This window comes from Microbacterium sp. HD4P20 (assembly GCF_019449275.2).
GTDB lineage: Bacteria > Actinomycetota > Actinomycetes > Actinomycetales > Microbacteriaceae > Microbacterium.
Genome location: NZ_JAHZQZ020000018.1, coordinates 224,864 through 282,534, shown reverse-complemented (window position 1 = coordinate 282,534; position 57,671 = coordinate 224,864). Strand labels below are relative to the sequence as shown.

General features: G+C 70.0%; 42 protein-coding genes, 1 tRNA gene and 1 pseudogene (2 of these 44 running past the window's edge). 23 read left to right on the top strand and 21 right to left on the bottom strand.

The features are described 5' to 3' along the window. The 3 genes from K0817_RS14620 to K0817_RS14610 all read right to left on the bottom strand — a co-directional run. Window positions 1-982: the 5' portion of a ribose-phosphate diphosphokinase gene (locus K0817_RS14620; RefSeq protein WP_253735408.1), read on the bottom strand. It extends 53 nt beyond the left edge of the window; only the first 982 of its 1,035 coding nucleotides appear in the window; it begins with the start codon at window positions 980-982; the stop codon falls past the left edge of the window. Beyond that, the gene (gene glmU / locus K0817_RS14615; protein ID WP_219982253.1) at window positions 957-2,429 is read right to left on the bottom strand and encodes a bifunctional UDP-N-acetylglucosamine diphosphorylase/glucosamine-1-phosphate N-acetyltransferase GlmU; all 1,473 of its coding nucleotides are present in this window, start codon (window positions 2,427-2,429) and stop codon (window positions 957-959) included. The genes K0817_RS14620 and glmU overlap by 26 nt, the downstream gene beginning before the upstream one ends. A gap of 1 nt (window position 2,430) precedes the next feature. Then, window positions 2,431-2,502, bottom strand: a tRNA-Gln gene (locus K0817_RS14610). 135 nt (window positions 2,503-2,637) lie between these two features. Here K0817_RS14610 and K0817_RS14605 point away from each other — a divergent pair. After that, window positions 2,638-3,135: a MarR family winged helix-turn-helix transcriptional regulator gene (locus tag K0817_RS14605; protein ID WP_219982252.1), complete on the top strand. Its 498-nt coding sequence runs from the start codon at window positions 2,638-2,640 to the stop codon at window positions 3,133-3,135. Window positions 3,136-3,168: 33 nt separating this feature from the next. On the opposite strand, the gene K0817_RS18585 is transcribed toward K0817_RS14605, so the two are convergent. From K0817_RS18585 to mgrA, 6 genes are all read right to left on the bottom strand, one after another. Beyond that, window positions 3,169-8,652: a lamin tail domain-containing protein gene (locus tag K0817_RS18585; protein WP_308211906.1), complete on the bottom strand. Its 5,484-nt coding sequence runs from the start codon at window positions 8,650-8,652 to the stop codon at window positions 3,169-3,171. Window positions 8,653-8,763: 111 nt separating this feature from the next. Next, window positions 8,764-10,569 carry an ABC-F family ATP-binding cassette domain-containing protein gene (locus K0817_RS14590; RefSeq protein ID WP_219982251.1) on the bottom strand — a complete coding sequence of 602 codons (1,806 nt, stop codon included), beginning with the start codon at window positions 10,567-10,569 and terminating at the stop codon, window positions 8,764-8,766. Window positions 10,570-10,597: 28 nt separating this feature from the next. Then, complete coding sequence (locus K0817_RS14585; protein ID WP_219982250.1) at window positions 10,598-10,900, bottom strand: DUF427 domain-containing protein; 303 nt, start codon at window positions 10,898-10,900, stop codon at window positions 10,598-10,600. Between the two features lie 83 nt (window positions 10,901-10,983). After that, window positions 10,984-12,339 (bottom strand): GNAT family N-acetyltransferase, encoded by a 1,356-nt coding sequence (locus K0817_RS14580; RefSeq protein ID WP_219982249.1) that lies wholly within the window; start codon window positions 12,337-12,339, stop codon window positions 10,984-10,986. Window positions 12,340-12,410: 71 nt separating this feature from the next. Continuing rightward, window positions 12,411-13,337 carry a 4-(cytidine 5'-diphospho)-2-C-methyl-D-erythritol kinase gene (locus K0817_RS14575; RefSeq protein WP_219982248.1) on the bottom strand — a complete coding sequence of 309 codons (927 nt, stop codon included), beginning with the start codon at window positions 13,335-13,337 and terminating at the stop codon, window positions 12,411-12,413. Then, complete coding sequence (mgrA, locus tag K0817_RS14570; RefSeq protein ID WP_219982247.1) at window positions 13,334-14,401, bottom strand: L-glyceraldehyde 3-phosphate reductase; 1,068 nt, start codon at window positions 14,399-14,401, stop codon at window positions 13,334-13,336. Before mgrA ends, K0817_RS14575 begins: the two co-directional genes overlap by 4 nt. Window positions 14,402-14,622: 221 nt before the next feature. Here mgrA and K0817_RS14565 point away from each other — a divergent pair, with 221 nt between their 5' ends. After that, window positions 14,623-16,248 carry a stealth conserved region 3 domain-containing protein gene (locus tag K0817_RS14565; RefSeq protein ID WP_219982246.1) on the top strand — a complete coding sequence of 542 codons (1,626 nt, stop codon included), beginning with the start codon at window positions 14,623-14,625 and terminating at the stop codon, window positions 16,246-16,248. Here K0817_RS14565 and K0817_RS14560 read toward each other — a convergent pair. Both K0817_RS14560 and rsmA read right to left on the bottom strand, forming a co-directional pair. Further along, window positions 16,175-17,113, bottom strand: a complete 939-nt coding sequence (locus K0817_RS14560; protein ID WP_219982245.1) for a phosphodiesterase — start codon at window positions 17,111-17,113, stop codon at window positions 16,175-16,177. The two genes, K0817_RS14565 and K0817_RS14560, sit on opposite strands and share 74 nt — an antisense overlap. A gap of 103 nt (window positions 17,114-17,216) precedes the next feature. Beyond that, entirely contained in the window at window positions 17,217-18,077 is an 861-nt protein-coding gene (rsmA, locus tag K0817_RS14555) for a 16S rRNA (adenine(1518)-N(6)/adenine(1519)-N(6))-dimethyltransferase RsmA (protein WP_219982244.1), read from the bottom strand. Window positions 18,078-18,230: 153 nt separating this feature from the next. On the opposite strand from rsmA, the gene K0817_RS14550 reads away from it, so the two are divergent. Together K0817_RS14550 and K0817_RS14545 are read left to right on the top strand one after the other, a co-directional pair. Next, window positions 18,231-19,688: a sugar porter family MFS transporter gene (locus K0817_RS14550; protein ID WP_219982243.1), complete on the top strand. Its 1,458-nt coding sequence runs from the start codon at window positions 18,231-18,233 to the stop codon at window positions 19,686-19,688. Window positions 19,689-19,760: 72 nt separating this feature from the next. Further along, window positions 19,761-21,038, top strand: coding sequence for an MFS transporter (locus tag K0817_RS14545; protein WP_219982242.1), 1,278 nt, complete (start codon window positions 19,761-19,763; stop codon window positions 21,036-21,038). On the opposite strand, the gene K0817_RS14540 is transcribed toward K0817_RS14545, so the two are convergent. From K0817_RS14540 to K0817_RS14530, 3 genes are all read right to left on the bottom strand, one after another. Then, window positions 21,017-21,910 (bottom strand): TatD family hydrolase, encoded by an 894-nt coding sequence (locus K0817_RS14540; protein ID WP_219982241.1) that lies wholly within the window; start codon window positions 21,908-21,910, stop codon window positions 21,017-21,019. The genes K0817_RS14545 and K0817_RS14540 overlap by 22 nt on opposite strands. A gap of 115 nt (window positions 21,911-22,025) precedes the next feature. Beyond that, window positions 22,026-23,606, bottom strand: coding sequence for a methionine--tRNA ligase (gene metG, locus K0817_RS14535; protein WP_219982240.1), 1,581 nt, complete (start codon window positions 23,604-23,606; stop codon window positions 22,026-22,028). Window positions 23,607-23,771: 165 nt separating this feature from the next. After that, on the bottom strand, window positions 23,772-24,776 hold the full coding sequence (locus K0817_RS14530; protein WP_219982363.1) for a LacI family DNA-binding transcriptional regulator: 1,005 nt from the start codon (window positions 24,774-24,776) through the stop codon (window positions 23,772-23,774). 212 nt (window positions 24,777-24,988) lie between these two features. Between K0817_RS14530 and K0817_RS14525 the strand changes: the two genes are divergently transcribed. The 5 genes from K0817_RS14525 to K0817_RS14505 all read left to right on the top strand — a co-directional run bounded on the left by K0817_RS14525 (window position 24,989) and on the right by K0817_RS14505 (window position 33,112). Continuing rightward, a complete protein-coding gene (locus K0817_RS14525) occupies window positions 24,989-27,043 on the top strand; it encodes a beta-galactosidase (protein ID WP_219982239.1) in 2,055 nt (684 codons plus the stop codon). After that, window positions 27,036-28,265 carry an extracellular solute-binding protein gene (locus tag K0817_RS14520; protein ID WP_219982238.1) on the top strand — a complete coding sequence of 410 codons (1,230 nt, stop codon included), beginning with the start codon at window positions 27,036-27,038 and terminating at the stop codon, window positions 28,263-28,265. Before K0817_RS14525 ends, K0817_RS14520 begins: the two co-directional genes overlap by 8 nt. Before the next feature lie 78 nt (window positions 28,266-28,343). After that, entirely contained in the window at window positions 28,344-29,975 is a 1,632-nt protein-coding gene (locus tag K0817_RS14515) for an ABC transporter permease subunit (protein WP_219982237.1), read from the top strand. Next, complete coding sequence (locus K0817_RS14510; RefSeq protein ID WP_219982236.1) at window positions 29,975-30,886, top strand: sugar ABC transporter permease; 912 nt, start codon at window positions 29,975-29,977, stop codon at window positions 30,884-30,886. Before K0817_RS14515 ends, K0817_RS14510 begins: the two co-directional genes overlap by 1 nt. Window positions 30,887-30,925: 39 nt before the next feature. Beyond that, window positions 30,926-33,112, top strand: coding sequence for a glycosyl hydrolase 53 family protein (locus K0817_RS14505; protein ID WP_253735407.1), 2,187 nt, complete (start codon window positions 30,926-30,928; stop codon window positions 33,110-33,112). Between the two features lie 11 nt (window positions 33,113-33,123). Here K0817_RS14505 and rsmI read toward each other — a convergent pair whose 3' ends face one another. Next, window positions 33,124-33,942, bottom strand: a complete 819-nt coding sequence (gene rsmI, locus K0817_RS14500; RefSeq protein WP_219982235.1) for a 16S rRNA (cytidine(1402)-2'-O)-methyltransferase — start codon at window positions 33,940-33,942, stop codon at window positions 33,124-33,126. Window positions 33,943-33,965: 23 nt separating this feature from the next. On the opposite strand from rsmI, the gene K0817_RS14495 reads away from it, so the two are divergent. Next, window positions 33,966-35,690 (top strand): phospholipid carrier-dependent glycosyltransferase, encoded by a 1,725-nt coding sequence (locus tag K0817_RS14495; protein WP_219982234.1) that lies wholly within the window; start codon window positions 33,966-33,968, stop codon window positions 35,688-35,690. A 3-nt stretch (window positions 35,691-35,693) separates the two neighbouring features. Here the strand turns inward: K0817_RS14495 and K0817_RS14490 are convergent, their stop codons facing one another. The 6 genes from K0817_RS14490 to K0817_RS14465 all read right to left on the bottom strand — a co-directional run bounded on the left by K0817_RS14490 (window position 35,694) and on the right by K0817_RS14465 (window position 41,239). Then, window positions 35,694-37,604 carry a thioredoxin domain-containing protein gene (locus K0817_RS14490; RefSeq protein ID WP_219982233.1) on the bottom strand — a complete coding sequence of 637 codons (1,911 nt, stop codon included), beginning with the start codon at window positions 37,602-37,604 and terminating at the stop codon, window positions 35,694-35,696. A gap of 17 nt (window positions 37,605-37,621) precedes the next feature. Continuing rightward, window positions 37,622-38,458, bottom strand: coding sequence for an aldo/keto reductase (locus tag K0817_RS14485; protein WP_219982232.1), 837 nt, complete (start codon window positions 38,456-38,458; stop codon window positions 37,622-37,624). A 118-nt stretch (window positions 38,459-38,576) separates the two neighbouring features. Further along, complete coding sequence (locus K0817_RS14480; RefSeq protein ID WP_219982231.1) at window positions 38,577-39,353, bottom strand: ABC transporter permease; 777 nt, start codon at window positions 39,351-39,353, stop codon at window positions 38,577-38,579. Next, window positions 39,350-40,264: an ABC transporter ATP-binding protein gene (locus K0817_RS14475; RefSeq protein ID WP_219982230.1), complete on the bottom strand. Its 915-nt coding sequence runs from the start codon at window positions 40,262-40,264 to the stop codon at window positions 39,350-39,352. Before K0817_RS14475 ends, K0817_RS14480 begins: the two co-directional genes overlap by 4 nt. Further along, window positions 40,261-40,557 (bottom strand): transcriptional regulator, encoded by a 297-nt coding sequence (locus K0817_RS14470; RefSeq protein WP_219982229.1) that lies wholly within the window; start codon window positions 40,555-40,557, stop codon window positions 40,261-40,263. Before K0817_RS14470 ends, K0817_RS14475 begins: the two co-directional genes overlap by 4 nt. Continuing rightward, window positions 40,550-41,239, bottom strand: coding sequence for a hypothetical protein (locus K0817_RS14465; RefSeq protein WP_219982228.1), 690 nt, complete (start codon window positions 41,237-41,239; stop codon window positions 40,550-40,552). The genes K0817_RS14470 and K0817_RS14465 overlap by 8 nt, the downstream gene beginning before the upstream one ends. Before the next feature lie 312 nt (window positions 41,240-41,551). Between K0817_RS14465 and hrpA the strand changes: the two genes are divergently transcribed. The 13 genes and pseudogenes from hrpA to K0817_RS14400 form a co-directional block, all read left to right on the top strand. Then, window positions 41,552-45,511, top strand: a complete 3,960-nt coding sequence (gene hrpA / locus K0817_RS14460) for an ATP-dependent RNA helicase HrpA (RefSeq protein ID WP_219982227.1) — start codon at window positions 41,552-41,554, stop codon at window positions 45,509-45,511. Between the two features lie 73 nt (window positions 45,512-45,584). Next, window positions 45,585-46,526 carry an NADP-dependent oxidoreductase gene (locus tag K0817_RS14455; protein WP_219982226.1) on the top strand — a complete coding sequence of 314 codons (942 nt, stop codon included), beginning with the start codon at window positions 45,585-45,587 and terminating at the stop codon, window positions 46,524-46,526. Window positions 46,527-46,702: 176 nt separating this feature from the next. Continuing rightward, window positions 46,703-48,088 carry an O-acetylhomoserine aminocarboxypropyltransferase/cysteine synthase family protein gene (locus K0817_RS14450; RefSeq protein ID WP_253735406.1) on the top strand — a complete coding sequence of 462 codons (1,386 nt, stop codon included), beginning with the start codon at window positions 46,703-46,705 and terminating at the stop codon, window positions 48,086-48,088. Between the two features lie 41 nt (window positions 48,089-48,129). Then, window positions 48,130-49,137 (top strand): Gfo/Idh/MocA family protein, encoded by a 1,008-nt coding sequence (locus K0817_RS14445; RefSeq protein ID WP_219982224.1) that lies wholly within the window; start codon window positions 48,130-48,132, stop codon window positions 49,135-49,137. A 1-nt stretch (window position 49,138) separates the two neighbouring features. Next, window positions 49,139-50,005 (top strand): NYN domain-containing protein, encoded by an 867-nt coding sequence (locus K0817_RS14440; RefSeq protein WP_219982223.1) that lies wholly within the window; start codon window positions 49,139-49,141, stop codon window positions 50,003-50,005. Between the two features lie 61 nt (window positions 50,006-50,066). After that, window positions 50,067-50,219, top strand: coding sequence for a hypothetical protein (locus tag K0817_RS14435; RefSeq protein ID WP_374209553.1), 153 nt, complete (start codon window positions 50,067-50,069; stop codon window positions 50,217-50,219). A 124-nt stretch (window positions 50,220-50,343) separates the two neighbouring features. Beyond that, a complete protein-coding gene (locus K0817_RS14430; protein WP_253735405.1) occupies window positions 50,344-51,567 on the top strand; it encodes an ROK family transcriptional regulator in 1,224 nt (407 codons plus the stop codon). Window positions 51,568-51,576: 9 nt separating this feature from the next. Beyond that, window positions 51,577-52,683 carry a sugar ABC transporter substrate-binding protein gene (locus tag K0817_RS14425; protein ID WP_219982221.1) on the top strand — a complete coding sequence of 369 codons (1,107 nt, stop codon included), beginning with the start codon at window positions 51,577-51,579 and terminating at the stop codon, window positions 52,681-52,683. 126 nt (window positions 52,684-52,809) lie between these two features. Next, window positions 52,810-53,652: pseudogene (locus K0817_RS14420) on the top strand (ATP-binding cassette domain-containing protein); the annotation flags it as partial. An 80-nt stretch (window positions 53,653-53,732) separates the two neighbouring features. Further along, a complete protein-coding gene (locus tag K0817_RS14415) occupies window positions 53,733-54,899 on the top strand; it encodes a sugar ABC transporter permease (RefSeq protein WP_253735422.1) in 1,167 nt (388 codons plus the stop codon). A gap of 190 nt (window positions 54,900-55,089) precedes the next feature. Further along, window positions 55,090-56,172, top strand: a complete 1,083-nt coding sequence (locus tag K0817_RS14410) for a substrate-binding domain-containing protein (protein WP_219982219.1) — start codon at window positions 55,090-55,092, stop codon at window positions 56,170-56,172. Between the two features lie 112 nt (window positions 56,173-56,284). Then, the gene (locus tag K0817_RS14405) at window positions 56,285-57,112 is read left to right on the top strand and encodes an ATP-binding cassette domain-containing protein (RefSeq protein ID WP_219982218.1); all 828 of its coding nucleotides are present in this window, start codon (window positions 56,285-56,287) and stop codon (window positions 57,110-57,112) included. Beyond that, on the top strand, window positions 57,109-57,671 hold the beginning of the coding sequence (locus K0817_RS14400) for a sugar ABC transporter permease (RefSeq protein ID WP_219982217.1). Its footprint extends 709 nt past the window's final position; 563 of the gene's 1,272 nt are visible here — the first part of the coding sequence; the start codon lies at window positions 57,109-57,111; its stop codon lies off the right edge, out of view. Before K0817_RS14405 ends, K0817_RS14400 begins: the two co-directional genes overlap by 4 nt.

Sequence of the window (57,671 nt, the reverse complement as noted above, 5' to 3'; positions counted from 1 at the left end):
GGATGGCACGGGCGAGCAGCGGCGCGATCGGCAGGATCGTCAGAGTCGGGAAGCGCTTCTCTTCGGGGATGGGGATGGTGTCGGTCACCACGACCTCGTCGATCGCCTCGCTGCGCAGACGCTGCGGCGCGGGATCGCTGAAGATCGGGTGCGTCGCGGCGACGATGACGCGCACGGCGCCGTTCGCCTTGAGCGCTTCGGCCGCCTTCACGATCGTGCCGCCGGTGTCGATCATGTCGTCCACGAGCAGACACACGCGGCCGTCCACGTCGCCGACGATCTCGTTCACGGTCACCTGATTGGCCACGTTCGGATCGCGGCGCTTGTGGATGATCGCGAGCGGTGCCCCGAGACTGTCCGACCACGTATCGGCCACGCGCACGCGGCCGGTGTCGGGCGAGACGACGGTCAGCAGCTCGCGGTCCTGCGCCGTGAGCGTCTTCTGGAAGTACTCCAGCAGCACCGGCTTGGCGAAGAGGTGATCGACGGGACCGTCGAAGAAGCCCTGGATCTGAGCGGCGTGCAGATCGACGCTCATCACGCGATCGGCGCCGGCGGTCCTGAGCAGGTCGGCGACCAGGCGGGCGCTGATCGGCTCACGCCCGCGACCCTTCTTATCCTGACGCGAGTAGGGATAGTACGGGGCGACGACCGTGATGCGCTTGGCGGACGCGCGTTTGGCGGCATCCAGCATGATGAGCGTCTCCATGAGCCACTCATTGACCGGCGGGCCGAAGCTCTGGATGAGGAAGAAGTCGCAGCCGCGGATCGAGACCTCGAAGCGGGTGAGGATCTCTCCCGACGCGAACGTGCGGTACTCGGTCGGTACGAGCTCGGTGCCGAGATGCTCGGTGACCTCGGCTGCCAAAGCCGGATGCGAACTGCCTCGCGCCACCACGAGGCGCTTCTTCGTCTTGGCGACGAGGCCGGGGGCGATGTCATTCGCCCGGTCGAGCTCAACCGTCTTCTTCTTGCGCCCCATCGTCCGCCTTCTGTGCGGACCGAGCCTTGGCCGCAGCATCCGCCGCGCCGGTTCCCGGTCTGTTCTTCTCGACCCACCCCTCGACGTTGCGCTGAGGAGCGACACTGAGCGCAAGGGCACCCGCGGGCACATCCTTGCGGACGACCGCCCCTGCCCCGGTCTTCGCGCCGTCCCCCAGCCTAATGGGCGCCACGAGCACCGTGTGCGAGCCGGTGTGCACCTCGTCGCCGATCTCGGTGCGGTGCTTGGCGACATCGTCGTAGTTGGCGGTGATGGTTCCGGCGCCGAGGTTCGTGTTGCGCCCCACCTCGGCATCACCGAGGTAGATGAAATGGGGCACCTTGGTGCCGGCACCGACCTTGGCGTTCTTGGTCTCGACGAACGAGCCCATCTTGACGCCGTCGGCGAGCACGGTCCCCGGTCGCAGATGGCTGTAGGGCCCCACGGTGGCGCCGGCGCCGATGACCGCGAGGTTCGCTTCGACGCGGCGCAGCACCGCCCCTTCGCCGACCTCGCAGTCCACGAGGCTCGTGTCGGGCCCGACCACGGCCCCGGTCGCGATCGTCGTGGCCCCGAGGATGTGCGTGTTCGGCAGCACCGTGACATCGGCGGCGAGCACGGCATCCACGTCGATCCAGGTCGTGGCGGGGTCGAGCACCGTCACGCCTTCCAGCTGCCAGCGCCGCACCGTGCGGGCGTTCAGCAGCCGCGCGGCCTCGGCCAGCTGCACCCGGTCGTTCACGCCCAGAGCGGCCGCGGCATCCGGAGCCGGCGACGCCGCCACCGCCAGCTGGGCTGCTCGCAGCAGGCCCACGACGTCGGTGAGGTACTTCTCACCCTGCGCGTTCGCCGTGCCCACGTGCGACAGCTGCGTCCGCAGTTCGGTGGCACGGAACACGTAGACACCCGCGTTGATCTCGGTGACGGATGCCTCTTCGGGCGTGGCGTCCTTCTGCTCGACGATGCGCGCCACCGTTCCGTCGGCGTCGCGGATGACCCGGCCGTATCCGGATGCGTCGTCGACGACGGCACTGAGCACCGTCGCCGCCGCGGCGCTCTCGCGGTGCATGCGGATGAGGGCGGCCAGTGAGCCGTGCTCGAGGAGCGGGACGTCGGCGCTGAGCACGAGCACATCGCCCGCGAAGTCCGGCAGTGCGTCGAGCGCCACCTCGACCGCGCGCCCGGTGCCGGGGATCTCGTCCTGGTCGACCACGACAGCCGTCGGCGCGACGTCGGCGACGGCTTCGGCGACCCGGTCGCGCTCGTGGCGGACGACGACCACGACGCGCTCCGGTCCCAAGGCGGCGGCCGTGTCGAGCACGTGGCCGACGAGAGGCCGCCCGCCGATGCGGTGCAGCACCTTGGGCAGCGAGGATTTCATGCGAGTCCCCTGGCCCGCGGCCAGGACGACGACGGCCAGACGGCTCTCGGGAGTGGTGTCGGTCATGCTCCGCCGCCAGGACTCGAACCTGGACCTAACAGCTCCAAAGGCTGTCGTGCTGCCATTACACTACGGCGGATCGCGGCGTCCGGAGGGCGGATCGCCGCCCGACAAGTCTGCCAGACGGTCCACCGGTCGCTGCGCCCGTGGACGCGCGCGGACCACCCCGTCGTCGCGGAACGTGGCGGCGGGCGCCGGTCGCGATAATGGGGGCATGGCCCAGCAGACCGACGAGGTCGACCGCATCGTCGAGGCGTGGACCGCTCAGCGGCCCGATCTCGATTTCTCGCCCCTCGGCGTGCTCTCGCGCGTCGACCGCCTGTCGCGGCATCTCGACCGCGCGCGGCGCGACGCGTTCCGCCGCAGCGACCTCGAATCCTGGGAGTGGGATGTGCTGTCAGCGCTGCGCCGCGCGGGCGAGCCGTTCCAGCTGAGCCCCAAGCAGCTGCTGCAGCAGACGCTGGTCTCGAGCGGCACGATGACCAACCGCATCGATCGGCTCGTCGCACGGCGGCTCGTGCGACGAGAAGCCGACCCCGACGACGGGCGCAGCATCCTGGTCACCCTCACCGACGACGGCAGGATCCGGGTGGATGCTGCCATCACACGCCTGGTGGATGCCGAGGCCGTCCTGCTCGGCACGCTGTCGCGCGCCGACCGCGACCGGCTGGCGGGTCTGCTGCGCAAGCTCAGCCTCGGCTTCGACGGGTGAGCCGGCGCGGGCAGCCGCCCGCGCCGGCGACCTCTAGCCCGCCACGCGCCGCCGCCGGACGACGACCACCACCGCGGCGCCGAGCAGGAGCAGGACGGATGCGACGAGGAGCGCCGGCACCACGTCCACTCCGGTGAACGGAAGCGAGCTCGCACCGGCTCCCGCCGCGGCGGAGATCGTGAAGCGGTCCGACATCACCGACAGGCCGGAGGCGCCGATCGCCTCGAGCCGGTGCACGCCCGCTGAGGTCTGAGACGGAATCTCCAGCACTCCCGCCACCGTGCCGTCGGCGTCCGCCGTGAGCACGCCGTCCAGCGCGAGGGGGGCCGAGTGCAGCACGAATCGCACCTCTTCGCCGGGCTGGAAGCCACGGAACTCGACCCGCATACGGCCGCCGGGGACGAGGGCGTACCCCGGGGCCGGCCCGACGCTGCCCGACGGTTCGACGGTCTCCCCCTCGCCCGGGCCACCGCCGCCGGGCTCACCCTCACCAGGATCGCCCCCGCCCGGCTCGCCCTCGCCCGGGTCACCGCCGCCGGGCTCACCCTCACCGGGGTCGCCCCCGCCCGGCTCACCCTCACCCGGGTCGGTCTCGCCCGGCACCGTCGTGAAGGTGCGCACCGGCGAGTACTCGATTCCGCCGTGCGGTCCCTCGGCGATCACGTACCAGCCGTGCTCGCCCTCTGCGAGGTCCTCCCACGTCACGGTCGCGCGCTCCCCCGACGGCGCCTCCGAGACGGCGCCGATCTCGTTCGCCGTCAGGATCTCCGCGCGGAACGAGTCCGTTGCGAGGGTCTTCGCCTGCGGAACGATTCCCGCCGCCGCGTACGGGATCTCGAACTCCTGCATGCCCGGCGGGTCGTTGAGCGAAGCGTCGTCCGAGTCGAAGTCGTCGAGCGACGGCGAATACGTGCGGAAGACGATCCGCCCGCCCTCGTTGTCGAAGTGCGCCAGCCGCAGGTAGCCCTGCCCTCCCTCGGGCAGCCCCTGATAGTCGAACAGCATCGAGTACACGGTGCGATCCGCGATCCCGTCGCCGTCGTCGTCGATCTCATCGGTGCGCGTGTAGGCGTCGTGGTAGTGGCCCGAGCTCACCGCGAACACGTTCGGGTTCGGCGTCACGACCTCGTCGAACACGCGCTGCGGGAAGGGTCCGAGACCACCCGTCGTCAGCATGTACTCGTGCAGGTTGATCCACACCTTGCGCTCGGGGAACTGCCGGATCACCTCGTTCATCCACGCGATGTCCTCGGTGTTGGCTGCCTCGTCGTTCGGCGTCGGCCATCCCATGTACAGGAACAGGAAGTCCACCCCGCCCACCGACACGAGGTCGTAGTGACCGCGGTTGTCCTTGTACGACCCCCCGTACCAGGGGCTGGCGGCGAAGCGGTCCTCGCCGAAGAACTGCGAGTACTGCGCGTAGTCCGCAGCGAAGCCGCCCACGTCGTGGTTGCCGGCGAGCACCCCGTACGGCAGCGACGCGTCGTCGAGCATGCGGTATGCGGCATCCGCGTTCGCCCACTGGTGCGGCTGCGTGTGGACGTTGACGATGTCGCCGGTGTGGATCAGATACTGCAGATTGAGATTCGCCCGCTGCTCGAGCAGGAACTCGTGGATCGCGAGCTGGTGCGGGTAGTAGCCGTCTGTCTCGTTGTAGTACTGCGTATCCGATTCGATGCCGACCGTGAAGTCGAACTCGGCGCGCGCCGTGGCCTCGACGTGGTAGGGCTCCACCGGGCTCTCACGGGTGGACAGATCCGTGGCGGCGAAGCCCTCGGAGTGCTGCACCAGGAAGGTCAGCGTGCCGTCGGTCGCGTGAGCGTCCACCGGCACGAGCGCCTCGAGCGTGAACGCGGTCGCCGCGCCGTCGGTCGTCAGCATCTGATCGGCCTGTGCCCACGTGCCGTCCACGGTACGCGCGTAGAGCGTGACCTTGGCGTCCGCGTTCGCGCTGCCGCGCCAGTCGGCGCGCACCAGCGAGCCGGCATCGGTGCCTTCCGGCACCGCGACCGTGAAGAGCTGGTACGGCAGCGCCGTCGTGCTCGTCGTCTCGACGTTCACACCATCGGTGCCCAGCAGTTTGGAGAGATCTTCGGCAGCCAGCGCGACACCCGAGCTGCGGTCCATGACGCCCGAATCGGTGACCGCGCCGGTCGACACCGTCAGCCCCGCGTCGCCTGGCGCGAAGCTGTATCCCTCACGGAAGCTGAGGTCCAGCGCGTCCTGCTCCGGCGAAGTGGGAGTGGCGGAGAGATCAGCGCTATCGTCCTGGACGATCTCGCCGTCGCCAGGGCCGTCCAGCTCGATGCCCGGCTGCTCGTCCGCGGTCTGGAACGAGACAGTATGCGTCGCGACGTTGCCCACCTGGTCGGTCGCGGTGAATTCGGCGACGTGCGCGCCGGACTGCAGTGCCAGAGAGGTCGTCGCGAGCGGAAGCGAGATCGGATCGCCGTCCAGGGTCGCCGTGATCGACGCCACACCCGCCCCCGCATCCGTGGCGGTCGCATCCACGGCGAAGTGGCCGCGGTAGCGCTCGCCCTCGACCAGCGGGCTCTCGATGACCGGCGCGGTGTTGTCGACGTGCACGGTGCGCGACGTGGCGGACTCGCCGGCCGCGGCCGCGACGATGTGAGGGCCGTCGGCTGTGTCGGTCGTCTTCCACACGGCCGACACCGAGGTGAACGCGTCTTCCGGGATGGTGAACGTCGCCAGGAACGACACGAGGTTCGCGTCGGAGTATGCGATCCGGGCATCCGGCGCCGGGCACTCGACGAAGGCGGGTGCGGTGACGGCACCCTCCTGCTCCTTCGTCGTGGCGCAGTGGTCGGGGCGCAGTACGCGTCCGTCGGGGAGCGCGAGGCGCAGGTTCATCGTCGTGAAGTCGTCGTTGTTCTCATTCACATTCGCCTCGGGCCACGCCTTGGTCCCCGCGGCGATGGTGAGAGTGAGCTGCTGACCAGGAACGACCCGGTCCACGGGCACCGTCGCGTCGACCGTGACGATGCGGGAGTAGTAGCCCTCGTCGAAGATCCGCAGAACCTCGTCGCCGAGCTTCACGCCGTTGCGGAAGAACGCGTCGGTGTTCGTGGCCTCGAAGGCGAAGACGGGGCCGGTCTCGAGTGACGGGACCGCATCGGCGACAGGCTCGCCGTCGATCGTGAGCTCGAGTTCGGATCCGCCGCTGTCCGCCGTCGCCGAGATCCGGGTGTCGCCTCCGACGAACTGGCCCTCGACGAGGTTGAGCCGTACCGGGTCGGGTTCGCCGTCGACGAGGTCGATGCGCACCGGACCGAGCTCGGCATCCTGTGATCCGTCGCTCGCGATCAGCGTGTACTCGATCCAGCGCTTTCCGAACAGGTCGGCCGCGGGTACGGAGTAGTAGTACCGATTCGCCGCGTCGAAGGCGAGACTGCGGGTCTGGGTCGCGCCGAGGTTGTCGCGAATGCGGAGCGTGACCGTGCGCACCTGCACGTCGTCGTTCACATCGAAGCCGAGGTCGAGGTCTGCCGTGTCGGGCACGTCCGAGCTGCCGGTGAGGTCGGTGATCGCCGGCGCGCTGCCCGCCGCCGGAGCCGCGACGAAGCCCGCAGGCACCTGATCGGCGCTCACCGAGCCGGGCGTCGGCGCATCCAGCCGCATCATCGTCTGGATCGTGCCGTCGGTCGGCGCCGGAGCCCACAGCGGAGCCGTTGACGGCGTGTTCCAGCCGTACTGGATCGCGGTGCTCGCGGTGGTCTGGTCGTTGGTGAAGTAGTACGCGCGACTGATGTCGTGCCCGGTGTTCGTGCGCACCTGGAGGCCGCGCGACCCGCCGTTGGCCATGCCGCCGTTGAACAGCTCGACGATGTCGTCGCCGAGCACGAGGTCCGTGCCGAACGCCTCGTTGAAGTCGGCGACGGTGAGTCCTGCGGCCACGCCGGCGGGGTTCTTCACCCACAGCACCAGAGTGCCGCCCGCCGCGATGGTGACATCGCCCGGCTCGGCCGGCCACAGTGTCGAGCTCAAGGTGACAGGACCGGTGAGCGCGTTGTCGGTGTAGAGGTACGACAGCGTGTAGTCGTCGAAGTCGATCGGGGCATCCGAGGCGTTGTAGACCTCGATGAACTCGTACCCGTCACCGCCTCCGACATTCGCGGTGTCGGGTGCGACCTCGGTGATCTGCAGGAGGGGCGCGTGCAGCTCCGGGTCGGTCGGGCGGGTGAGCGCGCTCGTCACCTGCGCGAGCGTCACTGTGCCGGCCGTGACCGCCACGTCGGGGCCGGCTTCCCGCAGCACCGCGTCGACACCGCCGATGGTGCTCGGCACGGCGAACTGCGCGTTCCAGTTGCCGGTGGGGTCGATATCGGCGGGCGCCCACGCGCGGCTGAGCGTTCCGTCCGCGCCGACCAGGCTGAAGCCGCGGTCGCCGCCGTTCGCGATTCCGGCCTGCGGCCCGAAGCGGTAGACCGGCACGCTCGGATCGGCGCCGACGGAGGTGCGGAACTGCTCCTTCGTCAGGGCCGCCTGGGCGGAGTCAGCCCCGTAGTTCAACCAGAACAGAGCCGAGACACCGGCGGGGATCACGACGGGAGCGTCGCTCTCGCCCTCGAGGTGGAGGAACGGCTGCGCGGTTCCCGCGTTCCACTGGCTGGTGTGATATCGCAGCCCGATCCCCTCCGCGGTCAGGTCGATCGGCTCACTGGTGGTGTTCGTGACTTCGACGAACTCCGAGACGTCCGCGCCGGGGTTGTCGCCGTGGATCTCGGTGATCGCGAGTGGGAAGTACTCACCCGCGTTGCCGTCCGCGCCGGGCCCGGGCTCTGCCGGCTCCGCGGGCTCGGTGGGCTCGGGCTCGGGATCCGGCTCGGGGCGGACCAGCTGCTCGGGCAGGACGGCGCCCGGCGTGGCAGGGGCCGCGGTGGGGCTCGTGAGCAGAACCCCCGTCGCCGGCACGACGAAGTGATCCGCGCGACCCTTGTCCGGCGCGGGGCGGTGGTAGTCCGCCCCCGAGACGACCGTGGTGCCGTCGCCCTCGTACAGGCGCAGTGACCGCGCACCCGAGTTGGCGAAGCCCGCCTGGCCCGTGGCGTGGAAGAGCGGGTAGGTCGCTTCGGCGTCGCCGTAGTGCGCCCGGAAATCCGCCTCGGCCAGTTGCCACTGCTCGACGGCGGCGTCGCCGGCTCCGACCGCGTAGCGCAGCCAGAACACGGCGGTGCCGCCACCGGGGATGATCACGTCGGTGAGCGCGGTCGCCGTGCCGGTCTGGACAACCTGGATGAAGGCCGCGTCGTTGTACTGCAGCCGGAAGTCGGCGAAGTCGATGGGCTCGGCCGTGGTGTTGGTGACCTCGAAGAACTCGAAGTGATCCTGGTCGCTCGGCGTGCCGGCATTGTCCTGCATCACCTCGGTGATGACCAGGGGCGGCAGTGTCTCCTCAGCGGCTGCCGGAGAAGCGATCCCCACCCCCGTCAGGGCGACGACGGTGGCGGCGAGCGAGGCGAGAGCGGCGCGCGGACGCGCCGGGACACGGGAGATCACGATGTCCGAGCACACTCACGACGGCTGTCCGCCCGGCGTACGCACGGTGAACGGCTGCCGAACCGCACCGGACCGTTCTGGTCTCCGGTCGTCAACGCTCCGTGGTCGGCGTCAGCCGATCTGCTCGGTCAGCACGAACCAGCGCTCCTCGACGTCGTCCCGCTCGTTCTCGAGCGCCGAGATCCGTTCCATCTCGGATCCGAGGCCGACGTAGTCCGACTGGTCGTGGTCGGCCAGAGCGGTCCGAGCCGTGGCGATCTGCGCCTCGAGCTTCTCCAGTCGTCGCTCGAGAGCTGTGACCTCCTTCTGCGCCGTGCGCAGCTCGGCGCCGGACAGGGCGGGTGATGCGGATGCTGCGACGGCGGAATTCGGTGCCGTCGGGCTGTTCGCGCCGGCGGTGCGCTCGCGTTCGCGCAGTCGCAGGTACTCATCGACACCGCCGGGGAGATGGCGCAGATGTCCGCTCAGGATGGCGTACTGCTGATCGGTCACGCGCTCGATGAAGTACCGGTCGTGCGAGACCACGAGGAGCGTTCCCGGCCAGGAGTCCAGGAGGTCCTCGATCGCGGCCAGCATGTCGGTGTCGAGGTCGTTCGTGGGCTCGTCGAGGATCAGCACGTTCGGCTGCTCGAGGAGGATCAGCAGCAGCTGCAGGCGCCGCTTCTGGCCGCCCGACAGGTCTTTCACCGGCGTCGACAACTGTGCACTCTGAAACCCCATGCGCTCGAGCAGCTGCCCCGGCGTGAGATCTTGCGCCTTGGATCCGGTGCCGAAGGTGTAGGTGGTGCGCAGCCCCGAGATGACGACGCGCACCGGATCGCCGAGGTGCTGGTCGAGTTCGTCCATCCGCTGCGAGAGGGTCGCGACCTTGACCGTCTTGCCCCGCTTGACGCGGCCGGACGTCGGCGCCACCTCACCCGAGACGAGCCCGAGCAGCGTCGACTTGCCGGCCCCGTTCACACCCAGGATGCCGGTGCGCTCGCCGGGTGCGATGCGCCACTCCACCGGGTGCAGCACCTCACGCCCGTCATAGACCACCGATGCGTCGAGCAGGTCGACGACGTCCTTGCCGAGCCGCGACACCGCGAGCGACTGCAGCTCGGTCTTGTCTCTGATCTCTGGGACGTCCGAGATCAGCTCGTTCGCCGCATCGATGCGGAACTTCGGCTTCGACGTGCGCGCCGGCGCGCCGCGGCGCAGCCAGGCCAGCTCTTTGCGCGCCAGGTTCTTGCGGCGCGCCTCGATCGCGGCCGACTGACGATCGCGCTCGACGCGCTGCAGGATGTAGGCCGCATAGCCGCCCTCGAACGGCTCCACGATGCGGTCGTGCACTTCCCACGTGCGGGTGCACACCTCGTCGAGGAACCACCGATCATGCGTCACGACCAGCATGGCGCCCTGGTTCGCCGGCCAGCGACGCTTGATGTGGTCGGCCAGCCACGCGATCGCCTCGACGTCGAGGTGGTTCGTCGGCTCGTCCAGGAACAGGACGTCGTGGTCGGCGGTGAGCAGCGCCGCCAGCGCGACGCGCCGGCGCTGACCGCCCGACAGGCCGGTGACCGGGCCATCCCATTCCAGCTCACCCAGCAGGCCGGAGATCACGTCGCGCACGCGTGCGTCTCCGGCCCATTCGTGCTCGGGACGATCGCCGACGACCGACTCGCGCACGGTCAGGGAATCATCGAGGGTGTCCGCCTGATCGAGGACGCCGACGCGCACGCCGCTGCGCACGGTGACGCGTCCGGAGTCGGGATCGAGACGGCCGGCCAGCATCGCCAGCAGACTGGACTTGCCGTCGCCGTTGCGTCCGACGACGCCGATGCGGTCGCCCTCGTCGATCCCGAGCGAGATGCCGTCGAAGACGACCTTGGTGGGAAATTCCAGGTGCAGGGCCTCGGCCCCGAGAAGATGTGCCATGTCTCCCCCAGGCTAGGCGAGGCGGAGCTCAGTCGACGATCTGCACCTTCCGGTCGAACGCGACGTATCCAGAGAAGTCGGCGCCGACGCGCTCGATCGCGGTCGGCTTCGGCGTGGGGTACGACCAGGCGCCGTCGGCGAGCTGAGCGCCGCCCTTGCTGACCGAGAAGTACTGCGCCTCACCCTTCCACGGGCAGGTGTAGGGCGTCGGGCTCTCGACGAGCGCCCCCTCGGCGAGCGCCGCCGGGGGAAAGTACCAATTGCCCTCGATCCGGACGAGGTCGTCCTGCTCCGCTTCGGCGATCGTCACGCCGTCGAACACTGCCTTCATGATTCTCCCTGGGGGTAGTGGGTGTCAGTCAGGCGAACGCCGCCTGCACCAGGGATGTTCCCCCGGTGTGCAAGGTGGCCCGCTCAGTACCAGATGCTCAGCCGTGGCGCGGTGTGCCAGCCGAAGATGCGAGCCGCGGCCTCGACGTCATCGGACTGCACGCGACGTGCCGCCGAGAGCGTGGCCAGCGACACGCCTCCGAGATACACCGCTGAGAGCTCCTGGATGCCGAGGGTCACGGTGACCGCGCCCGCCGGTGTCTCGTCGGCCGACAGCGTCGTCACACGGGCCGCGCCGTCCGCGCCGGCATCGAGGTGGAAGCGGCCGCCGGCAATGCCCAGCGGATCGGACACGTCGAACACCAGTGTTCCGGCGACGGGGTACCGGCGGGTCTCGAGCGCCCGCGGGACGTCGAGGATCCGCACGTACTGGTGGTCGGTCAGGGTGATGGTCGCGGCGCGCTGATCCGCGATCATCCACAACAGCGGCTCGTCCGCCGCGAGCTCGGACGCGCGCACCTCCGCGACGAGGTCGAGCTCGAGGAGGAAGCGCCACAGCGCGGCATACGCGTCATCGGTCTCGGCGAGCAGATACCCGACGTTCACCGTCGCCTTGGTGAAGTCGTCGTGATTCTCGCGCACCGAGTACACCGCGAGCCCGCGCACCTCTCCCGACGCGTCGGAGTACTGCACCGCGCGCTTCTCGCCCGCCTTCTCGGCGTCCGGCCGGGTGCCGGCGAAGTTGTCCCAGTGACCGCCGGGCACATCGATCTCGCCGGGCACGCGCCGGCGCGAGCGCTCGTGCAGCACCGGAAGGAGCTCGCGCAGCCGCTGTCGCGAGATGAAGTCGACCCGGCCCTCGGGGCGCGGCCCGATCCACGTCGCGCGCCGCGTCTCGATGCGCCACGCCGCCGCGGCGGCGGCGGGAGCGAACCCGTAGCGGCCGTACAGGGTCGACTCGCTCACCGTGAGCATCGCCATGGGGATGCCGGCGGCATGCGCCGTGCGCAGCTCGCCCTCCAGCATCGCGCGGGCGATTCCGCGCCGGCGGTGAGTCGGCGACACGGTCACGGCCGAGATCGCCGCGGAAGGGATCGCTCCCTCGCCCGGCACACTGAGCTCGCCCAGCCACGAGGCGATCGTCGCCGCCGGCGACTCCGCCATGGGCGCGGCGGGATCGAACACGCCGGTGACGCGCCGATAGCCGCTGCGCTCCCGCGCGGCGGAGATCTGCTCGTCGCTGCGCTCACCGTCCTGGAATCCGCGCGCGGTGACCTGCAGCCACGACGAGAAGCCGTCGCCGTCGACCTCGACGCGACGGTATTCCAGCCCGTTCTCGGCGAGGCGAGCACGGGACTGCTCATCCAGAGGCGCGGCGCGGAAGGCGTCCCGATCCGACGCTGAAGCGACCTGTGCGTCGGTCTGGTGGAACGTGGTCATCGTGTGTCCTCCTCGGATCTGGGAAGGTCGGTGCCTTCTCCCGGGAGCAGCGCCCGGGTTTCGGCAGGTTCTCACGCGGCGATGCGCGCTCCCGCCACGGGCCCGTGGACGTGCAGCGCCTCGAACCCCGCAGCCGACAGCGTCACCTGCAACTCGAGCGCCGACTCCGGGTCGGCGGTCAGGAAAGCCAGCGTAGGGCCAGACCCCGACACCAGCCCGGCAAGCGCGCCGGACTGCTCGCCCAGTTCGAGGGCGCGCCGCAGCTCGGGGCGCATCGAGAGGGCGGCGACCTGCAGGTCGTTGCGGATGTGCGCGGCGAGCGCGACAGGGTCGCCGGCGCGCAACGCGTGGAGCACGGCGGGGTCAACCTCGGGCACGCTCGGGGTAGCGACGATGTCGGGGCCGTTCCGCAGCTGATCCAGGTGGGCGTAGACCTCGGGCGTCGACAGTCCGCCGCCCGAGGGCAGCACCACCCAGTCGAAGCGTCCCTTCGCCAGCGCCGGGCTCAGCTGGTCCCCACGGCCGGTGCCGACGGCCGTTCCTCCCATGAGCGCGAAAGGCACATCGGCCCCGAGGCGCGCGGCCAGCTTGTGCAGCTCGGCACCGCCGAGCTCGGCGCCCCACAGCGCGTCGCACGCGACGAGAGCGGCCGCGGCATCCGCGGATCCTCCGCCCATGCCGCCGGCCACCGGAACGTGCTTGACGATGTCGAGGTGCACACCGCCGTCGTAGCCGATGCGCTGCGCGAGCAGGCGCGCGGCCCGCACGGCGAGGTTGCGGTCGTCGGCAGGAACGCCTGAGACGTCGACGGTGCCCGAGACGGCCACCGTGAACTCGTCGGACGGCGTCGCCCACACGTCCTCGAAGAGCGACACCGCCTGATACGCCGAGGCGACGTCGTGGTAGCCGTCGTCCTGCACCCTGCCGACCTCGAAGAAGAGATTGAGCTTTCCCGGTGCCCGCACGTGGACGCCGGCGGCGGCGAGGGCCTCGCTCACCGCCTCGCCGATTCCGCCCAGAGGTCGACGTCGATGCCGTCCGACAGCGCGTCGATGCGCTCGATCTCGTCGGTGCTGAAAGCAGGACCGTCGAGGGCGCGCAGGTTCTCGTCGAGCTGCTCGGGACGGGAGGCGCCGATGAGCGCCGAGGTGACGACCGGGTCGCGCAGCACCCACTGGATCGCCATCTGCGCGAGCGACTGCCCCCGCTCCTTAGCGACGACGTCGAGCCCGCGCACAATGGCTAGCCCCTTCTCCGACAGCTGCTGCTGCGGAAGCGAACCGCGCTGCTGCGCGCGCTGGGCGGGGCCGCCACCGAGGTACTTGTCGGTGAGCAGCCCCTGCGCGAGCGGCGTGAACGCGATGGCGCCCATGCCCTCCTGTTTCAGCACGCCGGTCAGGCCGTCCTCGATCCAGCGGTTGAGGATCGAGTATGCGGGCTGGTGGATCACCAGCGGGGTTCCGAGCGAACGGGCGACGGATGCCGCGACCGCGGTGCGCTCGGCGCTGTACGACGAGATGCCGACGTAGAGCGCCTTGCCCTGCCGCACCAGCGTGTCCAGCGCCCCCACGGTCTCCTCGATGGGAACGTCGGGGTCGACGCGGTGGGAGTAGAAGATGTCGACGTACTCGACGCTCATGCGCTTCAGGGACTGTTCGGCGCTGGCCAGCAGGTACTTGCGCGAGCCGCCGTTGCCGTACGGGCCATGCCACATGTCGTAGCCGGCCTTGGACGAGATGATGAGCTCATCACGGTATGCCGCGAAGTCCTCGCGCATCATGCGGCCGAAGTTGGTCTCGGCCGAGCCGTAGGGCGGACCGTAGTTGTTCGCGAGGTCGAAATGGGTGATGCCGTTGTCGAACGCGTGGCGCAGCAGCGTCCGCTGGTTGTCGAACGGGATGTTGTCGCCGAAGTTCCACCACAGCCCGAGCGAGATCGGCGGAAGCGTGAGACCGGAGGCGCCGACCTGGCGGTACTCCGCGCGGGCGTAGCGATCGTCGGCGGCGGAATAGGGGCGGTGGAGGTCGCCTCCACGGGCACGGTAGCGCGGCTCTTCGGTCACCGGTCCAGGCTATCGACGTCTCGCCCGGCCCGCAGGTTTCGACGGGTGCCGCGCGCGTACACCAGAGCGGCCGCAAAGGGAAGGCCCATGGCAGGAAATCCTGTTGTAATGAAAGGTGCATATGGTTGCCCTACCGGCCGCAGCCGGCCCGCCCTCGAGCGTGCCGCGCACGCCGGTTCTCGGACAGCCGGATCTTCCGTGTCGCCGCGAAGGAGGTTTCGATGCCCGCTCTGTCGGTAGTCCCCCCGCAGCCGGACCCGTGGTCCGATCTGCTCGATCGTCGTGATGTCGTGCTCGATCGCGGGATCCTGCACATCGTCCATGACACCGTGACACCGGAGCAGGCGCGCATCGGCGATCTGCTCCTGGTCGCGTCGACCCTCGAGGCCGCGGGGGTCGAGGTGACGCTGATCCGCCACGACCGCGCGGTTCCGGCCCTGGTCGTCGATGTCGCCGCGCGGGACGCCGCCTTCGCAGCGCTCGCCGCGCTGTGCGACCGCGAGCCGGTCTACGTCAAGGCCAAGCGACGCCCGCCCGTGCTGGCGAGCGAGGCCACCCTCCCCGGTGCGGAGCCGTCGGTGGTGCGGGTCTACCGCCCACGCGTGAGCGCGAACGGCTCGCTGCGCTATGGCGCCGCGCTCGGCGCGCGCCTGGAGTTCTGGCGGCAGCAGGACGACGTGCTCGAGGCGCCCAGCGACAACGCGCTGACGCGTCGGCTCGTGCCCCGTGGCGACCTCGACGTGACGGCCGTGGAGCGTTACGGTCGGACATGGCGCACGATCAGCGGGATGTTCGACCCGCAGCCGCACGAGTTCACCGCAGACGTCGACATGGTCTTCTCGTGGGTCGATGGCTCATCGACGGAGTTCCAGCGCCAGCGCGCCGCACAGATGGCCGAATACGTCGTCGGCGACGGCGACGACGGCCCGGCGCGGTACCGGCACGTGGACGAACTGAAGTACGCGTTGCGCAGCGTGCACATGTACGCCCCTTGGGTGCGTCGCATCTTCATCGCCACGGACTCTCCGGCTCCGGCATGGCTGACCGAGCACCCGAAGGTGACGATCGTGCGCAGCGAGGAGTTCTTCGCCGATCCGTCAGTGCTTCCCACTCACAATTCCCACGCGGTCGAAGCGCAGCTGCACCGCATCCCGGGTCTGGCCGAGCACTTCCTCTACTCCAACGACGACATGTTCTTCGGCCGTCTCATCGAGCCGGAGCTGTTCTTCACACCGGGCGGGGTGACCAAGTTCGTCGAGTGCGAGGTGCGGATCGGCGCCGGCGAGCCCGCCCCGCACCGCAGCGGGCACGACAACGGGCTCCGAGTCAACCGGGCGCTGCTGCGGGAGCGCTTCGGCCGCACGATCGTGCGCGACCTCGAGCATTGCGCGACGCCGCTGCGCAAGAGCGTGATGGCCGAGCTCGAGCAGGCCTTCCCCGGGGACTTCGCCCGCACCGCGGCATCCCGCTTCCGCTCCGCCACCGACATCTCAGTGACCAACAGCCTCTATCACTACTACGCACTCATGACCGGGAGAGCGGTCGCCACGCATCGACCGCGCGTGCGGTATGTGCAAACCACGCTGTCGGCGTCACTGCGCCGGCTCGGACGGCTGGCGGAGCGCACCGACATCGACATGTTCTGCCTGAACGACGGCGGCGAGGTGGAGGTGCCCGAGGCGATCCGCGTTGAGGCCATGCGCACGGCCCTGGAGCGGATGTTCCCGGTCATGGCTCCATGGGAACGCGCGGATTCGGCCGTCGCCGAAGAACTCAGCGGATCAGTGCGATCGGCGCGGTCGGCGCATCCCTCGGCACGCTCGCGGCGTCCGCGGGTGCATCGCTGAGGGGCCGGATTCCCGCGACCCGCAGCCGGTCTCGCGCCTGCTCCGCGTCGATGTGCTCGAGCGTCCTGGGGACATCGACGGGAACGACGGAGTGCACGACGGTCTGGTCGTACACGTGCACGAGGTTGAAAGCCTGGGCGCCGTCCTGAGGCCGGGTGCCCCCGGTGGGCACCGTGAGGTCCTGCGCGTAGCAGGTGGACGAGGCGACCGAGACGGGGATGCCGGCGAAGGTCGCGAAGGTCGAGTAGTGCAGATGGCCGGCGATGATCGCGCGCACGTCGGTGCCGCGCAGCACGTCGGCAAGGCGCGACTGGTCCCGCAGCTCGACGCTCGCCGCCAGCGGCAGCACGCTGGGCACGGGCGGGTGGTGCATCGCGAGAACGGTCCCCAGTGGCGCGGGGGTCGCCAGCGCATCACCGAGCCACTCCAGCTGGGCGTCGGTGACCTCGCCGTGGTGGCGCCCGGGCACCGTCGAGTCGAGCGTGATCACGCGCAGGCCGTCGAGCTCGTCCACCCGGTCGATCGCGTCGGTGTCGGGAAGCTCGCCGAGAAGCCCCGCACGAAAGGCGCCGCGGTCGTCGTGGTTGCCCATGACCCACAGCAGCTGCGCATCCAGGCGCTCGGCGAGCGGTTCGACGAGGTCGCGGAGCTGCTGATACGCGGCCGGCTCGCCGAGATCGGCAAGGTCGCCGGTGAAGATCAGCGCGTCGGGGCGCACGCCGCTGGCCTCCACGGCCTCCAGCGCCCGCGAGAGTCGGTGAGCGCCATCGACCGTGTCGAAGAGGCGTGAACCCCCTGCGCGCAGGTGCGTGTCGCTCAAGTGCAGCAGGATCCGCTCGGGTGCGGGGTACTCTGCGGTGCGCATCGTGTCGTCTTCCTCGCCTCGACCACCGGGACCTGCCCGCAGGCTACCCCCGCGATGGGCGGCAACCCTGGCAACACGGTGAACGTTGCGTGAATGGCCGAGATCAGACGGCGAGCGCGATGCGCACGAAATCGTCGACCGAGAGCTCCTCACCGCGAGCCGTGGGGGCGACGCCGGCGCGTTCGAGAACGGCTGTCGCCTCGGCGGCTGTGCCACCCAGGACGGCGGCCAGAGCCTGCCGCAGCATCTTGCGCCGCTGCTGGAACGCGGCATCCACGATCCGGAAGGTGCGCCGACGCAGCTCGACGTCGCCGCGCGGGCTCTCGCCCCCCGGAAGAACCGGGTCACGGCGGAACGCGACGAGCACGCTGTCGACGTTGGGCATGGGCCAGAAGACCTGCCGCGAAACGGTTCCGGCGAGCCGCCAGGGTCCGTACCAGGCCGCCTTCACGCTCGGCGCCCCGTAGACCTTCGACCCTGGCGGCGCCGCGAGCCGCTCCCCGACCTCGGCCTGCACCATGACGACACCGCGCTGAAGGCTCGGGAAGGTCTCGAGGAAGTGCAGCAGCACGGGCACCGACACGTTGTAGGGCAGGTTCGCCACGAGCACCGTCGGGTCGCCGGGCAGCTCGGTCACGCGCAGCGCGTCGGCGTCCACCACGGTCAGCGCGCCGTCGGCGACGCCGTGAGCAGCCGCGGTGGCGGGAAGGCGCTCGGCGAGGCGGTGATCGATCTCGACGGCGGTGACGGATGCGTCTGCCTCGAGGATCGCCAGCGTGAGGGATCCCAGGCCCGGCCCGACCTCCACCACTCGCTCCCCCGGCGAGACCGCGGCGACCTGCACGATCTTGCGAACCGTGTTAGCGTCCACGACGAAGTTCTGCCCCAGCTTCTTCGTCGGCGTGACATCGAGTTCGGCGGCCAGCGCGCGGATCTCCGCTGCGCCGAGGAGTGTCACGGGCATGCGATCACCCTACCGACCGCAGCGCGCGCACCCGGCCGCGGGCCTTGCACCGTGCGTGACCCGGGCTATCGCTTGACACGGTCGCGCGTGCCGCGCCAGGGTGGGCGCACGGCCGGTGCGCTGTGGGCAGCGGCGCGAACAAGGAGGTTCCCCATGGCCTCGGCTCCGGCATCCGGCTCCGACATCTCCGTTCCGATCTCGCGCGTGGTGCTGGTCGCCGCGACGGCGGCTCTCGGCGGGTTCCTGTTCGGCTTCGACACCGCGGTCATCAACGGCGCCGTCAGCGCGATCGGGGAGGTGTTCGGGGCCGGTCCGTTCCTGCTGGGCTTCGCAGTCGCGTCCGCGCTCATCGGCTGCGCCATCGGCGCGTGGTTCGCCGGCCGCATCGCCGACCGGTTCGGACGGATCAGGGTCATGATCCTCGCGGCGATCCTGTTCGTCGCCAGCGCACTGGGCTGCGGGCTCGCCTTCAGCATCTGGGACCTCTCGTTCTGGCGGGTCGTCGGCGGCCTCGGCGTCGGCGCGGCTTCGGTGATCGCGCCGGCCTACATCGCCGAGGTGTCGCCTCCCGCGCATCGCGGTCGTCTCGGCTCTCTGCAGCAGATGGCGATCGTCTCGGGAATCTTCGTGGCCCTGCTGGGCGACGCGGCGATCGTCGGGGCGGCCGGCAGCGCTACGGCGCCCTGGTTGCTGGGCCTGGAAGCGTGGCGCTGGATGTTCCTGTCGGAACTGGTTCCCGCGGTCATCTACGGGCTGCTCGCGCTCACGATCCCCGAGTCCCCGCGCTATCTGATCGCACGCGGAGAGATGCAGAAGGCCAAGGACGTGCTCACCCGCTTCGTCGGAGGGAACGTCGAGAAGACCACGACCGACATCCTCAAGACCGTGCAGGGAAAGCCCGACAGGCCGCGGTTCTCGATCCTGCGCGGCTCGAAGTTCGGCCTGCTCCCGATCGTCTGGATCGGCATCGGCTTGTCGGTGCTGCAGCAGTTCACCGGCATCAACGTGATCTTCTACTACTCGTCCACGCTGTGGCAGGCGGTGGGCTTCACCGAGCAGGATTCGCTCACCATCACGGTCATCACCTCGGTGACCAACATCGTCACGACGATCATCGCGATCATGCTGATCGACAAGGTGGGGCGGCGACCACTGCTGCTCATCGGCGCGATGGGCCAGTTCGTGTGCCTCGCGGTGTTGACGGTGGTCTTCGCCACCGCGCCGATCGTCAACGGCGAACCGGTCCTGGAAGGTGCGGCGGGGACGACCGCGCTCCTGGCGGCGAACCTGTACGTCGTGTTCTTCGGCGCGTCATGGGGGCCGGTGGTGTGGGTCCTGCTGGGCGAGATGTTCAGCAACCGGATTCGCGCTGTCGCCCTGTCGGTCGCCGCAGCCGCCCAATGGGCGGCGAACTTCGTCATCTCCACCACCTTCCCGGCCCTCGCCGCGGTGGGGCTGGGACTCGCCTATGGCGTGTATACGTTCTTCGCGTTCGTCGCGATCTTCTTCGTCATCAAGTACGTGCGTGAGACCAAGGGGCGGACCCTGGAATCGATGCTCGACGGTGCGGAGCCGAAAGCTGCCGTCGCGCCGGAGACTGCGGCGCCGTAGCGAGGTGCTCGCCCCCCGCCTCGTCGGCGGAGGGAGCCGGTCGCAAGGACGTCCGCGTCGTAGGATGGACGGATGCCCTCGCTCGGCGAACTGATCGCACCCCGCCGCTTGGGCAGGGACTTCCGCTGGCTGCTCGCCTCGTCGTGGACCAGCAACATCGGCGACGGCATCGCCCTCTCGGCGGCGCCGCTGCTGATCGCCTCGATGACCTCCTCGCCGCTCCTGGTGGCCGCCGGCGCGATGATGCAGTTCCTGCCGTGGCTGCTGTTCGGCCTGCTCGCCGGCGCGGTCGCCGACCATCACGATCGCCGTCGGCTCGTGATGCTGGCCAACGGCCTGCGGGCGATCATCGTCAGCGCGCTGGTGGTGTTCCTGGTCACCGGTCACGCGAATGTGTGGATCGTGCTGGCGACGGCCTTCCTCTACGGCACCGCCGAGGTCTTCGCGGACTCGGCCGGCAGCACGCTGCTGCCGATGCTCGTGCGGCCCACCGACCTCGGCATCGGCAATGCGCGCCTGCAAGCAGGCTACCTGGTGGGCAACCAGCTCGTCGGTCCCCCGCTGGGCGCCTTCCTGTTCGCGATCGGCTCGTTCTGGCCGTTCCTCGTGCAGATCCTGTGCGTGACGCTCGCCGTCGTGCTCATCTCGCGGATCGCCCGCACACCGCTTCCGCGGCGCGAAGAGCCCGTGCGCACCTCCCACGCGATCCGCGAGGGACTGCGGTGGCTGCGCGGCAACCCGCCGGTGCGCACCCTCGTGCTGATCATCCTGGTCTTCAACGTGACGTGGGCCGCGCCGTGGGGCGTGCTCGTGCTGTATGCCACCGAGCATCTGAACATGGGCGCCGTCGGGTACGGGGCGCTGACCACGGCGACAGCGATCGGCGGAATGATCGCGATCGGCAGCTTCGGCTGGCTCGAGCGCCACGTGTCTTTCGCGACTCTGATGCGCGTATGCCTCTCGCTCGAGGTGCTGATGCACCTCGGGTTCGCGCTCACGACGACACCGTGGGTCGCGTTCGTGCTCATGTTCGGTTTCGGTGCTTACGCGTTCGTGTGGGGCACGATCTCGACGACGGTACGCCAGCGCCTCGTGCCGATGGAGCTGCAGGGCCGCATCGCTTCGGTGAACATGGTCGGCGTCTTCGGTGGCCTGGTGATCGGGCAGTTCATCGGCGGCCTGCTCGCCCAGACGTGGGGCCTGACGGCGCCGTGGTGGTTCGCGTTCGGCGGCTCGGCGCTCACGCTCTTGCTGGTGTGGCGCTCGATCTCGCACATTGCAGCGGCCAAACCCGTCGTGGGCGGCGACCCTGTCGACTCCGGCCCGGGTCAGTCGTCGAAGGCGCCGTAGACCTCCAGCGTGTTCGCGGCCAGCTGGGCGCACAGTTCGTCCAGCTCGACCTCGAGCTGGACGGCCAGGAACCGCACCGTCACGGGGATCAGATACGGCGCGTTCGGGCGCCCTCGATGCGGCGTCGGCGTCAGGAACGGGGCATCCGTCTCGACCAGGATCCGCTCACGCGGCGTCACCTTCAGTGCATCGCGCAGGCTCTGCGCGTTCTTGAAGGTGACGTTGCCGGCGAATGACAGGTAGTACCCGCGCTCGGCGGCGATCTGCGCCATCGCGACGTCGCCCGAGAAGCAGTGGAACACCGTGCGATCGGGAGCGCCCACGCGCTGCAGCGTCTCGAGCACCGCATCGTGGGCGTCGCGATCGTGGATCTGCATCGCGATGCGGTGCTTCTTGGCCAGGGCGATGTGGGCTTCGAAGCTCTCGAACTGCGCCGCGAGGCCGTCCTGGCCGGTGCGGAAGAAATCCAGCCCGGTCTCGCCGATCGCACGCACCCGCGGCTGTGCGGCCAGCTCGTCGATCACGGCGATCGCCTCGCCCAGGCGGCCGGCCGCCGCGTAGGCCGGCGCCTCGTTGGGATGAATGGCGACGGCTGCCAGGACGTTGGGGCGGGATGCCGCGGCCCACGCCGACCAGCGGCTCGAGTCGATGTCGCCACCGGCCTGCACGACGCCCGCGACCCCCACGTCCGCCGCGCGCTGCAGCTGCGTGTCGAGGCTCAACGGCTCCTCGCCGTCCTCGATCTCGAGGTGCGCGTGGTTGTCGTACACGGGGATGGCCAGCGGCTGGGGCGGCTCGGGCCAGCGCACGTCGCCACGCCCTTCCCGGGAGCGCGTGCGCACGTAGTTGCTCGGATCAACGCTCTCAGCCACAGCGTGTCCCACTTTCTCGCTCTGGCCGCGCCTCTAGCGGTGGATTTCGGGACATCGAAGGGAGAGAAGGGGACATGAAGGGGAGAATTCGGGACACGGATGCCTCGAGCCGGTCTCAGACCGACTGCTCGACGCGCGGGAAGAGCGGTGCCAGGCCGTTCACCGACGTGCCGGGCTTCAGGAGGCCCCACGCGCCGGCGTCGCGGATCGGCTGATCCTGCAGGCGCCCGAGCGACTCGGCCGCACCCAGGGCGATCCACAGCTTCTCGGTCGAGACCGGCATCACCGGCGACAACAGCACGGCCAGCGCGCGCAGGCCCTCAGCGGCCGTGTACAGCACGGTGCCCAAGCGCTCGCGCTGGGCGTCGTCCTTCGCGAGAGCCCACGGCTCGTTCTCGGTGATGTACAGGTTCAGCGCGTCGACGATGGTCCAGATCGAGGTGATCGCCTCGTCGATGCGGAACCGCTCCATCGCGGCGTCGGCGGTGGCCGCAGCATCCGCCACCGTCTTCTGGATGGCAAGATCCTCCTCGAGATACTCGCCGGCCGGGGGTACGACGCCTTCGAAGTAGCGCTCGACCATCGCTGTCGTGCGTGAGGCCAGGTTGCCGAACCCGTTCGCCAGCTCGGCCTGGTAGCGGGCCGAGAGGTCCTCCCACGAGAACGAGCCGTCCTGCCCGAACGCGATCGCCGACAGGAAGTAGAAGCGGTACGCGTCAGAGCCGAACACGTCGGTGATCTCGGTCGGCGCGATGCCGGTGAGCTTCGACTTCGACATCTTCTCGCCGCCCACCAGCAGCCAGCCGTGCGCGAACACGCCCCTGGGCACCTCGACGCCGGCCGCCATCAGCATCGCGGGCCAGATCACGGCGTGGAATCGCAGGATGTCCTTTCCGACCACGTGATAGGCCGGCCAGCGGCGCGCGAACTCCTCCGGATCGGAGCCGTAGCCGACGGCGGTGGCGTAGTTGAGCAGAGCGTCGACCCACACGTAGATGACGTGGCTCTCGTCCCACGGCAGCGGGATGCCCCAATCGAACGCCGAACGCGAGATCGACAGGTCCTTCAGCCCGTTCTTGACGAACGAGACGACCTCGTTGCGCGCCGAATCCGGGCGCACGAAGTCGGGCACGCTCGAGTACAGCTCGAGCAGCTTGTCCTGGAACTCGCTGAGCTTGAAGAAGTAGTTCTTCTCCTGCAGCAGCTCCAGCGGCTTCGAGTGGATGGCGCAGACCTTGAGGCCCTCGAAGGCGCCGGTTCCGTCGACGATCTCGGACTCGGGCTTGAACTCCTCGCAGCCCACGCAGTACAGCGCCTCGTACTCGCCCGCGTAGATGTACCCGCGGTCGTAGATCGCCTGCACGAACTGCTGCACGCGCTCTTCGTGGCGAGCCTGGGTCGTGCGGATGAAGTCGTCGTTGGCGACGTCCAGCGTCTCCAGCAGCGGGAACCACGCCTCGGTGACGAGCTTGTCGACCCATTCCTGCGGCGTCACGCCGTTGGCCGAGGCCGCGCGCATCATCTTCTGGCCGTGCTCGTCGGTGCCGGTCAGCATCCACGTGTCGTCGCCCGCCTGGCGGTGCCAGCGGGCGAGCGTGTCGACGGCCACGGTCGTGTAGCCGTGGCCGATGTGGGGCACGTCGCTCGGATAATAGATCGGCGTCGTGATGTAGAAGGACTGGCGGCCGGAAGTCACCCGACGAGTCTAGTTCGAGCGGATCCCTCGGCCGGCGCTGTGACAGCGGGCCCCGGCATCCCCTCCCCACCCTGTTCGTTCGTCACATATGCACGCTGAAACGGCGGGATCGCGTACGTATGTGACGAACGAACCGTGGGGCGGGGCGGCGGGCGCGACGCCGGTTCAGGCGCTCGCGCGGACGACGAGGGTCGTCGGCAGCGTGATGGGCTGCGCCTCGGCGCCATCGATCACGCGCAGCAGGAGCGACACCATCTCTTCGCTGAGGCGATCCCAGGGCTGACGCATCGTGGTGAGCGGGGGCTGGTGGGTCGCGGCCAGCCCCGAGTCGTCGAAGCCTGCCACCGCGATGTCGCCGGGGACGCGCAGGCCGGCACGGTGGATCGCCGCGATCGCGCCCGCCGCCATGAGGTCGCTCGCCGCGAAGACGGCGTCGATGTCGTGCGTGCGCTCGAGCAGCCGCGACATCGCGGCGGCGCCCGAGTCCTGGCTGTAATCGCCTTCTTCCACGAGGCCGGGGTCGAAATCAGCGCCCATCTCGTCACGGAAGCCGACGAGGCGGAAGCGGCCACCCGGGGTGTCGTGCGGCCCGGCGATCATGGCGATGCGCCGGTGACCGCGCTCGCGCAGGTAGCGCGTCATCTCGCGGGCCGACCCGATCTCGTCGACCGAGACCGTCGGCACCGGGGTGTCGTGACCGAGCGGGATGCCGCAGCACACGGTGGGCATGCCGGCTCCGAGCAGCTGCTCGACGAGCGGGTCGGCTTCGTGCGACGAGATCAGCAGCACACCGTCGACGTGGCCGGCGCTGACGAAGTGCGCGACGTTGGCCCGCTCGGCCGGCGTGCCGGCCACGAGCAGCACCAGTGTCATGGACCGCTGAGCGAGGGCCTCGGCCGCCCCGCGAAGAAGCAGGGCGAATGTCGGATCATCGAACAGCAGGTGCTGCGGCTCGGTCAGGAGGAAGGCCAGCGACCCGGCCCGGCCTGTCGCAAGGCTGCGAGCGGCGTGGTTGGCGGTGTAACCGGTGCGGCGGATCGCGTCCTCGACGGCCACGCGGGCATCGGGCGAGACCCAGTGCCCACCGTTGATGACGCGCGACACCGTCCCGCGCGATACGCCCGCCGCCGCGGCCACGTCGCGGATCGTCGGCTTGCGCCGCACGGACATCGTCTCCTCCACGTCGAGTGACTCTACCCCGCCCGCAGGCGTCGAGACCGTCCCGACACGATGCGGACTGTGACCGGTCACAGTTGCGTAACGGTTGCCGGCTGCGCCGTGCATCGCGGCATTCATCTCAGGTAGAACTGTGACCGGTCACAGTCCGCGACGGCTCGTCGCGCCGATCGACCGAGTCCTACCTTCGACCCGATGGAGCGTCCATGACCTCGCCCGACCGCTGGCCCGAGATCCGGGGCATCGCCTACGGCGGCGACTACACCCCCGAGCAGTGGCCCCGGGAGGTCTGGCGCGAAGACGTCGCCCTCATGCGCGAGGCGGGCGTCAACCTCGTCAGCGTCGGTATCTTCTCGTGGGCACTGCTGGAGACCAGCGAGGGCGTCTTCGACTTCGCGTGGCTCGACGAGCTGCTCGACCTGCTCCACGCCAACGACATCGCCGTCGATCTGGGCACGCCCACCGCCTCTCCCCCGGCTTGGTTCTTCGCGAACCACCCCGACGCGCGCGTCGTGACCCGCGACGGCACCGTCATGGGCTTCGGCGCGCGGGGCATGGCCTCGCACTCGTCGCCGGCCTACCGGGACGCCATCGTCCGCATCGCCGGCGCGCTCGCCGAGCGCTACGGCTCCCATCCCGCCGTCGTGCTGTGGCACGTGCACAACGAGTACGGCGTGCCCGTGGGCGAGGACTTCTCGGAGCAGTCGGTACGGGCCTTCCGCGGGTGGCTGCAGGCGAAGTACGGCACGCTCGAGGCCCTCAACGCCGCGTGGGGCACCGCCTTCTGGGGCCAGCGCTACGGCGAATGGGAGCACGTGGGCGCACCGGCGGCCGCACCGTCGGTCGTGAACCCCGCGCAGCGGCTCGACTTCGCGCGATTCACCGACCACCAGCTGCGCCAGTGCTTCATCGCCGAGCGCGACGCGATCCGCGCCCACGCGTCGCAGCCCGTCACCACGAACTTCATGGCCAACCAGAGCTGGACGACCGACATGTGGGCGTGGGCCCGCGAGGTCGACATCGTCTCGGACGACCACTACCTGTGGGCAGCCGACCCCGAGGGCGAGATCGGACTGGCGATCGCCGCCGACCTGTCGCGCTCGGTGGGCGGCGGCAAGCCCTGGATCCTCATGGAGCACTCCACGTCGGCGGTCAACTGGCAGCCGCGCAACGTGGCCAAGCGGCCCGGCGAGATGGCCCGCAACTCGCTCACCCACCTGGCGCGCGGCGCCGACGCGATCCTGTTCTTCCAGTGGCGGGCCTCGCGCTCGGGCGCCGAGAAGTTCCACTCGGCGATGATCCCGCACGCCGGCACCTCGTCCCGGGTCTGGCGCGAGGTCGTCGAGCTCGGCGCCGGGCTGGACCGGCTGGGCGAGCTCCGCGGGTCACGCGTGAAAGCGGATGCCGCGATCCTGTGGGACTTCGAGTCCTTCTGGGCGCAGGACCTCGAGTGGCGACCGTCGGTGGACGTCTCTCACGCCGAGCGCATCCGGGCGTTCTACGAGGCACTGTGGCGCGACGGGATCACCGTCGACTTCGCCCTCCCCGGCCAGGACCTGTCGCAGTACAAGCTCGTCATCGCGCCCGCCCAGTACCTGCTGAGCGCCGCCGACGCCGCGAACCTCACCGACTACGTGGCCGGCGGCGGCACGCTCGTGGTCTCGTTCTTCTCGGCGATCGTCGACGAGAACGACGCCGTGCACGCCGGCGGATTCGTGGCGCCCCTGCGAGAGGCCCTCGGGCTGGTGGTGGAGGAGTTCCTTCCCCTTCGCGAGGGTGCCCGTCACGAGGTGCGCTGGGCCGGCTCGGCCCCCGCCACCCTGATTGCCGACGCGTGGCAGGAGGACCTGGTCCTCGAGGGCGCCGAGCCCCTGGGGTCCTACGTCGACGGTCCCGGCGCCGAGGGTGCCGCCATCACGCGCCACCGCCACGGGGCGGGTAGCGGCTGGTACATCAGCACCCGACTGGATGCCGGCAGCCTGCGCACCGTCATGGCCGAGGTCTACGCCGACGCCGGCGTGGCGGCATCCGATCATCCCGAAGGTCTCGAGGTCGTCGTCCGCCGCAGCGCGGACGCCGAATTCGTCGTCGCGATCAACCACCGCGACGAGCCGCTCAGCCTCGCCGCCACCGGAGTCGAGCTGCTCACCGGAGTCCACGTCGACGGCGCGCTGACCGTGCCCGCAGGCGGCGTCGCCGTGGTGCGCACGACCGACCACACCGCAATACCCACCACCACCGAAAGGGAACAACATGCGTAAGCAGATCGCACTCGGAGCGCTGGCGCTCACGACCGCGGTCGTGCTGGCCGGCTGCACCGGCGGCACGAACGACGACGGCGGGGGCGACGACGCCGACGGCAGCGGCGTCGAGCTCGTCATCTGGACCGACGAGGAGCGCGAGCAGGCCATCTCGGATGCCGCGGCGGCGTTCGAGGAGGAGACCGGGGCCACGGTGACCCTCGTGCAGAAGAACTTCGAAGACCTGCGCAACGACTTCATCGCGCAGGTCCCGACCGGCGAGGGCCCCGACATCACCGTCGGCGCGCACGACTGGCTCGGCGCCCTCGTGGCGGCGGGCGTCGTCGACACCATCGACCTCGGCGACAAGGCCGCCGAATTCGAGGAGGTGGCGCTCGAGGCGATGACCTACGACGGTCAGCTCTACGCTCTGCCGTACTCGCTCGAGACGATCGCGCTCGTGCAGAACGTCGACCTCGTCGGCGAAGAGGCGCCGTCGTCGTGGGATGACATGATCGCCCGCGGCCTGGCATCGGGCGCCGAGCGCCCCTTCGTCATCAACACGAACGGCGAGACCGGCGACGGCTACACGATGTACGGGTTCCAGACCTCGTTCGGCGCGCCCGTGTTCGTGCAGGACGACTCCGGCTCGTACACGTCGGAGGTCGGCATGGGCGGCGCCCCCGGCGAGGCGTTCGCCTCGTGGCTGGGCGCGAACGGCTCCGCGGGCACCGGCTACATCTCGACGACCGTCGACTACGACATCAACAACGAGCTGTTCAACTCGGGCCAGGCCCCCTACACGATCCAGGGCCCGTGGGCGATCAGCGCCTACCCCGATGTGAACGTCGCGGTGAACCCGATCCCGTCGGCGGGCGGCCAGCCGGCCGCGCCGTTCGTGGGCGTCCAGGGCTTCTACCTCAGCTCGCAGTCCGACAACGCCCTGCTGGCGCAGGAGTTCCTCGTCAACTACATGGGCACTGAGGACGCACAGCGGGCCCTGTACGAGGCCGACCCGCGCATCCCGGCGTGGTCGACCCTCGCCGAGGAGGTCGCCTCCGACCCGATCATCGCGGGCTTCCTGGCTTCGGCGCAGTCCGGCGTGCCGATGCCGAGCATCCCCGAGATGGGGTCGGTGTGGGACCTGTGGAACGCGGCGCAGTCGCAGATCATCAACGGCGCCGACCCGGTGTCGACGTGGAACACCATGGTCGCCGACCTCGAGGCGACGGTCGCCGGCTGAAAGCCGCCGGAGGGCGGGTGAGTGCCTCTCCCCGCCCTCCGGCCCCCACCGACCGCGCACAGCGACAGGAGCAACAGCATGACGGTGGACGCACCCACCACGCCGGCCTCGCCGCCCCAGACCACCGGCACGCCGGGCGGCGAATCGCACGCGCGCCGCTGGCGCGGACCGGGCTGGGGGTTCCTCGCCAAGATCGCGCTCATGGCTCTGGTCAACGCCTTCGGCGTGATGGCGCTGATCAGCGCCTTCCGCGCGGAGTCGTGGGTCGTCTTCGGCGCGACGCTGGTGCTGCTGCTGGCCGCCGACGTGGTCTACTTCACAAAGCGCGCGCTGCCGCTGAAGTATCTGCTCCCGGGCCTGGTGTTCCTGCTGGTCTTCCAGGTGTTCATCTTCGCCTACACCGCGTACATCGCGTTCACCAACTACGGCACCGGTCATGCGGGCACCCAGGAGCAGGCCGTGGAAGCGGCCCTCATCCAGGGCGAGCGGCGCATCGACGACTCCCCCACCTTCCCACTGTCGGTCGTGGAACGACTCGGTGGCGAGCTCGGCTTCGCCATCGTCGACGAGGACGGCGACGTGCAGGTCGGCTCGGCGATCGAGCCGCTCAGCGAGGCACGCGACGCCGAAGTGGGCGCGGGGGGCGTGCCGACCGAGGTTCCCGGCTGGACGGTGGTGCCGCGCACGACGGTCATCACCGACCCCGCTCTCCAGGAGCAGATCGCCTCGCTGCGCGTGCCGGTCTCGGACGACCCGAACGATGGCTCGATCCGCACGCGCGACGGCTCTTCGGGCGCGGTCTACGAATCGACGCTCGTCTGGGATGCCGACGCGCAGACCATCACCGACACGACAACGGGCACGGTCTACAGCGCCGACGATCGCGGCTCGTTCGTGTCGGACGACGGCACCGCGCTGCCCACCGGGTGGTACGTCAATGTCGGATTCGACAACTTCCTGCGGCTGTTCACCGACCCCATGCTGGCCCAGACGCTGCTCGCGGTGACCGTGTGGACCTTCGTCTTCGCGATCCTCTCGGTGGTGCTGCCGTTCGCGCTCGGGCTGCTCCTCGCCCTCATCTACAACGACGCACGACTCAAGGGCAGACGGTTCCTGCGGACCCTGTACATCCTCCCGTACGCGTTCCCCGCCTTCATGTCCGCCCTGCTCTTCCGCGGCATGTTCAACGCCGAGTTCGGCGTGATCAACGACCTCTTCTTCTTCGGCGCCGACATCAACTGGCTGGGCGACCCCTGGCTGGCGCGCGGCGCGGTGATCTGGGTGAACCTGTGGCTCACCTACCCGTACTACTTCCTGGTGTGCACCGGGGCGCTGCAGGCGCTGCCTCCCGACACGCTCGAGGCGGCACAGCTCGACGGCGCCGGACGCACGCGACAGTTGCGCTCGATCATCCTGCCGCTCGTGCTGGTGGCCACGGCGCCGCTGCTGATCTCGTCGTTCGCGTTCAGCTTCAACAACTTCACCGTGATCTACATGTTCAACAACGGCGGACCCGCGATTCCTGGAGCGCCGTACGCACTCGGGGCCACCGACATCCTGATCTCGGCGATCTACGACATCTCGGGGGTCTCGGGCGGCGCCGCCGACTACGGCCTCGCCAGCGCGCTGTCGATCCTGGTGTTCGCGGTCGTCGGCGCCATCTCAGCGGTCGCTTTCCGCCAGACCCGCAAGCTCGAGGAGTTCCAGTGATGTCCACCGCCACTGCCGTCACCGCCTCCACCACTCGCCCCGCGCCCGGCGATCGCCAGCGGTCGCGCCGCCGCCGCTGGCTCGTCGAGGTCGGCTGGAAGTACCTGCTGGCCGTCGTGGTGATCTTCTACTCGATCTTCCCGCTGGTGTACGTGCTGTCCGCCTCGCTGAACCCGCGCGGCACCCTCGCCGCCAGCAACGCCCTCTTCAGCGTTCTCGACCTGTCGAACTACGCCGCCCTGGGCGAGACCCGCTTCTGGACGTGGGCGGGCAACACCCTGCTCATCGGCGGGGTCGCCGCGATCGGCGCGGTGCTCATGGGCGCGGCGGCAGCCTACGCGTTCTCGCGCTTCCGCTTCTCGGGCCGCCGGGCGAGCCTGACCGGACTGCTCATCATTCAGATGTTCCCGCAGGCGCTCGCCTTCGTCGCGATCTTCCTCATGCTGCTGGCGCTCGGCGAGGTCGTGCCGGCGCTCGGGCTCAACTCCAAGATCGCGCTGATCTGCGTGTACTTGGGGGGTGCGCTGGGCGTGAACACGTTTCTGATGTACGGGTTCTTCAACACCGTGCCCATCGAGATCGACGAGTCGGCCAAGATCGACGGCGCGACGCACGCCCAGATCTTCTGGCGGCTCATCATGCCGCTGGTGACCCCGATCCTCGCCGTGGTCGCGCTGCTGGCGTTCATCGCTGCCTTCGGCGATTACATCATCGCCAAGATCGTGCTGGTCTCGGAAGAGAACTGGACCCTCGCGGTCGGCATGTACCAGTGGGTCTCGAACCAGCTCGCCTCCAACTGGGGGCTGTTCGCCGCTGGCGCCGTCATCGCGGCGATCCCCGTCCTCGTCCTGTTCCTGTCGCTGCAGCGCTACATCGTCGGCGGCCTCACCGCGGGGTCCGTCAAGGGCTGACGCCCGGCGCACCCCTGATCAACGTCGATCGGAGAACTCATGAGCACCTCAGACCGCACCCGCACCGTCGCCTCCGCACTGGCGGCGGGCGCGGCATCCGTCGCTCTCGTCGCGGGCGGCGCACTGACCGCCTCAGCGGCCGACTCTGCCGAGGACGCGCCGGTGGACGCCGGCATCTTCGTCGACAAGGTCGAGGGCCTCGACGACGAATTCGCGATGGGCGTCGACGTGTCGACGGTGCTGTCCCTCGAAGAGAGCGGCGTCGTGTTCCGGGATGCCGCCGGTCAGCCGGCCGACCTGTTCGACGTGCTCGCCGAGAACGGCGTGAACTCGGTGCGCGTCCGCGTCTGGAACGACCCGTACGACGAGGCCGGCCGCGGCTACGGCGGCGGCACCGTCGACGTCGCGCGCGCCGTCGAGATCGGGCAGCGTGCGACCGCGGCGGGCATGGACACTCTCGTCGACTTCCACTATTCCGACTTCTGGGCCGACCCGGCACGCCAGCTCGTCCCGAAGGCGTGGGCGGCGCTCAGCGACGGCGAGACCGTCACCGCGCTGCACGACTTCACCGTCGACGCACTGCAGCGCTTCGAAGATGCCGGCGTCGACGTGCGCATGGTGCAGATCGGCAACGAGACCAACAACGCCATCGCCGGGCACACCCGCCCCGGCCGTGAGATCGATGCGCAGTTCGCGGCGCTCGTCTCGGCCGGAAGCGCCGCCGTGCGTGAAGTGCTGCCTGACGCGCTCGTCGCCGTGCACTTCACCAACCCCGAGACATCGGGACGCTATGCGGCGTACGCGTCGGGGCTGGATGCCTTCGAGGTCGACTACGACGTGTTCGCAAGCTCGTACTACCCGTACTGGCACGGCACGATCGACAACCTCACCACGGTCCTGTCGGAGGTCGCGACGACCTATGGCAAGCAGGTGATGGTCGCCGAGACCAGCTGGGCGCACACGCTGGAAGACGGCGACGGCTATCCGAACGTCATCGGCGCGAGCGGCACCACCGGCCAGTACCCGGTGAGCGTGCAGGGCCAGGCGTGGCAGCTGCGCGACGTGATCGCGGCAGTCGCCGCCGTCGGCGATGCCGGCATCGGCGTCTACTACTGGGAGCCGGCCTGGCTGCCGGTCGGACCGGCCTCCGAGGTCGAGGCGAACAGCGTGCTGTGGGAGCAGTTCGGGTCGGGCTGGGCGACCAGCGCGGCCGGCGACTACGACCCGCTCCATGTCGGAGACTCGTACGGCGGCTCGGCGTGGGACAACCAGGCGCTGTTCGCGTGGGACGGCACGCCGCTCGAATCGCTCAGGACGTTCTCGTACGTGCGCACCGGCGCCGTGGCACCGCGCGAGATCGTCGGGATCGAAGAGGTGGACGTGACCGTCGTCGACGGTTCGCCGATCGCGCTTCCTGCGACGCTCGCGGTCGAGTTCAACGACGGCACGACCGAGCACCACGCGGTGCGGTGGAGCGACGCCATCGACTGGATCCGCGGCCCGGGGCAGTACTCCATCCCCGGCACGACCGAGTCCGGCTTCGCCGTGACGGCCGCTGTGACCGTCGAGGCACCCAACCACATCGTGAATCCCGGGTTCGAGAACGACGACATGACCGCGTGGTCTCTCACCGGCCCCGCCGCGCGCCAGCAGACCGCCGACGCCTACGCGGGCGACCATGCCGTGACGTTCTGGAACGGGTCGGCTTATGAGGCGACGGCGTCGCAGACGGTGACCGGCGTCCCCGCCGGCACGTACGTTCTGCGGGCGACCACGCAGGGCACGAACAGTCCGGCCACCGACACCCGGTCGCTGCGGGCCACCACATCGGCGGGCTCGTGGAGTGCGCCGGTGGAACTCACGGTGTGGAACGACTTCCACACCGCCCAGGTGCCCGGCATCGTGGTCGGCGCAGACGGTGTGGTCGAGATCTCGGCCGAGTTCTCGCTCGCGGCCGGTGCCTGGGGGGTTCTCGACGACGTGCGCCTCATCGACGAGGCCTCCCTCGGCGGGGAAAAAGCCGATACGACGTCACTGGAGCAGGCGCTCGCCGCCGCGGCATCCGTCGACCGCGATCGGTACACGGATGCCTCGCTGGCACGCCTCGACGAAGCGGTCGCGGTAGGCGACGTCGTGCTCGCCGGCTCGACGGCGACGGCCGCCGACGTGAAGGCCGCCACCAAGCTCGTCGACAAGGCGCTCCATCGGCTGAAGAAGGTCAAGTAGCACAAGGACCGCTATGCCGGACCCGACAGCGAGGCCTGGTAGAGCTCGCGGCTGGAATGGCCGGTGAGACCCGACACCTCTGCCGCGGCATCCTTGCGCCGCACGCCGTCGCCGACGAGTGCCCGCACCTGCGCGACCGCGTCGGCCAACGGCACCTCGCGCGCCGCGCCGCCCTCCACGACGACCACGACTTCGCCGCGCACGCCGCCCTCGGCCCACGTCGCCAGCTCGGCCAGCGTGCCGCGCACGACCTGCTCGTGCAGCTTCGTGAGCTCACGGCACACGGCACCGCGCCGGTCGGCGCCGAACGCGGTCGCCATGTCGACGAGCGTCGCTGCGACGCGTGTCGGCGCCTCGAAGAACACCATGGTGCGCGGCTCGGCGGCGAGCAGGCGAAGCGCTCCCATGCGCTCGCCGTGCTTGCGCGGCACGAAGCCCTCGAACGTGAAGCGGTCGGTGGGAAGCCCCGACACCGCGAGCGCAGTGACGACCGCGCTCGGCCCGGGGATCGCGGTGACCTCGACGCCCGCGGCCGCCGCGGCCGCCACGACACCGTAGCCGGGGTCGCTCACCGTCGGCATGCCCGCATCGCTGAGCACCAGCACGTCCTGCGTCCGCGCCAACTCGACGAGCTCGGGGGCGCGGTCCTTCTCGTTGTGATCGTGCAGCGCGATGAGCCGCGGGCGGTTCGCCACTCCGAGTGCCGCCAGCAGACGCTGCGTCGTGCGCGTGTCCTCCGCGGCGACGGTCGTCGCCTGCTCGAGCGCCTCGACGAGGCGGCGCGAGGCATCCCCGAGATTTCCGATCGGCGTCGCCGCGAGGATGATCACGCCCTCAGCCTAGACTTGGCCGGGTGACGGACGCCCCTCGGCCCGCTGTCGATCAGCCGACTGCCGATCAGCCAGCTGCCGTCCAGGACAGTGCCGTCCAGGACAGCGCCGACCAGGACAGCGCCGCCCAGCCTGCCGCACCGCTCCTCCCCCGGCCGGCCCGCCGGCCGGCACGGCCCAGCCTGTATGACCGGTTCTCGCGACATGTGAACAGCGACGTTCGCGCACAGCGGCTGTACCGGTGGCTGGGCCCGGCTCTCGTCGTCGTCCTCGCCGCCGTGGCGCGCCTGTGGAACCTCGGCGCCGCGCACGACCTGATGAACCAGTTCGACGAGACGTACTACGTCAAAGACGCCTGGACGATGCTGCAGCTGGGTTACGAGGGGTCCTGGCCGGAGGACGGCAACGCGAGCTTCCTGTCCGGAGACGTCGGCGTCTTCTCGACCGACCCCACGTTCGTGATCCATCCGCCGCTCGGCAAGTGGATCATCGCCCTGGGCATGCTCGCGTTCGGCCCGGGTTCGGGGTGGGGATGGCGCATCACGACGGCGCTCCTCGGCACGGCGGCCGTGCTGCTGCTCATGCTGATCGCGCGCCGCCTCACCCGCTCCACCACCTTCGCCGTCGTGGCGGGGCTGCTCATGGCGGTCGACGGACTGGCCATCTCGATGAGCCGCGTGGCGCTGCTGGACACGTCACTCACCTTCTTCGTGCTGCTCGCGTTCCTGTTCGTGCTGGTCGACCGGGAACGCACCATGGCGCGCATCGCCGAGTCGGTCGCCGCCCGGGTCGAAGGCGACACGCCCCCGCTCTCCTCAACAGCCAGCTGGGGTCCGCTGCTGTGGAACCGGCCGTGGATCCTCGCCGCCGGCGCGGCCCTCGGTGCCGCGTGCGCAGTCAAGTGGTCGGGCGTGTGGGTGCTCGCGGGATTGGGCGTCTACCTCGTCGTGACCGACGCACTCGCCCGCCGCCGGGCGGGCGTGGCGCTCTGGCCGACAGACGCCCTGCGTCAGGGCGCAGTGAGCTTCGTCCTCCTCGTCCCGATCGCCACGGTGGTCTACCTCGCCTCGTGGACCGGGTGGCTCGTGACCGACGGCGGCTACGATCGCCACGTCGCCGACGCGAACCCTGCGACCGGGCTGTTCTCGTGGGTGCCGTTGCCGCTGCAGAGCCTGTGGCAGTTCCACGTCACCATGTACAACTCCGCCGCGGGCATCACGTCGGGCCACACCTATGCCAGTCCGGCGTGGCAGTGGCCGCTGCTGGTGCGACCGACCGGCATGTACTACCACCACGACGCGCTCGGGGTCGACGGCTGCACCGCGGCGAGCGGCTGCTCGCAGGTGGTGTCGAGCATCCCCAATCCCCTGGTCTGGTACGCCGGGGTGGCCGCGGTGCTGTACCTGGCGTACCGCTTCGTGGTCGCGCGCGATTGGCGCCACGCCTTCGTGCTCACGGGGATCGTCGTGACCTACGTACCCTGGCTCTTCTTCCCCGAGCGCACGGTGTTCCAGTTCTACACGGTGCTGATGCTGCCGTTCCTGCTCCTCGCACTGACGTTCGCGCTGCAGCGGATCGCGGCATCCGGCAGTGCCGACGATGATCGCCGGCACACCGGGCAGCGCCTCGTGCTGGTGTTCCTCGGGGTGGCGCTGCTGCTGGCGGCGTTCTGGTACCCGGTGATCTCGGCGATGACAGTGCCGTACGACTTCTGGCGGCTGCACAACTGGCTGCCCACCTGGATCTGAGTTTCAGCCCCCGAGTGCGGTGGGATCGGTCACCGGCAGCCGGCACGCGAAGTCACGGCAGTCGTACGCCGTCGGCAACCCGTCGCGCGTGGTCTTCTCGGCAAGCAGCGCGAACCCCGCGTCGCTCCACGCGCCCGCGAGGCGCTGCGTGAGCACGATGAAGAGATCGGAAGGGATGCCACGGCCCGCCGACACGAGACCCGTACCGCGCGCGGCACCCGGCGCCGCCGATTCTGCTCCGCCCGCGACCGCCGGCTCCGGATCCGGCAGCACGATCACGACCTGCCGCGGCGGCGTGGCAAGCGTCGCCGCCACCCGCAGCAGTGCCCCGTATGCGAGGGGCTGCGCGAGCGCGGCCCGCACGTGGGGCGAGACGACGCGCTCGGCGATGGCACGGTAGCGGTCGCCGGCCCCGAGCAGCCACAGTGCCACAGCGGCCTCGGCGAGCGCGGCCCGGCCTGAGGGCTCGTCGCCGTCGGACGCAGCATCCGGCGCCCCGATGCCCTGGGCCGCGAGGACCGGATCGCCGCCGCCGGGCACCGCCACCACGCCGTCGTCATTCACGCACGCATTGACCAGCTCTCGCGCCCGCACCGCGTAGGCCACTTCTCCGGTGGCAACCGCGAGTGCGGCCAGCCCCGCCGCGAACTGCCCGTAGTCGGCGGGCGTCGCAGCGGCCGCCGAAGGGATCTCGTCGAGGGAGGCCCGCAGCAGGCGTCCGTCGGGCGTCGTATTGGTCTCGAGCACCGCGTCGGCCGCCCACCGGGCGGACTCCAGCCAGCTCTCCTGGACGTAGCGCGCGCCGGCGCGGGCGAGGGCGCCGATCGCCAGCCCGTTCCAGCCCGTCACGACCTTGCCGTCGACCGCCGGGGGCTTCAGGTCGGCACGGCCCGCCGCATCCCGCGCGTAGTATCCGCCTTCGCTCCGTTCCCCGCCGATCCATGACTCGGAGTCCTGCGCGGCACCGAAGCCGCCGTTGGGCTGCTGCAGCACGTCGATGAGGAACGCCGCGACACCGCGGGCGATGTCGCCGGCTCCCGCGTCCGTCGCCACATCGAGCAACTGGGCGTTGTCGGTGAGCATGCGCTCGTAGTGCGGCACCGTCCAGTCCGGGCGCGTCGCGTAGCGGAAGAACCCGCCCTCGACGGGGTCGCGCAGCGGCGAGGCCGACATGGCGGCCAGGGCCCGGTCGGCGACGGCGGACGCCTCGGCCGCCGCCTCGCGCACCAGCCGCGTCTGCAGGAACCTCAGCGCCGTGGCGACCGGGAACTTCGGCGCGGCCGACTCAGGATCGCCGAAGCCGCCGTACCGGGGATCCTCCCGCCCGGCGAGCGTGCGCGCGGCCTCGGCGACCTCGGCTGCTGTCAGCGCATCGGCTCTGTCGGAATCGGGACTCCCGGAGCCGGTCGCACCGCGGACGTCGGCGAGTGCGTCGGCGACGGCATCCGCAGTCCCGTCGATCTGGTCCCGGCGCTCGGTCCAGGCCTCGCGCACCGCCGCGAGCACCTGGCGGAACGAGGGCATCCCCGCCCGCGGCTCTGGCGGATAGTAGGTGCCGGCGTAGAACGGGCGCCCCTGCGGCGTCACGAAGACGGTGAGGGGCCAGCCGAGGCTCGGCGAGAATGCGGAGGCCGCGGCCATGTAGGCGGCGTCGACCTCGGGATGCTCCTCACGGTCGACCTTGACGGCCACGAAGCCGGCGTCGAGGTCGGCCGCGGTGTCGGCATCCTCGAACGACTCGCGCGCCATCACGTGGCACCAGTGACACGTCGAGTACCCGATCGACACCATGACCGGAACATCACGGGCGCGCGCCTGTGCGAACGCCTCCTCGCCCCACGGGAACCACGCGACCGGATTGCCCGCGTGGGCTCTCAGATACGGGCTGGTCGCTTCCGCGAGGCGGGGGTTCATGGCATCCGGTCCCTCCGTCAGTTCACCTCGTCGGGGTGGGAGCTCACGCGGCCCGACCCGTCGCCCGGGTCCATCGCGTCGATCGCGGCCACCTCGTCGGATGTGAGCTCGAAGTCGAACACGTCGAGGTTCTCTTCCAGCCTCTCGCGCCGCACCGACTTGGGGAAGACGATGAACCCCTTCTGCAGATGCCAGCGCAGCACCGCCTGGGCCGGGGTCTTGCCGTGCGCCTGGGCGGCCGCGGCCACCGGCTCGGCACCGAAGAGGTCGTACTTGCCCTGGCCGAGCGGTCCCCACGACTCGATCCTGACCTCGTTGGCCGCGGCCCAGTCGGTGATGTCGCGCTGCTGGTACGCCGGGTGCAGCTCGATCTGGTTCACGGCGGGCACGACACCGGTCGCCGCGATGATGCGCTCCAGGTGCGGCACCAGGTGATTCGAGACGCCGATGCTGCGGGTGAGACCGGCCTCGCGCAGCTCGACCAGCCTTTCCCACGCGTGGACGTAGTCGTCCTTCGCGGGCGTCGGCCAGTGCACCAGGTACAGGTCGACGCGGTCGAGCCCGAGCTTGTCGAGGCTCTCGCGGATCGCCGAGCGCGGCTCGTCCCCGTGGTGACGGTCGTTCCACAGCTTGGTCGTGACGAACAGCTCATCGCGTGCGATGCCGCTCGCGGCGATCGCGGCGCCGACGCCCTCTTCGTTGCCGTAGATCGCAGCGGTGTCGATGTGCCGGTAGCCGACCTCGAGCGCCTCCGAGACCGCACGCTCGGTGTCGGCGGCGGGCACCCGGAAGACGCCGTAGCCGAGTTGCGGGATGGTGTGACCGTCGTTGAGCGTGAGGGTGGGAATCGTCATGCTCCCAGCCTACGAGCGCCGCCACGTCCCGCAGCGAGATCAGGTGATTTCACCACGGTAGGACGAATCCGGCCGAAACGTCCTACGCCGGCGAAATCACCTGATCTGGTGAGGAGCGTCAGCGGAAGCGGCGGCCCTGATCGCGCCGGAACAGCGTGACCGCGAGCGCGAAGGACGCGACCGTCCACACCACGATTCCGACCCACACCCACCACTCCAGCGGTCCGCCCTGGACCGCCCAGATCACGAACTCGCGAGCCTCGCGCGACGGAGTGAAGCGCGAAATGGCGTCCAGCCACGGCGCGAACATCGCCGGCGGCAGGAACAATCCGCCGATGAAGGCGAGCGAGAACATCACGATCTGTACAACCGCGATCGCTGCCTTGAAGGGCAGCGCATAGCCGATCGCACTGCCGATGAGCATGAAGGGGAGCGAGGCGACGGTGAGAGCGAGCAGGCCTGCCAGGAGGCGAGCGGGGGATGCCTCAGCCGCGGTGAGCAGGCCGCCCACCACGATGACCGGAACGATCGCGATGAGCCCCAGCACACCGGTGGAGAGGATCTGCGCCAGCACGCGCGCGGTGCCCGGAGCCGGCAGCGTCCGCAGGTACGGATCCCACGGCTTCTCGCGACTCTCGGAGATGTTCAGGCCGAACGAGAAGAGAGCGTTCGACATCACGGCGAAGACCGAGAGCGAGATCACCGCCTGTGTCGCGAACTCGGGGTTGTCGGCGACGACGCGCTGCGGCACGACGAAGAACAGGAGGGCGAGCGCGGGGAAGACCAGGGTGCCGATCACCGCGATGGGTACCCGGAGCGTCTCGATCAACACGTATTTGGCGTGCAGGAAGGTGAGCCGGGCCGTCGAGACGGGCCGTGCTGTGATGGTGGTCATGCTGCCTTGCCGGCCTTTCGGTGGGATTCGTCCGCGACACGGGATTCGGTCAGCGCGAGGAAGGCCTCTTCGAGCGTCGCGCCGCGCACGGTGAGGTTGCGGAACGCCAGCCCGGATCCGACCAGCTCGCGCACGAAGGCGTCGGCGTCGGTGACCGTGAAGATCTCACGCCCCTCGAACCGTTCGTGCTTGACGACGCTCGCCAGCTGCGCGATGCGCTCGGGCTCGGAGCTGGAGAGCTGGACGCGTCCGACCCCGACGCGCGCCACCACGCGGGCGACCGTGTCGTCGGCGAGCATCCTGCCCTCGCCGACCACGATCACGCGCTGGGCGAGCGCCTCGATCTCTTCGAGGTAGTGGCTGGTGATGACGACGGTGGCACCGGCCTCGTGCTGGCGCCGGATGGCCGCCCACAGCGTTCGTCGCGCGTCGACGTCGAGCCCCGTGGTGGGTTCGTCCAGGAGCACGAGCCGCGGGCGGCCGACGAAGGCGAGCGCGACGGCCAGGCGCCGCTTCTGCCCGCCCGACAGCGCGCCGCACTGACGACGGAGCATCTCGGCGAGGCCGAACTCCTCCGCGAGCTCACCCGTGGGCACGCGATCGGCGAAGTGACCGCCGACGTAATCGATGACCTCGCCCACACGCAGAGTCTCGGGCAGGGCCGTCTCCTGCGGCGTGGTCCCGAGCATCGTACGGCGCCGGGGATCCTGCGGGCTTCCGCCGAAGAGGGTCACCGTACCGGCGGACGGCCGGCGCAGGCCCTGCAGCAACGAGAGCAGCGTCGTCTTGCCGGCGCCGTTGGGCCCCAAGAGGCCCACGAGGGTGCCGGCGTCGATGGTGAGCGAGATGTCATCGACCGCCACGACGTCGCCGTAGCGCCGCGTGACGTGGTCGAACTCGGCAAGGGTCATGGTTGTTCTCCCAGAACGGATCGGAGGGTCTCGACGTAGTCCTCGAAGGCACGTCGTCCCTGCTTGGTGAGTGACAGGTAGGTGGTCGGGGTGCGGCCTCGGTGCGTCTTCTCGACGGCGACGTAGCCAGCCTCCTCGAGCTTGCGCACATGGGTCGAGAGGTTTCCCGCGGTCATTCCCAGCAACTCCTGAAGACGCGGGAAGGTGATGCTCTCGTCCACGTGCAGCGTCGCGAGCGCCGCCGTGATTCGCAGCCGCGCCGCGGCGTGGATGACGGGGTCGAGCTCACTCATCGATGTCCTCGGCGACGACCGGACGACGCCCGCTCTCGCGCTGCCACAGCCATGCCACGAGGGCGCCCAAGAGGAAGACTCCGCCGGCGGCGATCGCGAACACCAGGTAGTGAGTGGGGTACCCGAAGAACGGTGCGATCGCGGCGACGACGATGAACCAGCCGCCCATGGCGATGGACTGCCAATTGCGCCAGATCGCGCCCGCCAGCACGTACATGATCCCGACGAAGATCGTCGAGGCCGTCGGGTAGTAGATGCTCGACAGCTCGGGCGCCATCCCGTTCACGATCAGCGCCCGCCCGAGCGCCAGGATCGCCAGGAAGCCGACCGGCCACGTCAGGCCGTACACCGTGCCCGTCCATGCCGCGCCCGGTGCGGGACGGATGCCGCGGCCCATGCGGGCGCCCATGACCGCGCTGACCACGATGGCACCGGTCATGAGCAGCGCGAACGCGCTGGCCGCCACGGCCACGGGAATCGCGACCACGGGCCGCGCGCCGTCGATGAGCCACAGCAGCAGGAACCCGACGAACCACGCGATCCCCCACGCGAGCAGGATGGCGGGCACTCCGGCGGCGAGCCGCCTGCTCATCCGGTCCTGTTCGGAGCGGATGAGGTCGAGCATCGCGGCGACATCGGCCGGCTGCTCGGCGCCGTCATCGGGGGATTCCGGAGATCTCATCATGCTCCGTTCGCAAGAAGGAAGGCGACGGCCAGCGACGGCAGCCCCCGTCCCCACGCGAGCGCACCGCGCCCCCGTGGCGCGGCGGCCGCCCGACCAGTACGGGTTTGTGCCGTTTCGACCACGCTGACTTTGTATCGCAAAGTACTCTGCGACGCAACACCAACGCGGTTCGTTCGTCACAGATGCACGGGAATCGCCGCGTTTCGCGTACATGTGTGGCGAACGAACAAGCGGAGAGGGAAGCCGGACTCGGCGCGGGCGCGGTGCGGGCGGGCGGGGAGGCGTTCGGGCGGGATACGATCGGAGGCTATGTCCGCGCCCGAGCCCGTCATCTCCTACCCGCCTGAGCTGCCGGTCAGCGCGGCTCGGGACGAGATCGCGGCCGCACTCCGCGACCACCAGGTGGTGATCGTCGCCGGTGCGACCGGCTCCGGCAAGACCACGCAGCTGCCCAAGATCGCTCTGGAGCTGGGACGCACCCGCATCGCGCACACCCAGCCCCGACGGATCGCCGCCCGCACGATCGCCGAGCGCGTGGCCGAGGAACTCCAGGTGCCGCTGGGCACCACGGTGGGCTACAAGGTGCGCTTCACCGACAAGGTCTCACCCGACACGCGGGTCGCGCTCATGACCGACGGCATCCTGCTCAACGAGATCCATCGCGACCGGCTGCTGCGCCGCTACGACACGATCATCGTCGACGAGGCGCACGAGCGGTCCCTGAACGTCGACTTCCTGATCGGCTATCTCACGCGGATCCTTCCGAAGCGCCCCGACCTCAAAGTGGTGGTCACGAGCGCGACGATCGACCCCGAGAGCTTCGCGAAGCACTTCGCGGCGCCCGACGGCACGCCGGCGCCGATCATCGAGGTCTCGGGTCGCACCTACCCCGTCGACATCCGGTACCGGCCGCCCGCGTCGGCGAGCGCGTCGGCCGAGGACGCCGGTGGCGGCGCGGACGACGTCGACGGCATCGCCACGGCGCTGCGCGAACTCGATCGCGAGCCGGCGGGCGACGTCCTGGTGTTCCTGCCGGGCGAGGCCGAGATCCGCGACGCCACAGATGCCGTCCGCGGCATGTATGCGAAGGATGCCGCGCCCACCGAGGTGCTGCCCTTGTACGGCCGGCTGAGTTCGGCCGAGCAGCACCGCGTTTTCGAGTCGTCGAAGATCCCGGGCGTGCGACGACGTGTCATCCTCGCGACGAACGTGGCCGAGACGAGTCTGACCGTCCCGGGCATCCGATACGTCATCGACACCGGCACCGCACGCATCTCGCGCTACAGCATCCGCAGCAAGATCCAGCGCCTCCCGATCGAGCCGGTGTCGCAGGCGTCGGCGCAACAGCGGTCAGGGCGCGCCGGACGCACCAGTCCCGGCGTGGCGGTCCGCCTCTACTCCGAAGAGGACTTCCAGTCCCGCGACGAGTTCACCGAACCCGAGATCCTGCGGACGAGTCTGGCCTCGGTCATCCTGCAGATGCTCGCGCTCGGCTTCGGCGACATCTCGTCCTTCCCCTTTCTCACGCCCCCCGACTCGCGCGGCGTGCGGGCGGCGCTCGAGCTTCTCGTCGAGCTCGGTGCGGTGCACTCCGCCACCGGCTCCGAGACCGGGTCCGGCGACCACCGGCTGACAGAGCTCGGCCGCGAGATCGCGCGGCTGCCGATCGATCCCCGGTTCGCCCGTATGATCCTCGAGGCTCAGCGCACCGGCGTGCTGCGCGACGTGCTCGTGATCGTGGCGGGACTCTCGATCCAGGATGTCCGTGAGCGGCCGGAGGAGCGCCGCGAGGAGGCCGACCGGCTGCACGCGCGATTCGCCGATCCGACGAGCGACTTCCTCACCCTCCTGAACCTGTGGAACCATCTGCAGGAGAAACAGGCCGAGCTCGGTTCCAGCGCGTTCCGCAGGCTGTGCCGCAGCGAGCATCTGAACTACGTGCGCGTGCGGGAATGGACCGACGTGCACCGGCAGCTGAGTGCGCTCACCGGCACCCGCCGCTCGGGGTCGGGCGCGGGATCGGGATCCTCGGGCGGTCCAGACGAGATCCACAAGGCCATCCTGTCCGGCCTGCTGTCGCACCTGGGGCTGCTCGACGAACGGACCGCGTCGAAGGAGCCCGCGCGGGGCCGCGGCGCGGGCGAGCGCGAGCAGCGCCGCTCCGCCGAGTACGTCGGCTCGCGCGGAACCCGGTTCGCGATCTTCCCTGGCTCGGGCCTGAAGAAGAAGCGCCCGCAGGCGGTCATGGCCGCCGAGATCGTCGAGACCAGCCGCCTCTTCGCCCGCACCGTGGCCGCGATCGATCCCGCGTGGGCCGAGCCGCTCGCCGGCGATCTCGCCAAACGCCGGCTGAGCGAGCCGCACTGGTCCAAGACGGCGGGGGCGGCATCCGCCTACGAGAAAGTCACGCTTTTCGGCCTCGAGATCGTGCCACGGCGCCGCGTGCAGCTGGCGCGGTTCGACCGCCCGCTGGCGCGCGAGCTGTTCGTGCGCCACGCGCTCGTGGAGGGCGACTGGGACTCGTCGCACCTCGACAAGCGGCTCACCGCATTCGAGCGCCGCAATCTCGAGCTGCGTCGCCGACTCGAGAAGATCGAGGAGCGCGAGCGCCGGCGTGACATCCTCGTGGGCGACGAGGCCGTGTTCCGGTTCTACGACGCGCGACTGCCGCGAGACGTATTCGACGCACGCTCCTTCGAGACGTGGTGGCGGGATGCCGCGGCCCGCACACCGCGCCTGCTCGACATGAGCGAGGCCGACCTCCTCGACGAAGCGTCGCGCGGGGACGAGCGCGATTTTCCGGCACGGTGGCAGCAGGGCGACCAGGTGCTCTCGCTCGCCTATCGCTTCGAGCCGGGGGCCCCCGACGACGGTGTGACCGTCGTGGTTCCCCTGGCGTTGCTGGCGCAGCTGCGGCCCGACGGCTTCGACTGGCAGGTGCCGGGCATGCGCGACGAGCTCGTGACGGCGCTGCTGCGGTCGCTGCCGAAAGCGATCCGGCGCCACGTCGTGCCCGCGGCGGACTGGGCGGCGACCCTGTCGGCCGAGCTGGACGGGCAGGGACCGGAGGCCGCACGTGGCCTGCCGCCCACGGCGCTGCGCGATGCGCTGGCCGCCCGTATCCAGCGCATCGCGAATCAGCCGGTGTCGGCGGCCGACTTCGAGCTGGAGAGGGTCCCTTCCCACCTGCTCATGTCGTTCCGCGCCGTCGACGAGCGCGGGCGTACCGTCGGGTCGGGCCGCGACCTCGCGCAGTTGCAGGATCGGCTTGCCACACGCGCCCGCGACTCGGTGGCCCGATCGGTTGCGCGAGCGCAGAACGGGAAGAGCGACGGTCAGGCGACGGCCCGCATGGGCGCGGCCGCCGTCGCCCGCAGCGACGCGGCGACAGCGATCGGGTTCGCCGAGCGCACGGGGCTCACCGAGTGGTCGTTCGGCGACGTGCCGGCTGTGGTCGACACCAGGGTCGCGGGGGGTGTCGTGCGCGGCTACCCCGCGATCATCGACGAAGGCGCTTCGGTGGCACTGCGCATCGAAGCGACGCCCGAAGCCGCCGCACGCGCGAGCCGCGACGGCGTGCGGCGCCTGGTGCTGCTGGCGGTGCCCTCGCCGGTGGCCTACGTGCTCGAGCACCTGACCTCTGCCGAAAAGCTCGCGCTGGCGGCATCCCCCTATTCCTCCGCGAGGGCACTCGTCGAGGACTGTCGCGTGGCGGTGGCGGATGCCGTCATCGCACGCACCGCCGCCGGACCGATCCGCACGAGCGAGGGCTTCGAGAGCGTGCGCGACGCCCTGTCTGCGGTCGTGGTGGACGAGCTGTTCCAGACGGTGTCGCTCGCCGCGAGGATCCTCACAGCCGCGCGCGACGTCGAGCGGGCGCTGCGCGAGCAGAACTCGCTGACCCTGCTCGGCGCCCTGAACGACGTCAAGGGCCAGGTGGGCGGGCTCGTGCACCCTTCGTTCGTTTCACGCACCGGCACCGCCCGCCTCACGCACCTGCCGCGGTATCTGCGGGGCGCGTTGGATCGGGTGCGCGCGCTGTCAGACAACCCCGGCCGTGATCGGCAGCGCATGAGCGAGTTCGAGCGGGCGGCGGCGCTCTACGCCGACGCGGGGGGGACGATCCCGCTGCCGCCGGACGCCGCGGCACCCCTCGTGCACGCGCGATGGCTCCTGGAGGAGTACCGCGTGAGCCTCTTCGCTCAGGCGCTGGGAACTGCAGAGCCGGTGTCGCTGCCGAGGATCCAGAAGGCGCTGACCGCCGGCTGATCCGCCGACGCCGCCGGCGTCGATGTGCAACGCTCGAGGAATATCCGACACGCAAGGGAGGGTTGCGCCCGACATGAGCGTTGCCATCGCATATACCGAGTTCGGCGGACCCGAGGTGCTCCGCGAGATCGATATCCCGACGCCCGAGCCCCGGCCCGGCGAAGTCGCCGTCCGGGTGGAGGCTGCCGGCGTCAACCCGATCGACGCCAAGCTGCGATCGGGCCGGCGCCCTTCGGCGGCGATCACCGAGCCGCGCCGCGTGGGCAGCGACGGCGCGGGCATCGTGACCGCCGTGGGCGCCGACGTGGATGGCGTCCGCGTCGGCGACGCGGTGGTCTTCTCCGGAGCCTCGGGCGCGTACGCCACCGACGTGACGCTTCCTGCCGCCCGTCTACATCGCCGCCCGCCGGGCGTGAGCGCCGCCGAGGGTGCGGCGATCGGCATCCCCGTCGGCACGGCCTACCAGTCGCTGCGCTCGCTGTCGGTGGGCGCTGGCGACACGCTGGTGGTGCACGCCGGCTCGGGGTCGGTGGGCCAGGCTGTGATCCAGTACGCGGTGCTGTGGGGCGCGACCGTGATCGCCACGTCGTCCGAGCGCCGCTTCGACCGGGTGCGCGCGCTCGGCGCCACCCCCATCGTGTACGGCGAGGGCCTGGTTGACCGTCTCCGCGACGCCGCACCCGGCGGCATCACCGTCGCGATCGACGCGGCCGGCACGGACGAAGCACTGCAGACCTCGGTCCAGCTCGTGGCCGACCGCGATAGGGTCGCGACGCTGGTGCGGGGAAAGGATGCTGCGGGCCTCGGCATCCGGGCATTCTCGGGTGGCTCGCCCATGCCGCTGACCGCGCAGCAGCAGACGTGGCGCGACGAAGCCGTGCCCGTCACCCTCGCCCTCCTCGCCGCGGGACGATTCTCGCTCGAGCTCGGCCCCTCGTTCCCGTTGGCGGACGCGGCCGACGCGCACCGCGCGGTCGAGTCCGGCGTCGACGGCAAGGTGACGCTGGTTCCGTAGCGGCCGGCGAATGCGCCAGTCCCGGGTGGCGCAACACGCGGCATCCCCCGCTCGATCCCGCGTGTCGTGACACCCGAACCCCGCGGCCCCACCCCACGCCGGACGCCGGTCTGCGCCGGCGCAACAGTTCGACACACGACGTGGGCGGGGATGCGCGTGCCCCGACAATGGTTCGCATGTCTCACGACCCCCGATCCGCCGTGCCGCCGCGCCAGACCACCGCGCCGCGATCCTTCGCGACGGCACAAGTGCAGGCCGGGTTCGACTCGAGCATCGCCGAGAACACCGCGGTGCCCTCGATCCACCAGTCCAACGGGTTCGAGTTCCGATCGCTAAGTGAAGCCCGCGATCTGTTCGCGCTTCGCCGCGAGGGCAACATCTACAGTCGCGCGGCCAATCCGACGGTGCTCGTGTTCGAGAAGCGCGTGAGCGAGCTCGAGGGCGGCATCGGCGCCGCCGGCGTCGCATCCGGGCAGGCCGCGGTCGCGGTGGCACTGCTCGCGCTGGCCCGGCAGGGCGAGCACATCGTCGCCGCACGCCAGCTCTACGGCGGCACCGTCGACCTGCTGCAGGACACCTTCGCCGACTGGGGCATCGAGGTGACCTTCGTCGATCAGGACGACACGGATGCCTGGGCCGCGGCGGTGCGCCCCACGACGCGGGCGCTGTTCGCCGAGTCGATCTCCAATCCGATCGCGCAGGTCCTCGACCTCGGTGCGGTGGCGGCCGTCGCGCGCGGAGCGGGGGTCCCCCTCGTGATCGACAACACCGTCGCCACCCCGTACCTGCAGCGGGCGAAGGACTTCGGCGCCGACATCGTGGTGCACTCGGCCACGAAGTTCCTGGGCGGACACGGCACCTCGCTGGGCGGGGTGGTGGTCGACCTCGGCACCTTCGACTTCACAGCCGAACCCGAGCGCTGGCCCCAGCTGACCGAGACGTACCGACGCGTGCCCGACGGCAGTCTCGTCGAACGGTTCGGTGCGACCGGATCGCCGTACATCGCCCTGGTCAAGACGAAGTACGTGCACGACCTCGGTCCGTCGCTCTCGGCATTCAACGCGTTCCAGCTGCTGCAGGGACTCGAGACCCTCGACCTCCGGGTCGAACGGCACACCGCGAGCGCGCTCGAGGTGGCGCGGTTCCTCGACGCTCACCCCGCCGTCGCGCGCGTGCACCACCCAGGCTTGGAATCCAGCCCGTGGCATGCCAACGCGCAGACCTACCTGCCGCGCGGCGTGAGCGCCGTCTTCGCGTTCGATCTGCCCGGCACCGGCGATGCCGACGCCGACTTCGAACTGGTCGAGTCGTTCATCTCGCGGCTTCGCGTGATCCGGCTGGTGGCCAATATCGGAGACGCCCGCAGCCTCGTGGCGCATCCGGCCTCGATGACGCACAGCCATATGACGCCCACCCAGCTCGCCGAGGCGCATATCGGCTCGACGACGGTGCGACTGTCGGTGGGGCTGGAGGACGCGCGTGACCTCGTGAACGATCTGGCGCGTGCGCTGGAGCCGCTCACCGTCGCAGAACCGCAGCTGGCCGGCAGCGCCGCACGGTAGAGCGGTTCAGGGTCGCGGCGGCGGGCAGTAGCCTCGAAGTCATGACCTCCCCTGCTCCGACATCCTCGACCGGTCTTCGCTGGGGCATCCTCGGTCCTGGCGGCATCGCTCGCGCCTTCGCCTCGGACCTGCGCACCGCCGGACTGGATCTGGCCGCGGTCGGGTCGCGGCGCCTGGAGTCGGCCGCCGACTTCGCCGGACAGTTCGATATCGCGCGTGCCCACGGGTCGTACGAGGACCTCGTCGCCGATCCCGATGTCGACATCGTCTACATCGCGACGCCGCATCCGATGCACGCCGCCAACGCACTGCTCGCGCTCGAAGCCGGAAAGCACGTGCTCGTCGAGAAGCCGTTCACCATCAACGCCGCCGAGGCCGCCCAGGTTCGTGATGCGGCCGCGGCGCGCGGACTGCTCGCGATGGAGGCGATGTGGACGCGGTATCTGCCGCACATGATGCGCATCCGTGAGATCGTCGCGTCGGGCATGCTCGGCGAGGTCCGCGCGCTGATGGCCGACCACACGCAGCGGATCACGAGCGAACCGCTCCACCGGATCAACGCGCTCGAGCTCGGCGGCGGCGCTCTGCTGGACCTCGGGATCTACCCGGTCTCGTTCGCCTGGGACATCCTGGGCGCTCCCCTGTCGGTCGCCGCGTCGGCGCGTCTGGGCGAGACCGGCGCCGACACCGAGGTCGCCACGATCATGGCGCACGAGTCGGGCGCACTGTCGACGACGCTCTCGGCGTCCCGCGCCGCAGGCCCCAACACCGCGGCGATCGTGGGCACCGATGCCCGTCTCGAGATCGCCCGTGTCTGGTACACCCCGACGTCGTTCCGGGTGGTGTCGCACGACGGCACGATCCTCGAGGACTACGTCTCCGAGGTCGAGGGCCGCGGCATGCAGTACCAGGCGCTGGCCGCCGAGGGGTACGTCGCCGACGGCAGCAACGACTCCGACATCCTTCCGATCGACGAGACGGTGGAGATCATGTCCACCATGGACGAGGTCCGCGAGCTGGTCGGGGTGCGCTACCCCGGGGAGGAATGACATGCCCGACATGCACAACGCCCGGGTCGCGGTCTATCTCGACTTCGACAACATCGTGATGTCGTGGTACGACCGCGTGCACGGCAAGAACTCCTACGCCCGCGACCGCCAGAAGATCGCGACGGATGCCACCGACCCCGAGATCGCCGAGCGCCTGACCGCCGCGACGATCGACGTGGGCGCCATCATCGACTACGCCACGTCGTTCGGCACGCTCGTGCTCACGCGTGCCTACGCCGACTGGTCGGCGCCCGTCAACGCGGTGTACCGCTCGCAGCTTGTGGCGCGCGCGGTCGACCTGGTACAGCTGTTCCCGGCCGCCGCGTACGCAAAGAATGGCGCCGACATCCGGCTGGCCGTCGACGTGGTCGAGGACATGTTCCGCCTGCCGGATCTCACCCACGTCGTGATCGTCGCGGGCGATTCCGACTACGTGCCGCTCGCGCAGCGGTGCAAGCGGCTCGGCCGCTACGTCGTGGGCGTGGGCGTGGCCGGCTCGACCGCGAAGTCCCTCGCGGCGGCGTGCGACCAGTTCGACTCGTACGACGCGCTTCCGGGCGTGGCCGCGCCCCCCGCCGCGGGAAGGAAGGATGCCGCGCCCACGCGTCGTCGCGCGAAGAAGGCCCCGGCCGATCCGGCCGAGGCGCTCCTCGAGCGGGCGCTGCGCCTGGAGAGTGACAAAGAAGACGTCGAATGGCAGCACGCGTCGGCGGTGAAGAGTCTCATCCGGCGGCTGGACCCGTCGTTCAGCGAGAAGGCCCTGGGTCACAAGAGCTTCTCCGAGTTCGTGAAGGCGCACCCGACGGTGGCCGAGGTCGACGAGTCGGGCAACATCGTGCTGATCCGGCTCGCCGCCGACCGCGCCTGAGCCACCCGTGCAGTGAGGGTGAGCGCATTCTCTGCTGTCGACCTTCGGATCGTGGATCCCGGTGGCCATCTACCTGGCCATCGCGGCAGCGATCACCCTGGTCGCGGTGATCTCGCTGCGCGAGACGAAGGGCTCGTCGCTGCACGATCTCGACCGGGTCGACCACGAGCGTCTGCTCGCCGCGTCGGCGGCGGGCGCCCGAACCACCGGGTGATGGCAGACACGCCTCCGGGAGGCCAAGGGCGGGTTCTCGCGCAGCGGGGACACGCCCTCGGCGTCGGGACCCACTGGATTGCGCCGGAGACCAGGGAAAACGCATGTCCGGTACAGTGTGCTCTGTGGCTCGCCGAAACCCGCCGCCCGGCTCACAGACCTCGCTGCGCGAGGCGAACCGCGCGCGCGTCGTCGAATCGCTCAAGCGTCACGGCCGTCTGACCCAGATCGAGCTCGCCGGCAGCACCGGCCTGTCGCCGGCCACGGTGTCGAACATCGTCAAGGAGCTCACCGCCTCGGGTCTGCTCCACACATCCTTCACCTCGCGCAGCGGACGGCGCGCGACGCTCGTGTCGCTCGCCCGGCGACTGGGCCTGGTCGCCGGTGTGCACTACAGCTCGCGCCACCTGCGCATCGCGATCGCCGACACCGCACGCACGATCGTGACCCAGTCCTCGCTCCCCCTGCCGCTGGACCACCGCCACGACGCGGAACTCGACCGGCTTGCGCTGCTGCTCGGCGACATGATGGAGACGATCGGCGGCTCGCTGTCGGATCTGCTCTCGGTCGGACTGGCGCTGCCCGCCCCGATCGACCCGCGTACCGGGATGATCTCGACACCCGGCCTGCTGCGGGGGTGGGAGGGCATCGACGTCGCCGAGAGCCTGTCGGCCCGCATCGGACGCCAGGTGCACGTCGACAGCGAAGCCAATCTCGGCGGACTGGCCGAGGCCCGAGAGGGCAACGGCCGCACCGCCGCATCCTCGGTCTTCATCCGCGCCGGCCACACGATCAGCGCCGGCCTCATCGTCGGCGGCGACCTCTTCCGGGGCTTCAACGGCAAGGCCGGCCAGATCGGACACGTGACGCTCGACGAGAACGGCCCGATCTGCCGCTGCAGCAACCGCGGATGCCTCGAGACGTACGCGGGCGGCCCCGCCCTGCTCTCCCTCTTCCCGCCGAGCGTCGGCATGCACCGGCTGGGTGATCTCCTGCACGCCGCCGAAGCCGGTGACGGCAGCGCCCGGCGGGTCATCGCCGACGCCGGCCGCCACATCGGCGTCGCCGCCGCGAGTCTGTGCAACCTCTTCGATCCCGAGCTGATCGTGGTGGGCGGCGAGCTCGGCCAGGCCGGCGAGATCCTGATGGCCCCGATGCGGCACTCGCTCGAGCGCACCGCTCTGCCGGCCGCGGGTGGCCTCCCTGAGATCGTGGGCGCCTCGTTCGGGGAGTGGGCCGAAGCGCGCGGCGCGATCGCGGTCGCCGTCGACCACGTCACGGTCGACGCCCAGAACCTGCCCGCTGCATCCGATCTTCCCGCTGCGTCGTCGCTGCCGTTCTCGGCGTAAGCTCGACCGATGCCGGGATCGGGAGCAGCCCTCGCGAGGGCACGTCGAGTGGTGGCGGCAGCATCCGTCGTCGCCGTCTTCACCGCGGCACTGGCCGCGTGCGCGGGATCGGCAGATCCCGGAGCGAGTGGGGCGGACGACGACACGATCGCGCTGCTCCTGCCCGATGCAAAGACCGCCCGCTACGAGACGTTCGACCGGCCGCTGTTCGAAGCGCGTGTCGCCGAGCTCGGCGACTACGACGTGCTGTACTCCAACGCCGATCAGGACCCTGCCAAGCAGCAGCAGCAAGCCGAGTCCGCGCTCGCTGCCGGCACCGGAGTGCTCGTTCTCGACCCCGTCGACGCGAACGCGGCAGTGAGCATCGTCAGCTCGGCGAACGCGAAAGGCGTGCCGGTGATCTCGTACGATCGCCTCGTCGCGGGCGGCGACCTTGCCTACTACATCTCGTTCGACAACGAGAAGGTGGGCCTGCTGCAGGCGGCGGCGTTCGTCGAGGGCATCGGCGAGGCGGGCGCGGGCGAGGGCGAGGGCGAGGGCGAGGGCATCCTCATGGTCAACGGCTCCCCGACCGACAGCAATGCGGCGCTGTTCAAGCGCGGGGCGCACAGCATCATCGACGACAGCGGACTGCGAGTCCTCGCCGAGTACGACACGCCGGGCTGGAACCCCGAGAAGGCACAGGAGTGGGTGGCCGGCCAGATCGCCCAGCATGGCGACGCCATCACCGGTGTGTATGCGGCGAACGACGCGACCGCAGGCGGTGCCATCGCGGCGCTGCGCGTCGCGAATGTCGATCCGCTGCCCATCGTGACGGGTCAGGATGCTGAACTCTCGGCCATCCAGCGGATCCTGACCGGCGACCAGTACATGACGGTCTACAAGGCGATCAAGCCGCAGGCGGAGCTTGCGGCCGAGGTCGCCGTGGCGCTTTTGCGCGGTGAAGAGGTGACCGCGCCGATGGAGATCGACGGCACCCCCACGACGCTCCTGGAGCCGGTCGCGGTGACCGTCGACAACATCATGGAGACGGTGGTGGCGGACGGCTTCTGGAGCGTCGACGACATCTGCACGCCCGCATACGCCGATGCGTGCGAAGCTGCGGGGATCGGGTAGGGTCCTGTCCCTGGTCGGGGATTCACAGGCGACGGAGAGGTCGGGGCGATGATGTCGATGACGCACCCGCGGGCGGGGCGCCCCCGGGAGCGCGTGCTGACGATGCGCGGGATCGGCAAGCGATTCGGCGCCGTCCGGGCGCTCACCGACGTGGACTTCTGGGTCGACGAGGGTGAGGTGGTCGCTCTGGTGGGCGACAACGGCGCCGGCAAGTCGACGCTCGTCAAGGTGCTCGCCGGTGTGCATCCGCCCGATGCCGGCACGATCGAGTTCGACGGCGACCACGTGCACATCGGCTCTCCCGCCGACGCGCAGCAATTGGGAATCGAGACGATCTTCCAGGACCTCGCGCTGTGCGACAACCTCGACGTGGTGGCCAACCTGTGGCTGGGCAGGGAGCTGGTCGAGGGGACGACGCTCGACGAGGTCGACATGGAGCAGCGCACGTGGACCCTGCTGCGGGAACTGTCGGCGAAGATCCCGTCGGTGCGCGTGCCGGTGGCCTCGCTGTCGGGTGGGCAGCGGCAGACGGTCGCCATCGCACGCTCGCTCATCGGCGACCCTCGCGTCGTCATCCTCGACGAGCCCACGGCCGCACTCGGGGTCGCCCAGACCGCCGAGGTGCTGAATCTGATCGAGCGGCTGCGCGAGCGCGGCCATGGGGTCATCCTGATCAGTCACAACATGGCCGACGTGCTGGCCGTCGCCGACCGGGTCGTCGTGTTGCGGCTGGGCCGCAACAACGGCGTCTACAACGTCGCCGACCTGACGAGCGAGACGCTCATCGCGGCGATCACGGGTGCCACAGACAACGCCGTCTCGCGTCGGGCGGCCGAGCCGCCCATCGTGCGCTCGGACACCCCGGACGAAGGAGAGCCCGCAACCCAGTCGGGTGGCGGGACGGTCATCCCGATGCCGCAGACCGGCCCGCGCCGGACGCCGGGTGGCCGAACGGACGGCCGTCGATGAGCCTCGCCGGCGACGACCTCAAGACCGGTCGGACAGATCCCGATCGCCGACTTTTCAGCGCCGACGGCGTGCGCACCGGAATGTCGATGTTCGCTGCACGTCTGCGGGGTGGCGACCTCGGCGCGGTGCCGGCGGTGCTCGGCATCGCGGTGATCTGGCTGGTGTTCCAGATCCTGAACCCGGTGTTCCTCTCGAGCGAGAACCTCGGCAACCTGACCATGCAGTGCGCGGCGATCGGCACGATCGCGCTGGGCGTGGTGCTCGTCCTGCTGGTAGGTGAGATCGACCTGTCGGTGGGGTCGGTGTCGGGATTGGCGGCGGCCTTGCTCGCGGTCACCTTCGTGCAGCTCCAGTGGCCGCTCGTGTTCGCGCTGGTGGCCGCGCTCGCAGCCGGCTGCCTCGTCGGGCTGCTCTACGGCTACCTGTTCACGCGGTTCGGCCTGCCCAGCTTCGTGATCACGCTCGCCGGCCTGCTGGGCTTCCTGGGCCTGCAGCTGTGGGTGCTGGGCGAGACGGGCTCGATCGGGATCCCGTTCGACACATGGCTCGTGCAGTTCGCGCAGCAGTTGTATCTGCCGGCATGGGCCTCGTACGCGGTGGCCGTCCTGGCCGTCGCCGCCTACGCCTGGTCCCTCCTCCGGCGTGCCCGGCGCCGAGCGGCGGCCTCCCTCGTGAGCCAGAGCTACACGCAGATCGCGCTCCGCAGCGCGGCCCTGCTGGTGTTCCTCGTCGTCGCTGCCTGGTATCTCAACCTCCATCGCGGCGTCGGCGTGATGTTCGTGTTCTTCTTGATGCTGGTCGTCGTGGCGAACTTCGCGCTCACCCGCACCCGATGGGGAAGGTCGGTCTACGCCGTCGGCGGCTCGGTCGAAGCGGCCCGGCGTGCCGGCATCCGGGTCGAGCGCATCTATCTGTCCGTCTTCGCGCTCTGCTCCACACTGGCGGCGGTCGGCGGCATCCTGGCCGCCGCGCGGTTGGCGTCGGCGAATCAGAGCTCGGGAACGGGCGATGTGAACCTCAATGCCATCGCAGCCGCCGTGATCGGCGGAACCAGTCTCTTCGGAGGTCGCGGGTCGGCATACGCCGCGCTGATCGGGGTCATCGTGATCCAGTCGATCTCATCCGGGCTGACGCTCATGAACCTGGATTCGTCCGTCCAGTTCATGGTCACCGGCGTGGTCCTGGTGCTGGCCGTGATCGTCGATTCCATCTCGCGGCGCGCGCGCGCCGCGAACGGGCGCGCCTGACCCATCGCGTCCGGCGTGCCTTCACTTCGCGAACGCAATTCCCGCCGTGCGTCCTCGAAGCGCGCGGCGTTGTCAAAGCGTTACGTTCAAGACTTGACGCCAAGAAACGATCCGGACAAGATCGCTACAAGCGCGATCCGCGCCAGGCTCGACCCTGGGAATCGCACCCTTCAAAGACGAAAGGCAAGAGATGAAGAAGTCTTCACTGCTCGCCGTGGCCGCCCTGACGGGCTCCGCCGCGCTGATGCTCGCCGGCTGTGCCGGCGGCGGCACGCCCACTGACAACGGCGACGGCGGCGAGGGTGGCGGCGACGCCACGGGGCGCGCGTGCGTGATCCTTCCCGACGCAGCATCCTCCCCTCGCTGGGAGAACTTCGACCGCGTCTACCTGCAGGAGGGCCTGGAGGCCGCCGGCTTCGAGGTCGACATCCAGAACGCGCAGGGCAACGTCAACACCTACTCGACGATCGCTGACCAGCAGCTCACGCAGGGCTGCGGCGTCATGCTCCTCGTTGACTACCAGGGCGCCGCCGAGGCCGTGGCCGCCAACGCCAAGGCCGAGGGCATCCCGGTCATCGCCTACGACCGCCCGTTCGAAGGCGCCGACTACTACGTGTCGTTCGACAACGTCGAGGTCGGCCGTCTGCAGGGACAGACCGTGCTGAACGGTCTCGAGGCGAAGGGCGTCGCACCCGCCGACGCGACTGTCGTCTACATCGGCGGCGACCCCACCGACGGCAACGCCGCGATGTTCCACGAGGGCGCCGACGAGGTGCTCTCCGAAGCCGGCATCACCCCGGCGGCCGAGCCGCCGGGGGCATGGGACCAGGCGAAGTCGCAGACCAACTTCGAGCAGGCGCTGACCTCGCTCGGCGGAGCGGTCGACGGCGTGTGGGCGGCCAACGACACCAATGCGGCCGGCGTCATCAAGGTCCTTCAGGACAACAACCTGCAGGGCGTGGCCGTCTCCGGTCAGGACGCCAACGTCGCGGGCCTTCAGAACATCCTGCTGGGATGGCAGACGGCCACCGTGTACAAGCCCGTCGCCGATGAGGCAGCGGCTGCCGTCGAGGTCGCGATCGCGCTGCTCAACGGCGAGGACGTCGCAACGGATGCCGAACTCGAGGACGGCACCCCGTACATCCAGGTGACGCCGATCCTGGTCGGCCCCGAAGAGGTCAAGGATGTCGTCGCGGCAGGCGATGCCTCGTTCGACGACGTCTGCACGCCCGAGGTCGCCGCGGCCTGCGAGCAGTACGGCGTGACCGAGTAACGCAGCGGTCCACAGCCGCGAGGGCGTCGCGTCGACACGGCGCGGCGCCCTCGCGGTGCGAAACCCGGCGCGAGCCGGACCGCCCCCCGAACAAGATCGCAGGGAAGCGAGCATGTCAGACACGATCACCACCACCTCCTCCGCCATAGACACGGAGCCGATCATCCAGCTGGTCGGCATCAAGAAGTCCTTCGGCCCAGTGAGCGTCCTCAAGGGCGTCGACCTGAAAGTGCATCCGGGCAAGGTCACCGCGCTGGTCGGCGACAACGGCGCCGGAAAGTCCACTCTCATCAAGGGTCTCGCGGGCGTGCAGCCCTACGACGAGGGAGAGGTGCTCATCGACGGTGTACACCGCGATCTGCACGCCCCCCGCGACGCGGCGCACCTGGGCATCGAGGTCGTCTACCAGGACCTCGCCCTGTGCGACAACCTCGACATCGTCCAGAACATGTTCCTCGGGCGCGAGGAGCTCTCGCACGGCACGTTCGATGAGGGCCGGATGGAGAAGGACGCGTCCGACACGCTGCGCTCGCTCTCGGTGCGCACCGTCAAGTCGGTCCGCCAGAAGGTGTCGAGCCTGTCGGGCGGGCAGCGCCAGACCGTCGCGATCGCTCGCGCGGTGCTCAAGAAGGCGCGAGTGGTCATCCTCGACGAGCCCACCGCCGCCCTCGGCGTCGCGCAGACCGAGCAGGTGCTCAACATGGTCAAGCGGCTGTCGGAGCAAGGCGTCGCGGTGATCCTGATCAGCCATAACCTCGCCGACGTCTTCGAGGTGGCCGACGACATCGCCGTGCTCTACCTCGGCCAGATGGTCGCCCAGATCCCCACCAGCCAGACGACTCGCGACGACGTCGTGGGTTACATCACCGGTACCAAGACCCTGGGCGGCGTCGAGATCGTCGGCACCGAGACCATTCGCACCGAAGGAGGCGCCGAATGAGCAGCAACGCGACGCGGACCCAAGCCGCACCCGACCCCGTCGCCAGCGACCTCATCGGCAGCGGCGTCGAAGGTGGCCTGCTGGATCAGGTGAAGGCCTGGTGGCAGCGCGTGCGCGGCGGCGAGATGGGGGCGCTCCCCGCCGTCGGCGGGCTCGTCGTCCTCGGCATCCTGTTCTCGCTCATGAGCCCCTTCTTCCTGACCGAGCGCAACTTCGCCAACCTGCTGAACCAGGCGGCCACGCTCGTCGTGCTCGGCATGGCGCTGGTGTTCGTGCTGCTGCTGGGGGAGATCGACCTGTCGGCCGGCGTGACCGGCGGCGTGGGCATGGCGCTGTTCGTGGTGCTGAACGCTCAGTTCGGCATTCCCTGGCCGCTCGCGCTGCTGCTCGGCTTCGGTTTCGGATTCCTCACCGGCGCCTTGATAGGTTTCTTCGTCGCCAGGATCGGGATTCCATCGTTCGTGGTGACACTCGGTCTCTTCCTCGGATTCCAGGGCCTGGCGCTGGTCATCATCGGCCCTGGCGGTCTGTACCGTCTCGAGGTGCCTGAGCTCATCGC

What these genes read in the sequence shown, in the direction of transcription:
- glmU (WP_219982253.1), bottom strand. Translation starts at nt 2,429, where the DNA reads ATGACCGACACCACTCCCGAGAGCCGTCTGGCCGTCGTCGTCCTGGCC.
- K0817_RS14605 (WP_219982252.1), top strand. Translation starts at nt 2,638, where the DNA reads ATGGCCCAGCAGACCGACGAGGTCGACCGCATCGTCGAGGCGTGGACC.
- K0817_RS14590 (WP_219982251.1), bottom strand. Translation starts at nt 10,569, where the DNA reads ATGGCACATCTTCTCGGGGCCGAGGCCCTGCACCTGGAATTTCCCACC.
- K0817_RS14585 (WP_219982250.1), bottom strand. Translation starts at nt 10,900, where the DNA reads ATGAAGGCAGTGTTCGACGGCGTGACGATCGCCGAAGCGGAGCAGGAC.
- K0817_RS14580 (WP_219982249.1), bottom strand. Translation starts at nt 12,339, where the DNA reads ATGACCACGTTCCACCAGACCGACGCACAGGTCGCTTCAGCGTCGGAT.
- K0817_RS14565 (WP_219982246.1), top strand. Translation starts at nt 14,623, where the DNA reads ATGCCCGCTCTGTCGGTAGTCCCCCCGCAGCCGGACCCGTGGTCCGAT.
- K0817_RS14560 (WP_219982245.1), bottom strand. Translation starts at nt 17,113, where the DNA reads ATGCGCACCGCAGAGTACCCCGCACCCGAGCGGATCCTGCTGCACTTG.
- rsmA (WP_219982244.1), bottom strand. Translation starts at nt 18,077, where the DNA reads ATGCCCGTGACACTCCTCGGCGCAGCGGAGATCCGCGCGCTGGCCGCC.
- K0817_RS14550 (WP_219982243.1), top strand. Translation starts at nt 18,231, where the DNA reads ATGGCCTCGGCTCCGGCATCCGGCTCCGACATCTCCGTTCCGATCTCG.
- K0817_RS14545 (WP_219982242.1), top strand. Translation starts at nt 19,761, where the DNA reads ATGCCCTCGCTCGGCGAACTGATCGCACCCCGCCGCTTGGGCAGGGAC.
- K0817_RS14530 (WP_219982363.1), bottom strand. Translation starts at nt 24,776, where the DNA reads ATGTCCGTGCGGCGCAAGCCGACGATCCGCGACGTGGCCGCGGCGGCG.
- K0817_RS14525 (WP_219982239.1), top strand. Translation starts at nt 24,989, where the DNA reads ATGACCTCGCCCGACCGCTGGCCCGAGATCCGGGGCATCGCCTACGGC.
- K0817_RS14520 (WP_219982238.1), top strand. Translation starts at nt 27,036, where the DNA reads ATGCGTAAGCAGATCGCACTCGGAGCGCTGGCGCTCACGACCGCGGTC.
- K0817_RS14515 (WP_219982237.1), top strand. Translation starts at nt 28,344, where the DNA reads ATGACGGTGGACGCACCCACCACGCCGGCCTCGCCGCCCCAGACCACC.
- K0817_RS14510 (WP_219982236.1), top strand. Translation starts at nt 29,975, where the DNA reads ATGTCCACCGCCACTGCCGTCACCGCCTCCACCACTCGCCCCGCGCCC.
- K0817_RS14505 (WP_253735407.1), top strand. Translation starts at nt 30,926, where the DNA reads ATGAGCACCTCAGACCGCACCCGCACCGTCGCCTCCGCACTGGCGGCG.
- K0817_RS14490 (WP_219982233.1), bottom strand. Translation starts at nt 37,604, where the DNA reads ATGAACCCCCGCCTCGCGGAAGCGACCAGCCCGTATCTGAGAGCCCAC.
- K0817_RS14485 (WP_219982232.1), bottom strand. Translation starts at nt 38,458, where the DNA reads ATGACGATTCCCACCCTCACGCTCAACGACGGTCACACCATCCCGCAA.
- K0817_RS14480 (WP_219982231.1), bottom strand. Translation starts at nt 39,353, where the DNA reads ATGACCACCATCACAGCACGGCCCGTCTCGACGGCCCGGCTCACCTTC.
- K0817_RS14475 (WP_219982230.1), bottom strand. Translation starts at nt 40,264, where the DNA reads ATGACCCTTGCCGAGTTCGACCACGTCACGCGGCGCTACGGCGACGTC.
- K0817_RS14470 (WP_219982229.1), bottom strand. Translation starts at nt 40,557, where the DNA reads ATGAGTGAGCTCGACCCCGTCATCCACGCCGCGGCGCGGCTGCGAATC.
- K0817_RS14465 (WP_219982228.1), bottom strand. Translation starts at nt 41,239, where the DNA reads ATGAGATCTCCGGAATCCCCCGATGACGGCGCCGAGCAGCCGGCCGAT.
- hrpA (WP_219982227.1), top strand. Translation starts at nt 41,552, where the DNA reads ATGTCCGCGCCCGAGCCCGTCATCTCCTACCCGCCTGAGCTGCCGGTC.
- K0817_RS14455 (WP_219982226.1), top strand. Translation starts at nt 45,585, where the DNA reads ATGAGCGTTGCCATCGCATATACCGAGTTCGGCGGACCCGAGGTGCTC.
- K0817_RS14450 (WP_253735406.1), top strand. Translation starts at nt 46,703, where the DNA reads ATGTCTCACGACCCCCGATCCGCCGTGCCGCCGCGCCAGACCACCGCG.
- K0817_RS14445 (WP_219982224.1), top strand. Translation starts at nt 48,130, where the DNA reads ATGACCTCCCCTGCTCCGACATCCTCGACCGGTCTTCGCTGGGGCATC.
- K0817_RS14440 (WP_219982223.1), top strand. Translation starts at nt 49,139, where the DNA reads ATGCCCGACATGCACAACGCCCGGGTCGCGGTCTATCTCGACTTCGAC.
- K0817_RS14425 (WP_219982221.1), top strand. Translation starts at nt 51,577, where the DNA reads ATGCCGGGATCGGGAGCAGCCCTCGCGAGGGCACGTCGAGTGGTGGCG.
- K0817_RS14415 (WP_253735422.1), top strand. Translation starts at nt 53,733, where the DNA reads ATGTCGATGTTCGCTGCACGTCTGCGGGGTGGCGACCTCGGCGCGGTG.
- K0817_RS14410 (WP_219982219.1), top strand. Translation starts at nt 55,090, where the DNA reads ATGAAGAAGTCTTCACTGCTCGCCGTGGCCGCCCTGACGGGCTCCGCC.
- K0817_RS14405 (WP_219982218.1), top strand. Translation starts at nt 56,285, where the DNA reads ATGTCAGACACGATCACCACCACCTCCTCCGCCATAGACACGGAGCCG.